Origin of the sequence: Aliiroseovarius sp. S2029 (assembly GCF_023195575.1) — a bacterium.
GTDB classification, from domain to species: Bacteria; Pseudomonadota; Alphaproteobacteria; order Rhodobacterales; family Rhodobacteraceae; genus Aliiroseovarius; species Aliiroseovarius zhejiangensis.
Map to the genome: position 1 here is coordinate 340,419 of NZ_JALPQE010000003.1, position 55,596 is coordinate 396,014.

60 protein-coding genes (2 of these 60 running past the window's edge) are annotated in these 55,596 nt (G+C 60.4%); 30 read left to right on the forward strand and 30 right to left on the reverse strand.

The genetic code is table 11. From position 1 onward, the window contains the following. On the reverse strand, positions 1-382 hold the 5' portion of the coding sequence (locus MUY21_RS08495; protein WP_248409892.1) for an alpha/beta hydrolase. Its footprint begins 272 nt before the window's first position; only the first 382 of its 654 coding nucleotides appear in the window; the start codon lies at positions 380-382; the stop codon falls past the left edge of the window. A 187-nt stretch (positions 383-569) separates the two neighbouring features. On the opposite strand from MUY21_RS08495, the gene MUY21_RS08500 reads away from it, so the two are divergent. From MUY21_RS08500 to MUY21_RS08545, 10 genes are all read left to right on the forward strand, one after another. After that, positions 570-1,031, forward strand: coding sequence for an Rrf2 family transcriptional regulator (locus MUY21_RS08500; RefSeq protein WP_248409893.1), 462 nt, complete (start codon positions 570-572; stop codon positions 1,029-1,031). Positions 1,032-1,100: 69 nt separating this feature from the next. Then, positions 1,101-2,144: a cysteine desulfurase family protein gene (locus MUY21_RS08505; protein WP_248409895.1), complete on the forward strand. Its 1,044-nt coding sequence runs from the start codon at positions 1,101-1,103 to the stop codon at positions 2,142-2,144. A 28-nt stretch (positions 2,145-2,172) separates the two neighbouring features. Then, positions 2,173-3,696, forward strand: a complete 1,524-nt coding sequence (gene sufB / locus MUY21_RS08510) for a Fe-S cluster assembly protein SufB (RefSeq protein ID WP_248409896.1) — start codon at positions 2,173-2,175, stop codon at positions 3,694-3,696. 30 nt (positions 3,697-3,726) lie between these two features. Further along, positions 3,727-3,939 (forward strand): hypothetical protein, encoded by a 213-nt coding sequence (locus MUY21_RS08515; protein ID WP_248409897.1) that lies wholly within the window; start codon positions 3,727-3,729, stop codon positions 3,937-3,939. A gap of 26 nt (positions 3,940-3,965) precedes the next feature. Next, entirely contained in the window at positions 3,966-4,277 is a 312-nt protein-coding gene (locus MUY21_RS08520) for a heavy metal-binding domain-containing protein (protein ID WP_248409898.1), read from the forward strand. A 12-nt stretch (positions 4,278-4,289) separates the two neighbouring features. Continuing rightward, positions 4,290-5,054, forward strand: coding sequence for a Fe-S cluster assembly ATPase SufC (sufC, locus tag MUY21_RS08525; protein ID WP_248409899.1), 765 nt, complete (start codon positions 4,290-4,292; stop codon positions 5,052-5,054). Next, positions 5,051-6,340, forward strand: coding sequence for a Fe-S cluster assembly protein SufD (gene sufD / locus MUY21_RS08530; RefSeq protein WP_248409900.1), 1,290 nt, complete (start codon positions 5,051-5,053; stop codon positions 6,338-6,340). The genes sufC and sufD overlap by 4 nt, the downstream gene beginning before the upstream one ends. 15 nt (positions 6,341-6,355) lie before the next feature. Then, positions 6,356-6,844, forward strand: a complete 489-nt coding sequence (locus MUY21_RS08535) for a YIP1 family protein (protein WP_248409901.1) — start codon at positions 6,356-6,358, stop codon at positions 6,842-6,844. A gap of 3 nt (positions 6,845-6,847) precedes the next feature. Further along, positions 6,848-7,447: a YIP1 family protein gene (locus MUY21_RS08540; RefSeq protein WP_248409903.1), complete on the forward strand. Its 600-nt coding sequence runs from the start codon at positions 6,848-6,850 to the stop codon at positions 7,445-7,447. 14 nt (positions 7,448-7,461) lie between these two features. Continuing rightward, complete coding sequence (locus tag MUY21_RS08545; protein WP_248409904.1) at positions 7,462-8,682, forward strand: cysteine desulfurase; 1,221 nt, start codon at positions 7,462-7,464, stop codon at positions 8,680-8,682. Positions 8,683-8,698: 16 nt separating this feature from the next. On the opposite strand, the gene MUY21_RS08550 is transcribed toward MUY21_RS08545, so the two are convergent. The 9 genes from MUY21_RS08550 to guaA all read right to left on the reverse strand — a co-directional run bounded on the left by MUY21_RS08550 (position 8,699) and on the right by guaA (position 17,326). Next, positions 8,699-9,316, reverse strand: a complete 618-nt coding sequence (locus MUY21_RS08550) for a TetR/AcrR family transcriptional regulator (protein WP_248409906.1) — start codon at positions 9,314-9,316, stop codon at positions 8,699-8,701. Then, complete coding sequence (gene ppk2, locus MUY21_RS08555; RefSeq protein WP_248409907.1) at positions 9,309-10,178, reverse strand: polyphosphate kinase 2; 870 nt, start codon at positions 10,176-10,178, stop codon at positions 9,309-9,311. The genes MUY21_RS08550 and ppk2 overlap by 8 nt, the downstream gene beginning before the upstream one ends. A gap of 74 nt (positions 10,179-10,252) precedes the next feature. Further along, positions 10,253-11,191, reverse strand: a complete 939-nt coding sequence (metA, locus tag MUY21_RS08560; RefSeq protein ID WP_248409909.1) for a homoserine O-succinyltransferase — start codon at positions 11,189-11,191, stop codon at positions 10,253-10,255. Positions 11,192-11,238: 47 nt separating this feature from the next. Then, the gene (locus tag MUY21_RS08565) at positions 11,239-12,099 is read right to left on the reverse strand and encodes an ATPase (RefSeq protein WP_248409910.1); all 861 of its coding nucleotides are present in this window, start codon (positions 12,097-12,099) and stop codon (positions 11,239-11,241) included. 160 nt (positions 12,100-12,259) lie between these two features. Then, on the reverse strand, positions 12,260-13,318 hold the full coding sequence (locus MUY21_RS08570; protein WP_248409911.1) for a hypothetical protein: 1,059 nt from the start codon (positions 13,316-13,318) through the stop codon (positions 12,260-12,262). A gap of 178 nt (positions 13,319-13,496) precedes the next feature. Next, positions 13,497-14,387 (reverse strand): DMT family transporter, encoded by an 891-nt coding sequence (locus MUY21_RS08575; protein ID WP_248409912.1) that lies wholly within the window; start codon positions 14,385-14,387, stop codon positions 13,497-13,499. Then, the gene (locus MUY21_RS08580; RefSeq protein WP_248409913.1) at positions 14,384-14,668 is read right to left on the reverse strand and encodes a putative quinol monooxygenase; all 285 of its coding nucleotides are present in this window, start codon (positions 14,666-14,668) and stop codon (positions 14,384-14,386) included. The genes MUY21_RS08575 and MUY21_RS08580 overlap by 4 nt, the downstream gene beginning before the upstream one ends. Before the next feature lie 44 nt (positions 14,669-14,712). Continuing rightward, complete coding sequence (locus MUY21_RS08585; protein WP_248409914.1) at positions 14,713-15,636, reverse strand: FkbM family methyltransferase; 924 nt, start codon at positions 15,634-15,636, stop codon at positions 14,713-14,715. A 130-nt stretch (positions 15,637-15,766) separates the two neighbouring features. Next, positions 15,767-17,326: a glutamine-hydrolyzing GMP synthase gene (guaA, locus tag MUY21_RS08590; protein ID WP_248409915.1), complete on the reverse strand. Its 1,560-nt coding sequence runs from the start codon at positions 17,324-17,326 to the stop codon at positions 15,767-15,769. A 186-nt stretch (positions 17,327-17,512) separates the two neighbouring features. Here guaA and MUY21_RS08595 point away from each other — a divergent pair, with 186 nt between their 5' ends. Continuing rightward, a complete protein-coding gene (locus MUY21_RS08595) occupies positions 17,513-19,057 on the forward strand; it encodes a trimethylamine methyltransferase family protein (RefSeq protein ID WP_248409917.1) in 1,545 nt (514 codons plus the stop codon). Between the two features lie 91 nt (positions 19,058-19,148). On the opposite strand, the gene MUY21_RS08600 is transcribed toward MUY21_RS08595, so the two are convergent. Continuing rightward, positions 19,149-19,445 carry a DUF6477 family protein gene (locus tag MUY21_RS08600; RefSeq protein WP_248409918.1) on the reverse strand — a complete coding sequence of 99 codons (297 nt, stop codon included), beginning with the start codon at positions 19,443-19,445 and terminating at the stop codon, positions 19,149-19,151. A gap of 246 nt (positions 19,446-19,691) precedes the next feature. Between MUY21_RS08600 and MUY21_RS08605 the strand changes: the two genes are divergently transcribed. After that, entirely contained in the window at positions 19,692-20,783 is a 1,092-nt protein-coding gene (locus MUY21_RS08605; RefSeq protein ID WP_248409919.1) for a DUF6456 domain-containing protein, read from the forward strand. Here the strand turns inward: MUY21_RS08605 and MUY21_RS08610 are convergent. After that, positions 20,777-21,136 carry a hypothetical protein gene (locus MUY21_RS08610; protein WP_248409920.1) on the reverse strand — a complete coding sequence of 120 codons (360 nt, stop codon included), beginning with the start codon at positions 21,134-21,136 and terminating at the stop codon, positions 20,777-20,779. The two genes, MUY21_RS08605 and MUY21_RS08610, sit on opposite strands and share 7 nt — an antisense overlap. Positions 21,137-21,389: 253 nt before the next feature. On the opposite strand from MUY21_RS08610, the gene MUY21_RS08615 reads away from it, so the two are divergent. The 7 genes from MUY21_RS08615 (at position 21,390) to phoB (ending at position 28,809) form a co-directional block, all read left to right on the forward strand. Continuing rightward, positions 21,390-22,430, forward strand: a complete 1,041-nt coding sequence (locus tag MUY21_RS08615) for an ATP-binding protein (protein ID WP_348984586.1) — start codon at positions 21,390-21,392, stop codon at positions 22,428-22,430. Between the two features lie 144 nt (positions 22,431-22,574). Continuing rightward, complete coding sequence (locus tag MUY21_RS08620; protein WP_248409921.1) at positions 22,575-23,627, forward strand: substrate-binding domain-containing protein; 1,053 nt, start codon at positions 22,575-22,577, stop codon at positions 23,625-23,627. 84 nt (positions 23,628-23,711) lie between these two features. Beyond that, a complete protein-coding gene (pstC, locus tag MUY21_RS08625; RefSeq protein ID WP_248409922.1) occupies positions 23,712-25,178 on the forward strand; it encodes a phosphate ABC transporter permease subunit PstC in 1,467 nt (488 codons plus the stop codon). After that, the gene (pstA, locus tag MUY21_RS08630; protein WP_248409924.1) at positions 25,175-26,530 is read left to right on the forward strand and encodes a phosphate ABC transporter permease PstA; all 1,356 of its coding nucleotides are present in this window, start codon (positions 25,175-25,177) and stop codon (positions 26,528-26,530) included. Before pstC ends, pstA begins: the two co-directional genes overlap by 4 nt. 43 nt (positions 26,531-26,573) lie before the next feature. Further along, entirely contained in the window at positions 26,574-27,371 is a 798-nt protein-coding gene (gene pstB, locus MUY21_RS08635; protein WP_248409926.1) for a phosphate ABC transporter ATP-binding protein PstB, read from the forward strand. Positions 27,372-27,391: 20 nt separating this feature from the next. Next, positions 27,392-28,123, forward strand: a complete 732-nt coding sequence (gene phoU / locus MUY21_RS08640) for a phosphate signaling complex protein PhoU (protein ID WP_248409927.1) — start codon at positions 27,392-27,394, stop codon at positions 28,121-28,123. Beyond that, positions 28,120-28,809 (forward strand): phosphate regulon transcriptional regulator PhoB, encoded by a 690-nt coding sequence (phoB, locus tag MUY21_RS08645; protein ID WP_248409928.1) that lies wholly within the window; start codon positions 28,120-28,122, stop codon positions 28,807-28,809. The genes phoU and phoB overlap by 4 nt, the downstream gene beginning before the upstream one ends. Before the next feature lie 18 nt (positions 28,810-28,827). Here phoB and MUY21_RS08650 read toward each other — a convergent pair whose 3' ends face one another. Beyond that, a complete protein-coding gene (locus MUY21_RS08650; protein WP_248409929.1) occupies positions 28,828-29,202 on the reverse strand; it encodes a potassium channel family protein in 375 nt (124 codons plus the stop codon). Between the two features lie 326 nt (positions 29,203-29,528). Here MUY21_RS08650 and aroQ point away from each other — a divergent pair, with 326 nt between their 5' ends. Further along, complete coding sequence (gene aroQ / locus MUY21_RS08655) at positions 29,529-29,972, forward strand: type II 3-dehydroquinate dehydratase (protein WP_248409931.1); 444 nt, start codon at positions 29,529-29,531, stop codon at positions 29,970-29,972. A gap of 5 nt (positions 29,973-29,977) precedes the next feature. Next, positions 29,978-30,733 carry a LuxR family transcriptional regulator gene (locus MUY21_RS08660; protein ID WP_248409933.1) on the forward strand — a complete coding sequence of 252 codons (756 nt, stop codon included), beginning with the start codon at positions 29,978-29,980 and terminating at the stop codon, positions 30,731-30,733. A 456-nt stretch (positions 30,734-31,189) separates the two neighbouring features. On the opposite strand, the gene tsf is transcribed toward MUY21_RS08660, so the two are convergent. Together tsf and rpsB are read right to left on the reverse strand one after the other, a co-directional pair. Further along, complete coding sequence (gene tsf, locus MUY21_RS08665; RefSeq protein WP_248409934.1) at positions 31,190-32,065, reverse strand: translation elongation factor Ts; 876 nt, start codon at positions 32,063-32,065, stop codon at positions 31,190-31,192. A 121-nt stretch (positions 32,066-32,186) separates the two neighbouring features. Further along, positions 32,187-32,969, reverse strand: a complete 783-nt coding sequence (gene rpsB / locus MUY21_RS08670) for a 30S ribosomal protein S2 (RefSeq protein WP_248409936.1) — start codon at positions 32,967-32,969, stop codon at positions 32,187-32,189. Between the two features lie 303 nt (positions 32,970-33,272). Between rpsB and MUY21_RS08675 the strand changes: the two genes are divergently transcribed. Then, positions 33,273-34,169, forward strand: a complete 897-nt coding sequence (locus tag MUY21_RS08675) for a PfkB family carbohydrate kinase (RefSeq protein WP_248409938.1) — start codon at positions 33,273-33,275, stop codon at positions 34,167-34,169. Then, positions 34,166-35,074 (forward strand): pseudouridine-5'-phosphate glycosidase, encoded by a 909-nt coding sequence (locus MUY21_RS08680; protein WP_248409939.1) that lies wholly within the window; start codon positions 34,166-34,168, stop codon positions 35,072-35,074. The genes MUY21_RS08675 and MUY21_RS08680 overlap by 4 nt, the downstream gene beginning before the upstream one ends. 31 nt (positions 35,075-35,105) lie before the next feature. Here MUY21_RS08680 and ctrA read toward each other — a convergent pair whose 3' ends face one another. Further along, positions 35,106-35,819, reverse strand: a complete 714-nt coding sequence (ctrA, locus tag MUY21_RS08685) for a response regulator transcription factor CtrA (protein ID WP_191285893.1) — start codon at positions 35,817-35,819, stop codon at positions 35,106-35,108. 99 nt (positions 35,820-35,918) lie between these two features. Then, the gene (locus tag MUY21_RS08690) at positions 35,919-36,197 is read right to left on the reverse strand and encodes a DUF1153 domain-containing protein (RefSeq protein ID WP_191285892.1); all 279 of its coding nucleotides are present in this window, start codon (positions 36,195-36,197) and stop codon (positions 35,919-35,921) included. Positions 36,198-36,322: 125 nt separating this feature from the next. Here MUY21_RS08690 and mnmA point away from each other — a divergent pair, with 125 nt between their 5' ends. Both mnmA and MUY21_RS08700 read left to right on the forward strand, forming a co-directional pair. Further along, the gene (mnmA, locus tag MUY21_RS08695) at positions 36,323-37,477 is read left to right on the forward strand and encodes a tRNA 2-thiouridine(34) synthase MnmA (protein WP_248409940.1); all 1,155 of its coding nucleotides are present in this window, start codon (positions 36,323-36,325) and stop codon (positions 37,475-37,477) included. Positions 37,478-37,571: 94 nt separating this feature from the next. After that, positions 37,572-38,060, forward strand: a complete 489-nt coding sequence (locus MUY21_RS08700) for a DUF2059 domain-containing protein (RefSeq protein ID WP_248409941.1) — start codon at positions 37,572-37,574, stop codon at positions 38,058-38,060. Between the two features lie 29 nt (positions 38,061-38,089). Here MUY21_RS08700 and lpxB read toward each other — a convergent pair whose 3' ends face one another. From lpxB to pyrH, 13 genes are all read right to left on the reverse strand, one after another. Beyond that, complete coding sequence (gene lpxB, locus MUY21_RS08705; protein ID WP_248409942.1) at positions 38,090-39,265, reverse strand: lipid-A-disaccharide synthase; 1,176 nt, start codon at positions 39,263-39,265, stop codon at positions 38,090-38,092. Beyond that, a complete protein-coding gene (gene lpxI, locus MUY21_RS08710; RefSeq protein ID WP_248409943.1) occupies positions 39,262-40,077 on the reverse strand; it encodes a UDP-2,3-diacylglucosamine diphosphatase LpxI in 816 nt (271 codons plus the stop codon). The genes lpxB and lpxI overlap by 4 nt, the downstream gene beginning before the upstream one ends. 9 nt (positions 40,078-40,086) lie before the next feature. Next, a complete protein-coding gene (gene lpxA / locus MUY21_RS08715; protein ID WP_191285888.1) occupies positions 40,087-40,896 on the reverse strand; it encodes an acyl-ACP--UDP-N-acetylglucosamine O-acyltransferase in 810 nt (269 codons plus the stop codon). Positions 40,897-40,899: 3 nt separating this feature from the next. Continuing rightward, positions 40,900-41,367 (reverse strand): 3-hydroxyacyl-ACP dehydratase FabZ, encoded by a 468-nt coding sequence (gene fabZ / locus MUY21_RS08720; RefSeq protein WP_191285887.1) that lies wholly within the window; start codon positions 41,365-41,367, stop codon positions 40,900-40,902. A gap of 80 nt (positions 41,368-41,447) precedes the next feature. Then, on the reverse strand, positions 41,448-42,158 hold the full coding sequence (locus MUY21_RS08725; RefSeq protein WP_248409944.1) for an OmpH family outer membrane protein: 711 nt from the start codon (positions 42,156-42,158) through the stop codon (positions 41,448-41,450). Between the two features lie 13 nt (positions 42,159-42,171). Continuing rightward, positions 42,172-44,526 (reverse strand): outer membrane protein assembly factor BamA, encoded by a 2,355-nt coding sequence (bamA, locus tag MUY21_RS08730; protein WP_248409945.1) that lies wholly within the window; start codon positions 44,524-44,526, stop codon positions 42,172-42,174. Positions 44,527-44,791: 265 nt separating this feature from the next. Next, on the reverse strand, positions 44,792-44,920 hold the full coding sequence (locus MUY21_RS16085; RefSeq protein WP_282568990.1) for a hypothetical protein: 129 nt from the start codon (positions 44,918-44,920) through the stop codon (positions 44,792-44,794). A 117-nt stretch (positions 44,921-45,037) separates the two neighbouring features. After that, entirely contained in the window at positions 45,038-46,378 is a 1,341-nt protein-coding gene (rseP, locus tag MUY21_RS08735; protein WP_248409946.1) for an RIP metalloprotease RseP, read from the reverse strand. A 34-nt stretch (positions 46,379-46,412) separates the two neighbouring features. Further along, entirely contained in the window at positions 46,413-47,603 is a 1,191-nt protein-coding gene (gene dxr / locus MUY21_RS08740) for a 1-deoxy-D-xylulose-5-phosphate reductoisomerase (protein ID WP_248409947.1), read from the reverse strand. 13 nt (positions 47,604-47,616) lie between these two features. After that, a complete protein-coding gene (locus MUY21_RS08745; RefSeq protein ID WP_248409948.1) occupies positions 47,617-48,435 on the reverse strand; it encodes a phosphatidate cytidylyltransferase in 819 nt (272 codons plus the stop codon). 135 nt (positions 48,436-48,570) lie between these two features. Then, positions 48,571-49,320, reverse strand: a complete 750-nt coding sequence (locus MUY21_RS08750; protein ID WP_191285945.1) for an isoprenyl transferase — start codon at positions 49,318-49,320, stop codon at positions 48,571-48,573. Positions 49,321-49,366: 46 nt separating this feature from the next. Further along, complete coding sequence (gene frr / locus MUY21_RS08755; RefSeq protein WP_248409949.1) at positions 49,367-49,933, reverse strand: ribosome recycling factor; 567 nt, start codon at positions 49,931-49,933, stop codon at positions 49,367-49,369. A gap of 182 nt (positions 49,934-50,115) precedes the next feature. Then, the gene (gene pyrH / locus MUY21_RS08760; RefSeq protein ID WP_248410049.1) at positions 50,116-50,805 is read right to left on the reverse strand and encodes a UMP kinase; all 690 of its coding nucleotides are present in this window, start codon (positions 50,803-50,805) and stop codon (positions 50,116-50,118) included. Between the two features lie 201 nt (positions 50,806-51,006). On the opposite strand from pyrH, the gene miaA reads away from it, so the two are divergent. From miaA to MUY21_RS08785, 5 genes are all read left to right on the forward strand, one after another. Beyond that, on the forward strand, positions 51,007-51,936 hold the full coding sequence (gene miaA, locus MUY21_RS08765) for a tRNA (adenosine(37)-N6)-dimethylallyltransferase MiaA (RefSeq protein WP_248409950.1): 930 nt from the start codon (positions 51,007-51,009) through the stop codon (positions 51,934-51,936). Between the two features lie 203 nt (positions 51,937-52,139). Continuing rightward, complete coding sequence (locus tag MUY21_RS08770; RefSeq protein WP_248409951.1) at positions 52,140-52,946, forward strand: AraC family transcriptional regulator; 807 nt, start codon at positions 52,140-52,142, stop codon at positions 52,944-52,946. A gap of 88 nt (positions 52,947-53,034) precedes the next feature. Next, entirely contained in the window at positions 53,035-54,681 is a 1,647-nt protein-coding gene (locus tag MUY21_RS08775) for a hypothetical protein (protein WP_248409952.1), read from the forward strand. Between the two features lie 112 nt (positions 54,682-54,793). Continuing rightward, positions 54,794-55,339 carry a VOC family protein gene (locus tag MUY21_RS08780; RefSeq protein ID WP_248409953.1) on the forward strand — a complete coding sequence of 182 codons (546 nt, stop codon included), beginning with the start codon at positions 54,794-54,796 and terminating at the stop codon, positions 55,337-55,339. Positions 55,340-55,408: 69 nt separating this feature from the next. Continuing rightward, on the forward strand, positions 55,409-55,596 hold the 5' portion of the coding sequence (locus MUY21_RS08785) for an antibiotic biosynthesis monooxygenase (protein WP_248409954.1). 160 nt of this gene lie beyond the right edge of the window; the window shows 188 of its 348 coding nt (coding positions 1-188); it begins with the start codon at positions 55,409-55,411; its stop codon lies off the right edge, out of view.

Here is a 55,596-nt window from a genome sequence, read left to right on the forward strand (position 1 = left end):
CGAAACCGGTGATTTCGGGCCGACGCATCAAAAGCTGCATGCCGATCCATGCCCCGAATGAGAAACCCGCGACCCAGCAATGCTTGGCGTTCTGGTTCATGGATTGCAGGTAATCCAGCGCCGAGGCCGCGTCGGACAATTCGCCCACGCCCTGATCATATTCCCCCTGGCTGCGCCCCACGCCACGGAAATTGAACCGCAGCACGTTGAACCCCATGTTGTGGAACGCATAATGCAGGTTATAGACCACCTTGTTGTTCATCGTGCCGCCGAATTGCGGGTGTGGATGAAGAATGATGGCGATGGGGGCGTCTTTTTCTTTCTGTGCGTGATAGCGGCCTTCAAGACGGCCTTCGGGGCCGGGAAAAATCACTTCGGGCATTCGGTCGTGGCCTCTTCTTTTCGTCGGTTCCTGCGTCGTGCTGCCACTGCCAGCTTTCTTGACGCATACGGACCCGCACCATAATACAGGGGTGGCGATTTGGCGGGTGCTGGACCTGCCTTTACCAGTCCTAAGTGACCTAGTGGCGATAGTCCAAAAGGTCAATGTTTTTGCGGGAGGTTACGCGATGAAGCTGTCAACCAAGGGGCGCTATGCTATGGTCGCGCTGGCCGATCTGGCGTTGCAAGATGACGACAGCCTGTTGTCGCTGACCGATCTGGCCAAGCGGCAGGATATTTCCCTTCCCTATCTGGAACAGCTTTTCGTCAAGCTGCGCCGTGCCGGTCTGGTCGACAGCGTGCGCGGGCCGGGCGGGGGTTATAAACTGGCACGGGCTGCGTCCGATATTCGCGTGTCGGAGGTTCTGGAAGCGGTCGATGAAACCGTATCGGCCATGCACAAGGGGGCAGGGGCGTCGGGGGCCAGTTCAGGCTCGAAGGCGCAATCCATGACCAACCGCTTGTGGGAAGGGTTGTCGGCGCATGTTTATGTGTTCCTGCACCAGACGCGACTGTCGGACGTGGTGAAGAACGAGCTGACACCGTGCCCTGCTGTGCCGACATTGTTTGCGGTTGTGGATGAGGAATAAGCCGCTGCGCGGCGATTCAAGGCCTTCGGCGAGGATATTTACAACAAGAAAATGCGAGGGAGTGCGCCGGTGAGCCGCGTGTATCTGGACTGGAACGCCACGACGCCACTGCGACCTGAGGCCAAGGCAGCGATGGTCGCGGCGATGGATGTGGTGGGCAACCCATCCTCGGTTCACGCCGAGGGACGGGCGGCGAAAGGTCTGATTGAACGGGCGCGCAAGGACCTGGCGGCGGCCTTGGGGGCCGAAGGGGCGGACATCATCTTCACCTCTTCCGCGACCGAGGCGGCGGCGTTGGCGCTGCAGGGTCACGGCATTGCCTGCGCTGGGATCGAACATGATGCGGTGCGCAGTTGGTGTGATGAAAGCCTGTCGTCAGATATGGATGGCATCGTGTCCGTTCCCGATCCGGCCCGCAGCGCGTTGCAGGTCGCGAATTCGGAAACCGGGGTGATCCAGACCTTGCCAGAGGGGCTTTTCCTGACCGACGCGACACAGGCTTTTGGGAAGATCCCCTTTGCGTTCAACTGGTGTGGGGCGCAGATGGCGATCGTCTCGGCGCACAAGCTCGGGGGGCCAAAGGGTGTCGGCGCTTTGGTGGTCAAACGCGGCACCGATATCGAAGCGCGGATCAAGGGCGGCGGGCAGGAAATGGGCCGCCGGTCGGGCACCGAGAATGTGATCGGCATCGCCGGGTTTGCCGCCGCAGCCAAAGCGGCGCAATACGATCTGGAGGCGGGCACCTGGACCGCCATTGAAAAACTTAGAAAGATTCTAGAAAACACCATTGCGGAATCAGCAAAAGAGACTATTTTTGTCGGGAAAGACGCGAACAGGCTTCCCAACACCTCGTGCTTCATCACTCCGGGCTGGAAGGGCGAGACACAGGTGATGGTGATGGACCTGGCCGGTATTGCGGTTTCCGCAGGGTCGGCTTGTTCATCGGGGAAGGTAAAATCCAGCGCCGCCCTGGTGGCAATGGGCTTTGACCGGGATCATGCGGGATGCGCGTTGCGTGTCTCGCTTGGCCCCATGACGAGTGAGGATGAGGTGCGCGCCTTTGCCGAGGCGTGGATCAGAGAATACAGGAAATTTCGGGCGCGGGGTCGATGACCCCCGTTCCCCCGAATGAAAGGACGACATGGCCGGTGCAGATGAACTGAACGTCAAGGAAGGCGTGGAAGAAGAAACCGTCGAGGCGGTAAAATCGCTGGCCGGCCAATACAAGTATGGCTGGGAAACAGATATCGAGATGGAGTACGCGCCCAAGGGCCTGAACCCCGATATCGTGCGGCTGATTTCCGAGAAGAACGAAGAACCCGAATGGATGACCGAATGGCGTCTGGCGGCCTTCGCACGTTGGGAAAAGATGGTGGAGCCGGATTGGGCGATGCTGAACTATCCCGAAATCGACTTTCAGGATCAGTATTACTATGCCCGGCCCAAGTCGATGGAGGTGAAGCCGAAGTCTTTGGACGAGGTTGATCCCAAGCTGCTGGCGACATACGAAAAATTGGGTATTCCGCTGAAGGAACAGATGATCCTGGCCGGGGTCGAAGGGGCCGAAGACGTGCCCGCCGAAGGCCGCAAGGTCGCGGTGGATGCGGTGTTTGACAGCGTGTCCGTGGGCACCACGTTTCAGGCAGAACTGAAGAGGGCCGGTGTCATCTTTTGTTCCATTTCTGAAGCAATCAAGGAACACCCCGAACTGGTGAAGAAATACCTCGGTTCTGTCGTGCCGGTCAGCGACAACTATTATGCGACGCTGAACTCGGCCGTGTTCTCGGACGGGTCGTTCGTCTATATCCCGCCCAACACCCGCTGCCCGATGGAGCTGTCCACCTATTTCCGCATCAACGCGGAAAATACCGGCCAATTTGAACGCACGCTGATCATCGCCGACAAAGGGTCTTACGTCAGCTATCTGGAAGGCTGCACAGCCCCCCAGCGCGACACCGCGCAGCTGCACGCCGCCGTGGTCGAGATCATCATCGAAGAAGACGCCGAGGTGAAATACTCGACCGTTCAGAACTGGTTTCCCGGCGATGAAGAGGGCAAGGGCGGCATCTATAACTTCGTGACCAAGCGCGCCGATTGCCGGGGCGACCGGTCGAAAGTGATGTGGACGCAGGTGGAAACCGGCTCTGCCGTGACGTGGAAATACCCGTCCTGCCTGCTCCGTGGCAACGAAAGCCAGGGCGAGTTCTATTCCATCGCCATCACCAACAACCACCAGCAGGCCGATACCGGCACCAAGATGGTGCATCTTGGGCGCGATACCAAATCGCGCATCGTGTCCAAGGGCATTTCGGCAGGCGTGGCGCAGAACACTTATCGGGGCCTTGTGTCGATGCACCCGAAGGCCAAGAACTCGCGCAACTACACACAGTGCGACAGCCTTTTGATCGGCGATAAATGCGGTGCGCACACCGTGCCGTATATCGAAGTGAAGAACAATTCCTCGCGCGTGGAACATGAGGCGACGACCTCGAAGGTGGATGACGAGCAAATGTTCTATTGCCGCCAGCGGGGCATGGACGAAGAAGAGGCCGTTGCCCTGATCGTCAATGGCTTCGCCAAGGAAGTGCTGCAAGCGCTGCCGATGGAATTTGCCATGGAAGCTCAACAGCTTGTGGCGATTTCGCTGGAAGGGTCTGTGGGCTGATCAGCGCCCCGAGTGAGCCGAGGATTGATCATGGAACAAAACAACAAGGGTCAGGCATTCTGGGCCAGCGTTGAATCCGCGTTGCCCTACGTGTTGCCGGCCATCGGCGGCGGGGCGGCCGTGATTTACATCAACACCCACAAGATGGACCAATTGAATCCGATGATCTGGATTCCGGTCGGGATCTTTCTGGGATGGGCTACGTCGCGCGGTGTGATGAAGCTGTTGGATCTGTGGCGCTGAGACCTGCGCAGTTAAGGAGCGGAGAAATGATCATCACCACAACCCCATCCGTCGAGGGCCATCCCATCGTCACCTATCACGGTATCGTCACCGGTGAAGCCATTCTGGGCGCTAACATTTTTCGCGATATCTTTGCACAGGTGCGCGACATCGTGGGCGGTCGCTCGGGCGCATATGAAGAAGAACTGGGCCGGGCGCGGCGTACCGCGCTGGCCGAGATGGAAGAACATGCGGCGTCCTTGGGCGCCAACGCGGTCGTGGGCGTGGACCTCGACTATGAAGTGATCAACAACATGCTGATGGTGTCGGCCTCGGGCACGGCTGTCACTGTTTCGTAAGGACGATAGAAAATGCTGAAAATCAACAACTTGCACGTCAAACTTGAAGAAGAAGATAAGCGCATCCTGAAAGGCGTTGATCTTGAGGTGCCCGCCGGGTCGGTGCATGCGATCATGGGGCCGAACGGGTCGGGCAAATCGACCTTGTCCTATGTCCTGTCGGGCCGTGACGGCTATGAAGTGACCGAGGGCAGCGCCACGCTAGAAGGCGAAGACCTGCTGGAGATGGAGCCGGAAGAACGCGCCGCCGCAGGCCTGTTCCTGGCCTTCCAATACCCGGTCGAAATTCCCGGCGTTGGCAACATGACATTCCTGCGCACCGCCGTGAATGCCCAACGTAAGGCGCGCGGGCAGGACGAGATGTCAGCCGCCGATTTCCTGAAATTCATCCGCGCCAAGGCGAAAGAGCTGAATATCGACGCCGAAATGCTGAAACGCCCGGTCAATGTGGGCTTTTCGGGTGGCGAGAAGAAGCGCAACGAGATCCTGCAGATGGCGATGCTGGAACCGAAGATGTGCATCCTGGATGAAACCGATTCAGGTTTGGACGTGGACGCGATGAAACTGGTGTCGGACGGGGTGAACGCCCTGCGCGATCAGGGCCGCGCGTTCCTGGTCATCACCCACTATCAGCGTCTGCTTGATCACATCAAACCGGACGTGGTGCACATCATGGCCGATGGCCGCATCGTCAAATCGGGTGGTCCCGAACTGGCGCTTGAGGTTGAAACCAACGGCTACGCCGACATCCTGGCCGAAATGGAGGTCGAGGCATGAACACCGCCACCAAGCAAGCCCCCGCGGTGATCAGCGCCGAGGCGCGCCCCGTTTCGGGCGCCTGGGCACAGGATGCCCGCGCCGACGCTGCCCGGCGCCTTGCCGAGATGGGGCTGCCGACGCGCCGTGACGAATACTGGAAATGGACCCGGCCCGACAGCCTGATTGCCGCCGTGCCCGACGCTGCTGCGGTTTTCGATTACGAAGGCGAACCGCCGGTCTTTCACCAGATCGACCGGCTGAAAATCGTCTTCGTTGACGGCGTGTTCGACGCCACCGCCTCGGATGATCTGTCCGGCGAAGGGATCGAGATTGAGCGTCTGGCGGATGCCGCAGCCGCCGATATCCATTGGGCCAAGGAGCTCTATGGTGTGCTGGAAGCGCGGGGGCAAAACCCTGTCGCGCGCCCGTTGGCCGCATACAACACAGCCATGGCCACCGATGGTGTGGTGATCCGTGTCACCGGCGAGGTCAGCCGCCCTGTCAGCCTGTTCTATCGCCACGAGGACGCCACCTCGGACGCTGTTCTGCACCACGTGATCCGGTTGGAAGAGGGGGCGAAACTGACGCTTCTGGAAAACGGCGCGGCGGCTGCCCGGTTCTCGAACGTGTGCGAGGTCGACGTGGCGGATGGGGCCGAGTTTCACCACGTGCGCGCGCAGGGGCGCGACCATGAACGGCAGGCGATAACCCATATGTTCGCCCGTCTGGGCGCTGACTCGGTATTCAAGAGCTTCACCATGACGGTGAATGGCCGCCTGACCCGCAACGAATGCGTGATAGAATTTCTGGGCGACGACGCCACTGCGCATGTGGCGGGTGCCGCCTTGGGCGACGGGGCTGATGGTGACTTTCACCACGATGATACCGTGTTCGTCACCCATGACGCGGTGGCGTGTGAAAGCCGCCAGGTGTTCAAGAAAGTGCTGAAAAACGGCGCAGAAGGCGTGTTTCAGGGCAAGATCCTTGTCAAACCAGATGCGCAAAAGACCGACGGTTATCAAAAATCGCAGTCGCTTTTGCTGGACGAAGACGCCAGTTTTCAGGCCAAACCCGAGCTTGAGATCTATGCCGATGACGTGATCTGTTCGCACGGATCAACGTCAGGCGCGATTGATGAAGAGGCCTTGTTCTACCTGCGCTCGCGCGGTGTGCCGGCCCATATCGCGACCGATCTTCTGGTGTTGGCTTTCCTGGCCGACGCGATCGACGAGATCGAGGACGACACCATCGCCGCCGAGATCAACGACCGGCTGGATGCGTGGCTTGCCCGCCATCGCGGCTGATCAGGGCGTGATGCGATGTCCGTGATTGATGATGTGATCCGCAGCTACCGCGCCCCGCGCGCGGTGTTTCGGCGCAGGCTTGATCGGGGCACGCGCGAAGACAAGGCGCTGGCCGTCCTGATGGGGGGGTGCCTTCTGGTTTTTGCCGCCCAATTGCCCCGTCTGGCCCGTGTCGCGCATGAAACGGGCGAAGACCTGAACATGCTGATGGGGGGCACCATGCTGGCGTGGATCTTCATCATGCCGCTGGCTTTCTATGTGATCGGCACGCTCAGCCACATGCTGATGCGGCTTGCAGGCGGCAAGGGCACGGCGTTCGGCGCGCGGTTTGCCCTGTTCTGGGCGCTTCTCTGTGCCTCGCCGCTGTGGCTTCTTTGGGGTCTTGTGGCCGGGTTCATTGGCGAGGGCGTGCAAATGAGCCTGACCGGCGCGCTTGCCCTGTTGGCATTCCTTCTGTTCTGGTCCATCAACCTTCGGGAAGCGGAACGCGGGGTGGAAGGATGAACCATGCGGCTTGAACCTGGGTATCTGTTTGGTATGGCGCTGCAAACAGTGCCGGAACCACGCAAGGTCGCGCGCGATCTGTTCGACCTGAACCTTCCGCGCGAGACATTGTGGACCGCGCTGGCGCTGGTGGTGGTGGTGAATGCCGCCCTGGGTGTGCTGGCGGGAATGATGTTTCCGCTTGATGCCGCACAGGTGGGGTCCGTCCTGTCCAGCCCGGTTCTGCTGGGGGTGATCGAGGCGGCGTTCATGTTCGGGCTGGCCTGGGGCATATATGTGATCGGGCGGATGTTCGGCGGGCAGGGCGGCCTGTCGGACGCCATCATCACTGTCGTCTGGATGGAATTCATCTTTCTGATGGTGCAGGCCCTGACCTTGCTTCTGACCCTGTTCGCACCGGGCCTGGCCGCGATCACCATGATCGCCTCGATCTTCCTGTTTTTCTGGGTGCTGAGCCATTTCACCACCGAAAGCCATGGCTTTGCATCCACAGGGCTGGTCTTTGCGTCGATCCTGGGCTTCATGATCCTGACGGTCTTTGCCCTGTCTTTCCTTCTGGTCCTTCTGGGTGTCGAACCGGCGCCGATGACCCTTCCCAACTGATCGGAGCCCGCGTCATGTTCGATATCAACACAGTCCGGGCCGACTTTCCCATCCTGTCGCGGCAGGTGAATGGCCAGCCTCTGACCTATCTGGACAATGGCGCTTCGGCGCAGAAGCCGCAGGTGGTGATTGACGCCGTGACACGCGCCTATGCCGAGGAATACTCCAATGTTCACCGAGGGTTGCATTACCTGTCAAACCTGGCGACCGAGAAATACGAGGCCGTTCGGGGCATTGTCGCGCGCTTTTTGAACGCCGGTTCGGAAGCCGAGATCATTTTCAACTCCGGCACCACCGAAGGCATCAACCTTGTCTCATATGGCTGGGCCGCGCCGCGGATGCAGGCGGGGGACGAGATCATCCTGTCCACGCTGGAGCATCACGCCAATATCGTGCCCTGGCATTTCCTGCGCGAACGTCAAGGCGTGGTGCTGAAATGGGTCGACCCGGAACCGGATGGGTCACTGGATCCGCAAAAGGTGCTGGACGCAATCACCGACCGCACCCGTTTGATTGCCGTCACCCAGTGTTCGAACGTGTTCGGCACCGTGGTGGATGTGAAAACCATCTGCACTGAGGCACGCGCCAGGAATGTGCCGGTGTTGGTGGATGGCTCGCAGGGGGCCGTGCATATGCCGGTCAACGTGCAGGATATCGGCTGTGATTTCTATGCGATCACCGGGCACAAGCTCTATGGTCCCTCCGGGTCGGGGGCGATCTATATCCGAGCCGATCGACAGGCCGAGATGCGGCCCTTCTTCGGCGGCGGTGACATGATCAACGAGGTGACGAAGGACAATGTCACCTATGCCGCGCCGCCCTTGAAATTCGAGGCCGGCACCCCGGGCATCGTACAGACCATCGGTATGGGCGTGGCGTTGGAATATCTGATGGATCTGGGCATGGACAACGTTGCCGCCCACGAGGCCGCGCTGGCCTCCTATGCGTCCGAACGGCTGGACGGGCTGAATTGGGTGAACGTGCAAGGCACCGCACCCGGCAAGGCGGCGATCTTCTCTTTGACGATGGAAGGCGCGGCGCATGCGCATGACATCTCGACCATTCTTGACAAGAAGGGCATTGCGATCCGGGCGGGCCATCATTGTGCCAAACCGTTGATGGAGCATCTGGGCGTGTCGGCAACGGCGCGGGCGTCGTTCGGGCTTTACAACACGAAAGACGAGGTGGATCGCCTGATTGACGGGTTGGAGCTGTGTCACCGCTTGCTGGTCTGACCGGCAGCGCAGTGCATCAATCGTCCGGCCGGATCAGCCCCAAACCGCGAAGATAGATCCCGATCCCGCTTTCCAGAAGCTCTTCGGGCGGGAAGGGGCTTTTCTGCCCCGGACTGCCACGCCCGAACAGTTCAACCACGCCGTGGCTCATCGCCCAGATATGGGCGCTGACCATCCGTGCGGGGGGGCGCTTGTTTTCGGGGATGTTCTCGGCCAGACGCTCGGCGGCCTTTTCCAGAACCCCCATTGCTCGCCCAGCCACGCGGGCCAGTTCGGCGGAATGGTTGGTGGAGATCCCGCTTTCAAACATCGAGATATAGTGGCCGGGATATTTGCGAGCAAAGGCGAGGTAGGCCCGGCCCGTGGCCTCGAAACTGGCCAGGGCGGATGGCTGACCCTTGTCATAGGCATAGACCATCAAATCAGCAAAAATTTCATACCCCTGACGTGCGGCCTCGGCGATCAGGTCTTCGCGCCCGGCAAAGTGGCGATAGACGGCGGCAGGGGTGACGCCTGCCTGCTTGGCAGCTTCGGACAGGGTGAAGCCGGTCGGGCCCTTCGCCTCGATCAGTTCAAGGGCTGCATCGACCAGCGCCTGCCTGAGATTTCCGTGGTGATAACCGCGTTTAGCCATCCCAAACCTCTGGCCCACCGCTGATCCTGCTGTCTGGCGCATGCGCGACGTTTTTGTCTTTACCTGCGTATTCAATGTTTTGCAGCACGGAACGAATGGCGGCAAGACGCGCACGTTTCTTGTCGTCTGACCGCACAATGGTCCAGGGCGCGCGCGGGCGATGGCTGCGATCAAAGGTTTCCTTGATTGCGTCGGTATAGGCGTCCCACCGGTTCAGACCTTCGACATCAATCCAGCTGAGTTTCCACTGTTTCAGCGGGTTCTTTTCGCGCGCAAGGAAGCGCCGCAATTGCTCAGCCCGTCCAACATTCAGCCACAGCTTCACGAAATGGATGCCTTCATCGACCAGCATGTCCTCGAAGTCGGGAAGCTGGCGGAAGAAGGCTTCGCGCTCGGCCACGGTGCAGAAGTCGAACACCTTCTCAACCACCGCGCGGTTGTACCAGGATCGGTCGAACAATGTGATCTCACCTTCGGTCGGCAAGTGTTTGACATAACGTTGAAAATACCACTCACCTGCCTCACGGTCGGACGGTTTTGACAAGGCCACGACCCGCGCCACACGCGGGTTCAGGTTTCCACGAAATCGCTTGATGGTGCCGCCTTTGCCCGCCGCATCGCGCCCTTCGAAGATCACCACGACGCGCTTGCCCGTGGCTTTCACATCGGCCTGCAGTTTGACCAGTTCAAGCTGAAGCGCCTCGATCTCGGCCTGATAGATTTTCTTGTCCATCCGGTTGTCATAGGGATAGGTGTCCGACAGGATGTCTTTCTTGTGACCCTCTGCAATCGCTCTTTTAACCGCATCCGGTGCAGTCTCATGAAAAAATTTCGAGATGGCACCATCGAACGGCAAAGACATACGCAAACTCCTGATTTCACGCCATTATGGGGCGAAGGCCGCGGGTTGGCAATCGCCAGGCGACCCCGGCCAGGTCAGTTGCGGCGGTCTTGTCTGGTTTCCCCGATCTGGTCGATGTCGAACGGCGTGGTCAGATACATCTCGCTGATCCAGTTGGCGTAAAGCAGATGCGCATGGCTGCGCCACCGGTTTTCGGGCCGTTTCGTCGGATCATTGCCGGGATAGTAATTGATCGGCACATTGATCGGTGCGCCCTTGGCGATGTCACGGTCATATTCACCCTTCAGCGTGCCCGTGTCATATTCGAAATGATTGAAGATATAGAGCGCGCGATGCGCCGTATCTTCGACCAGGCACGGCCCGACCTCGTCCGATCCCAACAGGGTTCTCAGCCCGTCAGCGGCGTCAATTTCGGCCTGCCGCATCTCGGTCCAGCGGCTGACGGGCACCACGCAAGTGTCTGAAAACCCGCGCAGATAAGGCGAAGCGGGATCAAGGTTCTTTTGCGGGAAGCACCCGAAGGCCTTGGCCTCCAGTATATGTTTCTTGACCTTGTGGAAGTGATAGATCATCGCCATCCCCCCCCAGCAAACGCCGAAGGTGGAATGCACGTTCGTCTGTGTCCAGTCGAAGATCTGGCTGATTTCATCCCAATAGGTGACGTCTTCGAAGGGCAGATGCTCGATCGGCGCGCCGGTGATGATCAACCCGTCGAATTTCTGATCGCGCACGTCCTCCCACGGCTGATAGAACGCACCGATATGCGCCTGACTGGTGGTTTTCGACGTATGCTCGGACGGGCGCAAAAGGGTCAGCTCGATCTGCAACGGATGTGCACCGATCAGCCGGGAAAACTGGGTCTCGGTCTCGATCTTCTTGGGCATCAGGTTCAACAGCGCAATCCGCATCGGGCGGATGTCCTGCTTGTCGGCCTGATCTTCGGACATGACCATCACGCCCTCGTCCTTCAGCACATTTGCTGCGGGCAGGGATGAGGGGATCTTGATCGGCATGTCAGATGTCCTTGGTCAACAACAGAAGGTGGTAAGATAGGTGTGGATCAGGCGGCGTCAATCGCCGTGGCGATCATCGCCGTGAAATCCTGCGGCGTCTGGATCGCGGACACCTCGTGGGCGCAGAGCGACACGCCATAGCGCGCCATGTGTTCATATAGCGGCTGACGATGGGCAAGCGCCTGCGCATAGGTCCAGCGAATGAAGGCGTCGGGTTCAACTTCGTCGGCTTTCAAGCTGTTTTTCAACAGATAATCCTCCCACACCCGGGCCAGGAACTCAGGTTGATAGGCCATGGGTTTGGGGTCGCGGTCGAAGCGGTCAATCAGGCGTTGGGTATGCGCCTCGTCCCCCCTGAGCCAGACCAGTAGGCAATGCTGACTTAGCTCAGCGATCAGGGGGTCGTTTTCGCACAGGGCCGGATCGATCCATTCGCAGATCGACCCGCCGGTGTCGCAGATGAAATGCGGATAGCCATAGATTTTTTCGGCCCGTTCGATGAAATGGCCGGTGTCCATCAAGGCGGCGGTTTCGGCTGTGCGAAACTGTGACTGGCGGCGGCGATATTCCTCGATCGGCAGCCCGCCCTTGCCGGGGGCACCGGGTTTGCCCAGATAGGTGGCCATCGGGGTCAGGTGGTCGAACCGGATCTTGGGCGCGATGCGGATCGAATCCGACAAAAGCAGGTCGCGCAGAAAGGGCACCTGCATCGCCTGGGTTTTCAGATTGTCGGTGATGTATTCGTCCATGTACCGGGTGCCGATCCGGTAGTCGATCGAGTAGTGGAACCAATCGCCCTGTTTGCGCAGCATCGTCGACAGAAAGGTCTTGCCCAAGCCGGACATGCCAAAAAACAACACCCGCTTGTGCGGGGCATCCAGCCAGTCCTGCGCGTTTTGATACAGCATCGTTCACCCGGTCATTTTGGTCCTTGGTAAGGGGCCAGGACGGGCGGGTCAATTGGTTCGCATCATCCTGGGAAGGCAGGTGAAAAGAAAACTCGGCGTGAAACGAAAAACGCCCCGCGCATCAGGCACAGGGCGTTTACAAAGGTCTGCTGAGTGTAGCTCAGAAACGCAGGCCCATTTTTACGCCGACAGCCACGGCGCTGCCACCGTCATAGACCACGGGCAGGCCACCCGATGTCACCGTTTTGGTGTCGAACTTGGTGTATTGTACACCCGCCGCAATGTCGTAATTGCCCTGGGTGTATTTGGCACCAAGTGCGATCGAGCGTGATGCGCCTGCCGGTGCCAGGAAGGTGGTGCCGGTGTCCGACCCGCCTTCATACCCCAGCGACAGCGACACCGACCAATTTTCGTTCAGACGGCGCCCGATGCCGAGCTCATAAGATGTAATGTCCTCGACAAAGTTCACCCAGTTGGCGTCCCCGAAGGCCGGGCCGGTCGTATCCAGCGAGATTCCATCCCATTTTGCGTGACGGATCGAACCGAACAGCAATGTGTTTTCAGCAATACCGGTCTGGAAATCCAGATTGATGGCTTCCGGCATCTCAACGGAACCGGTCACGGCATCCACTCCGAACGGCGTGGCGCGTACGCCGGTCAACGCATGATCGACCGCGGTGAAATAGGTCAGGGCCACACGCAGCGCGATCTCGGGCTTTTCATAAGCCACGCCGACAAGACCACCCCATTCGGTGCCGCTTTCCGCGCTCAATGCCCCAAGGCTCGAAATGATCTCACCCGAGACTTTCTGGGCGCGCACACCGCCGTGGACCGAGAACCCATTGCCCATTTCATAGCGCAAAATACCGGTCAGAGCCGAGCTTTTGACCTCGGCCATACCCGGGGCTAGAGGGGGGTCGATATAGGAGATGCTGGCGCCATAGGGCTGGTCCCAGATCAGTGCAAGGCTCAGGTTGTCGCTCAACTGGGTCTTGTATCCCAATGAAAACATCGAGAAATCGACGGCCGACTGGCTGATCGGAAAGACACCGGCAGCGGTTCCTTCGATGGTCGGGCTGACATTGGCGTATGAGAAGGACAGGTAGTTGCCTTCCTCAAACAGGATCGAAATGTCCTGGTCAGACCGATCAATCCCCGCCTGTGCGGTGGTCGCTGCCGCGGTGAAAAGCGCAGCGGTTGTGAGTGTTAGTTTGTTCATCATTCCTCCCGTGAACCACAAACTGTCCGATAAGTGGGTTACATAATCCAAAGCTATTTGTCGCAGTTGATCTTGGTCAATCGTTACCTTGGGTAAGATCGTTCGGCGGAGTTTATAAGCCGTAAAAAGATGTGGAAAGGACACGGTTCTTTGCCCCGGCACGGTCGGCAGGGTGCGATCACAGGTTGTGCAGACCGGTTTTGCGCCGCAAGGGCGATGCTTCGGCCCGAAGGTTGACCAGGTTGGCCAGGACAATCAGCCCACCACCTGCGATCAGCGCCCAACCCACCGGTTCGTCGTAAAACAGCGCACCGATCAGGGCGATCAGCGGCAGACGGGTAAAGTCGATGGGGATCACCACTGACGCGGGCGCCAGGGACAGAGCCGTGGTCAGACAGGCATGGGCCAACAGCCCCGCGCAGCCGATCAGCACCAGCCAGGGTGCGGTGCTTCGGTCGGGCAGGGAGATGTCCATATCATGGCCCGCCGTCACCAGCCCGAACACAAGCTGGGTCGCGGTCAGCCAGAACAGGATGCCCAGTGTGGTCTCGGAGCGGGTCAGGCGACGGGTGAACATCGCGGTAAAGGCGAAACAGACCGCCGACAGTGCCGCCGCGCCAAGCCCCACCGACAACCCACCACCCGACCCGGGTTGCGCGATGATCAGGATCCCGACAAAGCCCACCGCCGCGCTGAATGCGCGGGGCCGCGTCAGCCGCTCACCCAGCACCAGCGGAGACAGCGCCGCCACCCAGAGCGGCGAGGTGAACTCCAGCGCAAAGACCTGTGCCAGGGGAATGGCGGTCAATGCGAAAAACCACAGGTTCTGCCCGGCAAAATGGGCGAGGTTGCGCACCAGATGCAGTGGCGTGTTGCGGGCGGAGACCTCGGCCCATCGCCCGCCGACGGTCAGGATGGTCAGGACAATGACAAACCCGACGCAGGAGCGATAGAGCATCAGTTCGAACGTATCCAACTGATGACTGACCGCGCGCCCGGCAATGGCCATCGCGGTGAAAGAGGCGATCGCCCCTGTCATCCATAGCGCGGCGCGCAGGGTCGGCGTCACGCAGTGACCTCGCTGACCGTGTAGCGGCGTGGAAGACCCGCCGTGACGTCAGCCCACGGGCTTTTCGTGCTGCGATCCTGATGCGCTTCGAAAGCGGCGCGCGTTGCGAAACGCTCCGACACCTGAAAACGACCCGGATGTGTCAGATCTTCGGTGACGTCAAAGCGCAGGCACCCGGGTTCAGCCCGCGTCAGAGCGATATGGTCGGCTAGCGCAGCCCGGACCGCAGGCAGCCGGGCGGCGGGAACATCCATATATCCTGTCAGGCTGATCCTGGACATGGGGGCAGGGTATCAAACGATCACGGTTTTGAAAGCGGAAAGGGTCAGGCCGCTGCCGCCATCCTGCGCCGCACGAAGATCACGTTGGCATAGGGGGTGTTGCGGTCGAAAGGCTGCCTGTTGCCTCGGTCATCCAGCGCATGCACCTCATAATCGGCGCAAAGCCCGGCAAGCACCTGAAACAGCATGTCGCGTGTCGTATCGCCCGCGTCGATCCTGTATTCCATCAGGATCGGCGCGGTGTTTGTTTTCAGGAAACCTTGCCCACCGCGCAGGACATCCAGCTCTGCCCCCTCCACGTCAATCTTGATCAGCCTGATCCGGTCCGCAATTCGTGACCGGTTGACATAGTCGTCCAGCGTCAGGGCGGGCACCCATTCAAACGCCGTGTCGCCCGCCGTTGCCGCCCACTCCGCATGCAAGGAGTTTGCACCCCGGTTCCCGTCCCGCAGATGCAGCTTCACAAACCCGTCCGCCCCCGTATCCGCGCAAAGTGCGACCACATCCACGCGGGCTTTCACATCATTCAGGGCGATGTTCCTGAGCAGCAGGGCCGCATTGTCTTTCGACGCCTCGACCGCCGCAAGTTCGCAGCCAAGCTCGCGACAGATCGGTATGCTGGCCGTCCCGATATTGGCGCCGATGTCCAGGATCACATCGCCACGGGCCAGACCAAGCTGCCGCGCCACGGCGTGGACGGTCATTTCAAACGGTTCGTTGCGAATATAGGTCTGAAACCCGATGTGATCGTTCACATCAACCAGCAGTCGGGTGCCGTTCCAATGGACGGTCATTAACTTGGGGTGGCACCGGAAGGGCCTGATTTTCCTGATGTAATTCGGATCGAAAAAGCGCGACATGCGCTGGACAGCCGGGCGATGTTGAAATTTGCGCAGCAGGGCCAGCACCGGCCGGACCCGCATATGCGCCGTAAGGCCTGTGATCATCCGCACGAGGATTGCCTTCATATTCTGCGCTTCCACACTGATTGAACCTGAGCGGATCATATTCCGTCAAAGCAGCATTGCGCAATGTAATATACAACTTAAAGGTGAGGGCGGATCAGGCGGTGCAGAAACTCTGCAACACCCGAAAGGCTCACTCCCACTCGATCGTGCCGGGGGGTTTCGAGGTCACGTCATAGGTCACACGGTTGATGCCTTTGACCTCGTTGATGATACGCGTGGCGGTTTCGCCCAGAAACTCATGGCTGAACGGATAATAATCCGCCGTCATCCCATCCACGGACGTCACGGCGCGCAGCGCGCAGGCGTAGTCATAGGTGCGCCCATCGCCCATCACGCCCACGGTGCGGACGGGCAGGATCGCCACGAAGGCCTGCCAGATTTCGTCATACAGGCCATGTTTGCGGATCTGGTCGATATAGACCGCATCGGCTTCGCGCAGGATGTCCAGTTTTTCGCGGGTGATCTCTCCGGGGCAGCGGATGGCCAGGCCGGGGCCGGGGAAGGGGTGGCGACCGATGAAATGGGCAGGCAGACCCAGTTCGCGGCCCAACTCGCGCACCTCGTCCTTGAACAACTCACGCAGAGGTTCGACCAGCTTCAGGCCCATCTTTTCCGGCAGCCCACCCACATTATGATGCGACTTGATCGTGACCGAAGGCCCGCCCGAGAAGCTGACGCTTTCGATCACGTCCGGGTACAGGGTGCCCTGCGCCAGAAACTCGGCCCCTTCGATCTTGTCCGCGTGTTTCTGGAACACGTCGATGAACAGACGCCCGATGATCTTGCGCTTGGTTTCCGGATCGGACTGCCCGTCAAGCTCGCCCAAGAACAATTCCTGCTCGTCCGCGTGTATCAGTTGCATGTTGTAGTGGTCGCGGAACATGGTGACGACTTCTTCGGCCTCGCCCTTGCGCAGCAGGCCGTGGTCCACGAACACACAGGTCAGCTGATCGCCGATGGCTTCGTGGATCAGCACCGCGGCAACCGAACTGTCGACACCGCCGGACAGACCGCAGATGACCTTCTTGTCGCCCACCTGTTCGCGGATCTGGCGGATCGCCTCCTCGCGATAGGCGCCCATGGTCCAGTCGCCCTTGAACCCGGCCAGACGCACGAAGTTTTCATACAGCTTCGCGCCCTTGGGCGTGTGGTGGACCTCTGGGTGAAACTGCACCGCATAGAAGTGTCGCGACACATCAGCGGTGATCGCGAACGGGGCGCCGGGCGATGTGCCGTAAACCTGAAACCCCGGTGCGATTTCTGCAACATGGTCGCCGTGGCTCATCCAGACCTGTTCGACCCCGTGTTCAAACCAACCGTCCAGCAGATCCAGCTTGGCTTCCGGGGTGACATAGGCGCGGCCGAACTCGGCAGTGCCATGACCGCTGACCACCTTGCCGCCCAGTTGCGTCATCATCGTCTGCTGCCCATAGCAGATGCCCAGAATCGGCACGCCGAAATCGAAGATCTCTTGCGGGGCGCGGGGGCTGCCCTCGCGGGTCACACTGTCAGGGCCACCGGACAGGATGATGGCTTTCGGGGCCATCTCGCGCACGAAGTCCATCGTGACGTTCTGAAAAGGGTGAATTTCGCAATAAACGTTCAATTCGCGCAAACGACGCGCGATAAGCTGCGTCACCTGGCTGCCGAAGTCGATGATAAGAAGGCGGTCGTGGCTCTGATCTGTCATGCAAACCGATTAGGGCAGGGGCGGGGCGGGCGCAAGTCCCGCCGTGCCCAGGCAGGCGGCTCGACGGACATTTTTTCGACCTTTTCCCGCTGGATGTCGCTTTTGCCCCGCGAAGGACGCTTGCGAGCGGATTTGACCGGACCCGCAGGATATTCACAAAGCAACAGGACAGTTTGGAGGACATCCATGACCGAGGCACCCACCCGTCGTCGTGGTCGCGGAGGCGGCGGCGCAGCCCGTCGCGCGGAACGCACCGCCGTACGCATCGAATGCGCCAAGACGATTGCGCGCAACATCCCGAACCTCGAAATCCTCAATGACGAGGCGTTGGAGATCATTGAATACAATGCCGAAACGGTGCTGGAAGAAGTTGGTGTCAACTTCGTCGAAAACCCGGCCGCCCTTGAGCGTTGGAAAGACGCCGGGGCCGATGTCAGCGGTGAACGGGTGCGCATCCCGCGTGGATTGGCGCGCGAACTGTGCAAGACGGCGCCCAGCAGTTTTACACAGCACGCCCGCAACCCCGAACGGAATGTCGAGATCGGGGGCAAGAGCCTTGTTCTGGCCCCGGTCTATGGCCCGCCTTTCGTGCGCGATATGGCCGGTGGACGGCGCTATGCCACGATGGAGGATTTCCGCAAGTTCGTGAAACTGGCCTATATGTCGAAATGGCTGCACCATTCCGGCGGTACGGTCTGCGAACCCACCGATGTGCCGGTGAACAAGCGTCACCTGGACATGCTGCTGGCCCACATGACGCTGTCGGACAAGCCTTACATGGGGTCCGTCACGGCGCCCGAACGTGCGCAGGACAGCATCGAGATGTCCGAAATCCTGTTCGGTAAGGACTTCGTGCAGCAAAACACCGTGATGACATCGCTGATCAACATCAACTCACCCATGCAATATGACGACGTGATGATGGGCGCGATGGAGGTGTTTGCGGCCAACAATCAGGCCTCGATCATCTCGCCTTTCATCGTGGGTGGGGCCATGGCACCGGTATCTGTGGCCGGCACGCTGACGCAGGTTCTGGCCGAGGTGCTGGCAGGTGTCGCCTATAGCCAGCTGGTGCGCAAAGGCGCGCCGGTGGTGGCGGGCGCGTTCGTGTCGTCGATCGACATGAACTCGGGCGCGCCGACCTTCGGCACCCCAGAGGCCGCGCATATCACCTACGGCGCCGGTCAGCTGTTCCGTCGCCTGGGGCTGCCCTACCGGTCGGCGGGATCGTTCAACGGATCGAAACTGCCGGATGCACAAGCCGCTTATGAGACAGCAAACAGCCTGAACATGGGTCTGTTGTCGGGTGTGAACTTCATGTTGCACGCCGCAGGCTGGCTGGAAGGCGGTCTGGTTGCGAGTTTCGAGAAATTCGTCATGGATGCCGACCAATTGGGCACGTTGCACCATCTGGCCAAGGGCATATCCGTGGACGAAAACGCACAGGCGATGGACGCCATCCGCGAGGTCGGGCCGGGCGGGCATTATCTGGGTTGCGCGCACACGCAGGCGAACTTCAAAACCGCGTTCTGGCGGTCCGAGCTTCTGGACTACAAACCGTTCGAGACCTGGGAAGAAGAAGGCGCGCGCGACACCGAATCCCTGGCCGCGGCGCGGGTCGAGAAATTGCTGACCGACTATCAACAACCCGGAATGGATCCGGGCATTGCCGAAGGTCTGCGCGATTATGTCGAGGCCAAGAAAGCCTCGATGCCGGATGCCTTCGGCTGAGGTGGAATCGTTCGCGATCCGTTCTTATCGGTTAATGACCTGCTAAGGGGGCTTAACAGCCCCCTTAACCTATCGTGATCAGAGATGCGCCTTATCGCACCTCACGCGGTCCCTGAGGCAGCAAGCGCAGTTCAGACATCAGGGCAATCAGCACCTCGACATGATGGGCGATGGAATAGGATGCATCCCCCGATTTGCGGGTGTCTTCCAACCGAGCTTCTTCCTGCAACAGCTCGTCAATCGCGGTCGCAGGGCTGGAGGTCGCGGCTGTTTTCATGAGTTTTTTCAAGTCTCTGTCCCGGTTGTAGTCAACCAGACCGAACCGCGCGGCGCGCACAAGCAAACGCGGACGACGAAGGGCTTTGATGCAGGTGAAGGGGTCGGTCATGGGGGTATCCTTTCAATGATTCCCCCTGATCGTTGCACAACCTAAGCGGGTGTTGCGCCAAGCCACCGCCGACCGTGCGCGGCCTTTAACAATTCTTACCGCTTCGGCAACAATCCTTATCGCAGGCCGATTAGGTTAACGAACCGCTAACCAATCGAATGATAGGTCTAACCGGCTAAAATTCAACCTGCGGTTGCGCGGTGAATGATCGCGAAGCGCACGGAACGCCAATTGGAAGGGGCTTGAATGCAAAACGCGACGCCATCTGGGATCGAACACTACTCTGTACTGCGCTGGTTGCCGGACGAGGTTCACCTGTATCTGAAACACACGGAAAAGGGCACGTCAATTCGCTCTCTCGCGCGGGATATGGGGGTTCATGCGTCGACCGTGATGCGCCAGGTGCGCAAGACCGAAGCGCGCCGCGATGATCCTCTTGTCGATGCGCTTCTGACCCGTCTTGGGGCAGGGGTGCGGGATGGTCAGGCCGATCTGGACCCTGCCGATCACCGGCAGGATGACACGATGGAAGACCCGGTATCGCCGCATATGATGCGTCTGCTCAGGGCGATGATGAAGGATCGGGCGGTGATGGTGGTCAGCCAGGGGGTGGACACAGCCGTTGTGCTGGCCGCCCGGGACGATGGCGATCCCGCAACTCTGGCGAAGGGACCGACCGAGGTCGTCGAGGTCATGGCCCTGCGCGGTTGGATCGAAGGCATCACGCAGGGTCGGATCTGTCGCTATCACATGACCGCAGAAGGTCGTGTCGCCTTGAACCGCATGCTGGCGCAGGCGGAAAGCCGCGCCACCGGGTTTGCCGAGGCTCAGACCCCCTTCATGGGTCTGCCGGGGGATGGCACGCGGGGCAAGGCCGCCCGGAGCACTCAACGGACCCGGCGTCCGATCGGGGCGGACAGCCCGGTGCGTGTCCTGGGGCGCGCGAAAGGTGCGAAGAAGCCTTATCTTTCGCCCGATCTGGTGCGCGCCGCCGAACGGTTGCACCGCGACTTCGCGCTGGGTCAATGCGCGGTCTCGGGGTTGAACAGTTGGGATCGGGTGCAGGCTGCCGGGCAAGGGCAGGCGGTGCGGGCGGGCCACCCCTCGGACCGCAAGCTTGATGCCCGGCGACGGTTCAGCGACGCGATCACCGCGCTTGGCCCGGAGCTTGGGCAGATTGCCATGGCGGTCTGTTGCCATGAACGGGGGATGGAGCGGATCGAGGCTGATATGGCAATGCCGGCCCGGTCAGGAAAATACCTGCTGCGCGTCGCGCTCAGCTATCTTGCGCGCCATTATGATCAGGTGGCGGGCGATGATCATGACCTGATTTACTGACCCGACACCGGCTGTGCGCTGCTCATGAAACTGATCAGCGCCTCCGGCGTCACAATCCGGCAATCAAGTCTCGGATAGAGTTGCTTCAGTTCGCGCCGGATCACCGCAGGGTTGGGCAGCGTATCGGCCCGCACCAGATATATGCCCTGAAACCCGATGGCGTTCAGGTGCTGCCCGATTTCGATGCAATCTGTCTGCGCACAGAACAGGGACGACGTCACAAGGTCAATGCGGGTCTGATCAAACGCGTCGCGCGACATCCGATAGAATGCTTCGCAGGACATGGGGGTGACGCGGCAGACCTGATTCAGCCGGTCGTCTGCGACGGGATCGTCGCCTAGTGCCAGGAGCATTGGTTTATCACTGCGTCGTTCAGTCATTACACGATACCAGGTTGAAATCTCTCACAGTTCTGAACACCATTCCCCGGCGCCGCGGCGCCGTGGCTGCAGGCCTTCACATCACCAATTCGATTTACACATATAAGGCGATCCGGGGGTTTGCAATTCCCGCCTTGTGATGGGCGCCGCATTTTTTTGGGGTTTGACCTGCCGCCGATATCCCGCCATCCCTAAGACTGACGCAACATGTCGGAAAGGGATCTGTGTGCCTACGTCAAGCGAAGTCCTGCATGCCTTGCCCTTGCCCGCGCTGGTGGTGGGGGGTGATCGGCGCATCGCGGACCAGAACGGGGCCGCGAGTGACCTGTTTCGGGGGGATCTGACCGGGCGCCATCTGGCGACGGCCATCCGCCAGCCTGCCTTGCTTGATGCTGTTGAGGCTGTGATCGAAGGCACCACATCCACCACGGCCCGCTATCTTGTGACAACGCATGGCCGGGAACAGATCTTTGATGTCCATATGGCGGCGCTTGAGTCCGATCACTCCGTTCTCATGGCCTTTGTGGACACCGCGCCACAGGAAGAGGCGGGGCAGATGCGCTCGGATTTCGTGGCAAATGTCAGCCACGAGCTGCGCACCCCGCTGACCGCGCTGACCGGCTTCATTGAAACCCTGCGCGGCCCGGCCCGTGACGATGCCGCCGCGCGTGCTCGGTTTCTGGACATCATGGCAGAAGAAGCAGGGCGCATGAACCGGTTGGTCACGGATCTTCTGTCGTTGAGCCGGGTCGAGGACATGGCCCGGATGCGTCCCACCGATCTGGTCGATCTGGATCAGGTGATCGCGATGGTCGCAACGACGCTTGGCCCGGCGACCGCGGATCGGCAGGTCGAACTGGTGATCCAACCGTGCGACGAGCAGCCCGCCCTTGTGACAGGGGATCGCGATCAACTGACGCAGGTCGTGACCAACCTGACCGAAAACGCGATCAAATATGGGCGCGAGGGCGGGAATGTGCGGATCACCACCCGCGCGCTGGAACAGGTGCCCGCCTTCAAGGGGCCGGGTGTCGAGGTTTCGGTCGAAGATGATGGCGATGGAATCGACCCCAAGCATCTTGGGCGGCTGACCGAACGCTTTTATCGTGTCGACACCCATCGCTCACGCGAAATGGGTGGCACCGGTCTGGGCCTTGCCATCGTCAAGCATATCGTGAACCGCCATCGCGGTCGGCTCAGGATCGATAGCGCCATGGGGCAGGGCAGCACGTTCACGGTCACTCTGCCTGCGGCCGCGGCGGGTTGAGTTTACGATCCGCATGAAATCCGGCAATCCCCGGCGGTTTGTCACATTACTTTTACAGATTCGTCACAAAAGCTTTGATCAGGACCCATAGGACAGTGGCATGTCGTCCGAGTGGGCGATGACACAGACAGACAGGAGTTCATCATGTCCTTTGCCAAACTGACCGCCTCCACCCTGGCGATTGCCGCCGCCTCTGCAACCGCAGCCTTTGCCCGTGATCAGGTACAGGTGGCCGGGTCGTCGACGGTGCTTCCCTATGCGTCGATCGTGGCCGAAGCGTTCGGGGAAAACTTCGACTTCCCGACACCGGTGGTCGAATCGGGTGGCTCGTCCGCCGGGTTGAAGCGGTTTTGCGAAGGGGTGGGGGAAAACACCATCGACATCGCGAACGCCTCGCGCAAGATCAAATCGTCCGAAGTTGAGGCCTGCGCTGCCGCTGGCGTGACCGAAATTGTCGAGGTGCGCATCGGTTATGACGGCATCGTGTTTGCCAGCCAGATCGACGGCCCGGATTTCAGCGCTTTTGAACCCATCGACATCTTCAATGCGCTGGGTGCTAAGGTGGTGGTCGACGGTACGCTGGTCGACAATCCTTACAATCAGTGGGCCGAATTCAACGCAGCCTTGCCCGCCGCCGACATCGCCGCCTTCATCCCCGGCACCAAGCACGGCACCCGCGAAGTGTTCGAAGACAAGGTGCTGCTGGCCGGCTGCGAAGCCGCTGGCGCCTTTGACCTCTATCTTGAAGCCGCCGAAGGCGATGACGAGAAAGCCAAGAAGAAAGCCGCCGAGAAAGCCTGTATCGCGGTTCGCACCGATGGAAAATCGGTCGATATCGACGGGGATTATACCGAAACGCTGGCCTCGATCTCGTCGAACAAGGACGGCATCGGCATCTTCGGCCTGGCATTCTATGAAAACAACACCGACACGCTGAAAGTGGCCACCATGTCGGGGGTTCTGCCGTCGACCGAAAGCATCGCAAGCGGTGCATACCCGGTGTCGCGTCCGCTCTATTTCTACATCAAGAAAGCCCATATCGGCGTGATCCCCGGCCTGAAAGAGTTCGCCGAGTTCTTCGTCGCGGACGAGATCGCCGGCCCGGATGGTCCGTTGTCCGAATACGGTCTGGTAGCCGATCCCGAATTGGCAGCAACACAGGCCGCCGTGGCTGCCGAAGACGTGCTGACCAACTAAAAAACAGCGGTGCGGGGCAGGGGTCCCGCACCGCTTCACCCCGCAGATCCAGCAACGGAACTGCACAGATGACGAAGAGTTCCCATGTCCGCATTCTGGCTTCTCGTGATCATTCTGGCGCTGGCGGTGCTTGGCTTTGTTCTGGGCCGTGCCCGGGCCCTGGCGTCGGTGGGGGGGGATCGGCGCAAACTGCATTCGCTGCCCAGCTTTTATGGATACAACGTAGCGATGCTGGCGCTGGTGCCGGCACTTCTTGTGCTGTGTCTCTGGGTGATCCTTCAACCCATCGTGATCCACGCCAGCGTGGCCGGGGCAATCCCCGAAACCCACTATGAAAGCTCGGGCCAGTTGAACCTTGTGATGAGCGATGTGGCCCGTGTCGCCGAAGGCCTGGACGAAATGGTGCGCCAGAATGTGATGACCCGCGAAGGCATTGCCGCACTTGATGCCGACAGCACCGATCTGCGCGCGCAACTGGCACAGGTGGGCGTCGCGCTGGGGGGCGAGGTCAGCCCCACCATCCTGAGCGCCGCGCAGGCTTTGCGCGCGCGAAGCGAAACAGGCACCCTGGCCTTGACCGTGGTTGTCTTGATCATCGCGGCAGGCGGCTTTCTGTTCGCGCTGCGCAGCAGCACCGGCGATTTTCATGCCCGCAACAGAGTCGAGACCGGCGTGAAGCTGTTGCTGATCGGGGCGGCGTCGCTGGCCATCCTGACCACGATCGGCATCGTCCTGTCGCTGGTGTTCAACACGATCAGCTTCTTCGGCATGTTCCCGATGACCGATTTCCTGTTCGGCACGGTCTGGAGCCCTGAAGGGCGCGGCGGGTCCGAGCATCTGGGCATCCTGCCGCTTTTGTGGGGCACACTTTACATATCGCTGGTCGCACTGCTGGTCGCGGTGCCCATCGGGTTGTTCGCGGCCATCTATTTGGCCGAATACGCAGGCAAAACCACCCGCGCCGTTGCCAAACCCTTGCTGGAGGTGCTGGCCGGCATTCCCACCATCGTCTATGGCCTGTTCGCCCTGACCGTGGTCGGGCCGATGCTGGTGGGCGTCTTTGGTGCCGATGGGCTGGGCTGGATGCAGGGCGCACGGTCGGTGATGACGGCGGGGCTGGTCATGGGCATCATGCTGATCCCCTTTGTCAGCTCGTTGTCGGATGACATCATCAACGCGGTGCCGCAGACGATGCGGGATGGATCCTACGGGCTGGGCGCCACGCAATCGGAAACGGTGCGTCAGGTGGTGTTGCCAGCAGCCCTTCCGGGCATCGTAGGCGCAGTGCTTCTGGCCGCCAGCCGCGCCATCGGCGAAACGATGATCGTGGTGATGGGGGCAGGGGCCGCGGCCCGGCTGGATCTGAACCCGTTTGAAGCCATGACCACCGTCACCGCCAAAATTGTCAGCCAGTTGACCGGCGACAGCGATTTCGCCTCGCCAGAAGCACTTGTCGCCTTCGCGCTTGGCATGACGCTGTTCATCCTGACGCTCGGCCTGAACATCCTGGCACTGATGATCGTGCGCAAATACCGGGAGCAATACGAATGACCGACGCGAACCTCGCCGATGGGAATACGCCGCGCGCGACATCCTCGATCCTGACGGTCGATGACCGCACCCGAAAGCGCAACGCCGCCGAGGCCCGGTTCCGCGCCTATGGCATTGCCGCCATTGCGGTGGGTCTGGTGTTCCTTGTGGTGTTGGTCTCGTCGATCATCTTCAAGGGCGCGGGCGCGTTTCAGCAAAGCTTCATCACCCTGAACGTTGAACTTCAGGAAGCAAAACTGGACAAGTCCGGCACCCGTGACATCGAGGCCATCAAGAAGGTGACGACCTTCGGTTACAACCCGCTGATTGATGACGCCTTGGCCCGCGCCATCGCAGATGCGGGTGCAGAAAACCCGTTCACCAAGGGCAAAGACCTGCGCAAGATGATCAGCTCGGGCGCGGCGGCGGTCATTCGTGACCATGTCATCGCGCACCCTGAGCAGATCGGGGAAACGGTGGAGTTCAAGCTGCTCGCTTCGTCGCGTGTCGACGGCTATCTGAAAGGCCGCGTGACCCGTGACAGCCTTGCGCGGGACAAGAACCTGACGCCCGCACATCTTGATCTTGTCGACGCGCTGCAAACGGCCGGGCTGGTGACAAAATCCTTCAATCTGGATTTCATCACCGGGGCGGATGCCTCGGAAAGCCGCCCGGAACAAGCCGGAATCGGTGTCTCTATGCTTGGTAGTTTCTATATGATGTTGGTGGTGCTGGCCTGTGCGCTGCCCATCGGTGTGGCTGCCTCGATCTATCTGGAAGAATTTGCCCCACAGAACAGGTTCACCGACCTGATCGAGGTCAATATCGCAAACCTTGCCGCCGTGCCGTCCATCGTGTTCGGCATCCTTGGCCTTGCCGTGTTCATCCAGTTCGCACATCTGCCACAATCCGCCCCGCTGGTGGGTGGGCTGGTCCTGACCCTGATGACCTTGCCAACGATCATCATTTCGACACGCGCATCGCTGAAATCCGTGCCGCCCTCGATCCGCGAGGCCGCCCTTGGGATAGGGGCCTCGAATATGCAGACGGTGTTTCACCATGTCCTGCCGCTGGCCATGCCCGGCATCCTGACCGGCACCATCATCGGTCTGGCACAGGCGCTTGGCGAAACCGCGCCCCTGCTTCTGATCGGGATGGTGGGCTATATCGCGTCGAACTATCCCGATGGTGTGATCGACGGGTTCATGGCCCCGAACTCGGCCATGCCCGCACAGATCTATGAATGGGCCAAACGCGCCGATCCGGCCTTTTACGAACGCGCCTGGGGCGGCATCATCATCCTGCTTCTCTTCCTGATGAGCATGAATATCATCGCAATCCTCCTGCGCCGCCGGTTCGAGCGCCGCTGGTAAGCGGCACGACGCCCGCCGCAACGAAAGATGAAAGACCGACCACATGAACGACATGACAAAGACCGAAGGCACCGCGACGATGCAGGACATCAAGATCACCGCGAAGAACGTGCAGGTCCACTATGGCGACACCCACGCCATCAAGGACGTGTCGGTCGACATTCAGGACAACACCGTGACCGCCTTTATCGGTCCATCGGGCTGCGGCAAATCCACCTTCCTGCGCTGTCTGAACCGGATGAATGACACGATCGACATCTGCCGGGTTGAAGGCGATATCCGGCTGGATGGCGAAGACATCTATGACAAACGTGTCGACCCCGTGCAGTTGCGCGCCAAGGTCGGCATGGTGTTTCAGAAACCCAACCCGTTCCCCAAATCGATCTATGACAATATTGCCTACGGCCCGCGCATTCACGGCCTGGCCCGCAACAAGGCCGATCTGGACGAGATCGTCGAGAAATCCCTGCGTCGCGGCGCCATTTGGGACGAGGTAAAAGACCGTCTGCACGCGCCCGGCACCGGGCTGTCCGGCGGCCAGCAACAGCGCCTGTGCATCGCCCGCGCGATTGCCACCAAACCCGAGGTTCTTTTGATGGATGAACCCTGCTCGGCGCTGGATCCCATTGCGACCGCGCAGGTCGAAGAACTGATCGACGAGCTGCGCCAGAACTTTTCCGTGGTGATCGTGACCCACTCAATGCAACAAGCCGCGCGGGTCAGTCAGAAAACCGCGTTCTTCCATCTGGGCCACCTTGTGGAATACGGAGAGACGGATCGGATATTCACCAACCCGACCGACCCGCGCACTGAAAGCTACATCACCGGCCGGATTGGCTGACCACGGGGCAGGAGACCAACATGACCGACCAACATATCGCATCCGCCTTTGACCGCGACCTTGAGGACATTCAGGCCCATCTTATGAAAATGGGCGGCATGGTCGAGGACGCCATCCGCCAGGGCGCCAGATCACTGAAAAACCGGGACGAGGAACTGGCCGCCAAAGTGCGCCAGAACGACAAGAAGATCGACGCGTTGGATTTGCAGATCCAGGAGGATTGCGCCCGCGTCCTGGCCCTGCGTCAACCGATTGCCTCGGACCTGCGCACGGTTCTGACGGTGATGAAGGTCGCTGCCAATCTGGAACGGATCGGGGATTACGCCAAGAACATGGCCAAACGCACCACGGTTCTGGTGCATATGCAGCCCATCGACGGCGCCTCGGGCGCGATCAAACGGATGGCGGGCGAGGCACAGCAGATGCTGACTGATGCGCTGGACGCCTATATCCGTCGCGATGCCGATCTGGCCCAGGATGTGCGCGAACGTGACCTTGAGATCGACCAGATGTACAACGCTTTGTTCCGTGAGTTTCTGACCTTCATGATGGAAGATCCGCGCAACATTTCATCCTGTATGCACCTGCATTTCATCGCCAAGAATATCGAACGGATGGGTGATCACGTCACCTCGATCGCGGATCAGGTGATCTATCTGGTAAAAGGCGAAATGCCGGACGAGGCACGCCCGAAAGGCAACGCGCCCAACTACGAGATCCCGGCCACCACCAACAGCGGAGCCAAGGCATGAGCGCCAACACGCCCTGTGTGCTGCTGGTGGAAGACGAACCGGCCCAGCGGGAAATCCTGCGCTACAACCTTTCTGCCGAAGGTTATGATGTCACCCTTGCCGAAAACGGCGATGATGCGTTGATCCTGATCGAAGAGGTCACGCCCGATCTGGTTTTGCTGGACTGGATGCTGCCCGGCGTGTCGGGCATCGAGATTTGCCGCCGCCTGAAAACCCGCAAGGACACCCGGATGATCCCGGTGATCATGCTGTCAGCCCGTTCAGAAGAAGTCGACCGCGTGCGCGGGCTGGAAACCGGCGCGGATGATTACGTGGTCAAGCCGTTCTCGGTCAGTGAGTTGATGGCGCGGATCCGCACCCAGTTGCGCCGCACCCGGCCTGCCGCCGTCGGGCAACGGCTGGAGTATCAGGACATCGTGCTGGACGGCGAAAGCCACCGCGTGACGCGCGCGGATCGCGAGGTGAAACTCGGCCCGACCGAGTTTCGCCTGCTGTCCACCCTGATGGAAAAACCCGGCCGGGTGTGGAGCCGCGAACAACTGCTGGACCGGGTCTGGGGGCGCGATGTCTATGTCGACACGCGCACGGTCGATGTGCATGTTGGTCGCCTGCGCAAGGCTCTGTGCCGGGATGGCGGCGCCGATCCGCTACGCACCGTGCGCGGGACCGGTTACGCTCTGGGGTAGGGGGCGACAACCCCGCCCTTAATCCTTCCTGGTCGCAAGTGATCCATGCGGGTCGCTTCCTTCTGTGTCGACGTCAGGGCTTTGCAATAGCGCGCGAGCTAGAAACGTAAACAGCGACACGAAAATTCCGACACCCACCAGAATATAGAACACCGTGAAGATCTTGCCCGCATTGGTCTGGGGTGAAAGATCGCCAAAGCCGACGGTCGACATGGTGGTGACACTGAAATACAGCGCATCAATCCAGGTCCAGCCTTCAACCCGGTTGTAAAAGATCGTGCCGGACACAAGCATGAGCAGGGCCAGGGCCAGACAGGCCCGAAATTCCTGATCGTTCCAGGACCGCAGCACGGCTTTTGCAAATCGCATCAATGCCAGAGCAAAACTCAACACGGCGTCACTCCCTCGCACTATGTGTTTTCACCTGTTCGACTGAAAACGACCGCGCACAGATCCACAAGGGATAAGACAGATCAAATTGGTTTACCCAAAGGATTGCGCAGACCGCTAACAAGTGGCGTACAGATCACCCGTCAACACACTGATTTCCAATAAGTGTCGCACGTCAGGGCGGCGTGCAGCAACGCGCGTTCACATCTCGCATAATCGGTATTATGTGTTATTTGCCCCAATTTTCGAGAACCCGTCGCCAATAACTGTTCACGCTCGACTTTTCTTGTGTTTCCGGCAAATAATGCGCCGAGAAGAAGGAATTTTCTATGACGTCCCTGCTAATCCTGAACGGCCCCAACCTGAACCTGTTGGGGAAACGTCAGCCCGAGGTCTATGGGCACACCAGCTTGGCGGATATCGAGGATCTGTGCCGTAGGCATGCCAAAACCTGCGATGTCAGCTGTGACGTCTTTCAAAGCAATCACGAAGGTGCGCTGATTGATCGGATCCATGCAGCCCGCGATGCGTATGACGGGATCATTCTGAACGCAGGCGCCTATACGCACACTTCCGTCGCGATCATGGATGCCGTGGCCTCGGTCGATGTCCCAACCGTCGAAGTGCACTTGTCGAACATCCACGCCCGCGAGGCGTTTCGCCATCAAAGTTATCTGGCCCGTGTTGCCATCGGTCAGATTTGCGGCTTCGGCGCTCAGGGCTATCTTCTGGCGATCGACGCGCTTGTTGCGCATCTTGAGCGCAAGGATTGATCTGGATGGATCGTCTGCTCGATTACGTGTCCAGAGTGTGTGATAGCACCTCCATCGCGGAACTGTGGGACATCCATTGCGCCGCGATGAAAGAGATTGGCTTTGACCGCCTGGTTTATGGCTGCACGCATTTCACCACGCCAACCTCGTTGGGCCCGCGTGAAGATGCATTGATCCTGTCGTCGCATCCGCCCGAATATGTCAAGCTGCTGTATTCCGAAGACGAGTTGTACCGCCATTCACCGATGATCGAATGGGCCTCGAACAACAGCGGCGCATGCAGTTGGTCCTGGGTCCACCAGAACGCCCACAGGCTGTCGGAAAAAGGCTTGAAAGTGCGCGAAATCAATCGCCAGATGAATGTCACTGCCGGCTATACCATTTCGTTCCCGGTGTCGGCGAAACAGGCGCGCGCGGTGATGGCGTTGACCGCCCAAGCCGGGCTGAGTCAGGACGAGGTCGATCAGATCTGGGTCAATGACGGCGAACGGATCGAGATGATGAACCATGTGGCACATCTGAAGATCATGTCCCTGCCCCATGAAACCGCCCGCGCCAGATTGTCGAGCCGCCAACGCGAGGTGCTGGAATGGGTCGGCACGGGCAAGACCAACCAGGATATCGCGACCATCATGGGCGTGTCGCCCGCCACGGTCGAAAAACATCTGCGAATCGCCCGCGAGAAACTGGGCGTCAACACCACGGCGCAGGCGATTCTAAAAATCGCTTATTTGAACCAGATTCGTTCGCCTCACAGTTGAGCAATTCTAGGTGTGCGAACCTATCAGCAATAAAATTGCGAGATTGTCGACTGCTTGCGAACAAAAGATCACAAGATATTGACCTGACGGTAGGGAAACCCTGACTTCCCTTCGGCGGATTTTTGCGGCATGATGTAACTGTTCCGTGAGTGGTGGCTTTGAAGCCGTTGGAACTTGAAGGGGTGGACGTACTGCGATTTCAGACAACGTCTCATTCTTCCGGGAAACCGGGAGCTGGTGCTGATGGAATATTCATACCAAAGGCACCAGCAACCTAATCACCGGAACTCCTAGAAAGAAAAGCACTTGTCCCGTGCGGTTCTTTGCGGCGTCAACCTTCCCGTTGGCGCCGCATCTCGTTTTCACCTGCCCTGCCGCGGCACGCTCCTCAATCAAATCGATTCACAAAAAAAGGACCGGTTTCCCGGCCCTTTCTTGATTTCGTTTGTGACCAGATCAGCCTTGAACGGCGGCGGCCACTTCAGCGGCGAAATCGGCTTCTTCTTTCTCGATCCCCTCGCCCACTTCCATACGAACGTAACCGACAATCTCGGCGCCGGCCTCTTTGGCAGCGGCTTCGACGGTCAGGTCGGGGTTGATCACGAAATCTTGACCCAGAAGGGTGACTTCGGCCAGGAATTTCTTCATCCGACCCTTGATCATGTTCTCGATGATGTTTTCGGGCTTGCCGCTTTCGCGGGCTTGCTCGGTCAGGATGGCGCGCTCTTTTTCGACGACCGCTGCATCCAGCTCGGCTTCGTTCAACGCCTGCGGGTTGGCGGCGGCGATGTGCATCGCGACCTGACGCCCAAACTCTTCCGAGCCACCGTTCATTGCAACCAGAACACCGATCTTGCCCATGCCGTCGGCAGCCGCATTGTGGACATAGGTCACAACGCTGTCACCTTCGACCGACGCCATGCGGCGCAGCGACATATTCTCGCCGATGGTGGCGATCTTGTTGGTGATCGTGTCAGCAACAGACTTGCCATCCAGATCGGCGGCGTTCAACGCGTCCAGATCGTCGGCGTTCAGCGCAGCGTTTGCGATGGCAGACACCATTTGCTGAAACTCGGCGTTTTTCGCGACAAAGTCGGTTTCCGAGTTCACTTCGACAGCCACGCCCTTGCCACCGGACACGGCGACAGCGACCAGCCCTTCAGCGGCGGTGCGACCGGCCTTCTTGGCGGCTTTGGCCAGACCTTTGGTGCGCAGCCAGTCAACGGCAGCGTCCATGTCGCCATCGTTTTCGACCAGTGCCTTCTTCGCGTCCATCATGCCGACGCCGGTGGATTCGCGCAGTTCTTTGACGAGTGCAGCAGTGATTGCCATATCTCAGCTCCTTGGTGTGTCGGGGCGGGGCGCGCGCAGAACATAACGGTCGCCACCTTGCCCGGATCAATTCTGTGACAAGACGCGGGGCAGATCACCCTGCCCCGCTCGTGCACGGCGCTTATTCGGCCGTGGCAGCTTCCTGGGCGGGCTCGGCAACAGCTTCTTCTGCCGGCGCCTCTTCCATCGCGCCGATGTCGACGCCGGCGGCGCCAAGCTGGGCCGACATGCCGTCAAGGGCCGCGCGCGACGCCAGATCGCAGTAAAGCGCGATAGCGCGGGCTGCGTCGTCATTGCCCGGAATGATGTAATCCACGCCTTCCGGCGGGCAGTTGGTGTCGACCACGGCCACAACCGGGATGCCCAGCTTGTTGGCTTCGGCGATGGCCAGGGCTTCTTTTTTCACGTCGATGACGAACAGAAGGTCCGGCACGCCGCCCATTTCGCGAATGCCGCCCAGCGACGCTTGCAGTTTTGCCTGCTCGCGCTCCATGCCCAGACGCTCTTTCTTGGTCAGGCCTTCGGCACCATTCGCCAGCTTCTCGTCAAAGTCCTTCAGGCGGTTAATCGACTGCGACACGGTCTGCCAGTTGGTCAGCGTGCCACCCAGCCAGCGGTGGTTCATGTAGTACTGGGCCGACTTCTCGGCAGCTTCGGCAATTGCGCCAGCGGCCTGGCGTTTGGTGCCGACGAACAGAACGCGGCCACCCTTGGCGACAGTCTCGCGCACGGCATTCAGCGCGGCGTCCAGCATCGGCAGGGTTTGCGTCAGGTCGAAAATGTGGATCCCGTTGCGTTCACCATAGATGAACGGCGCCATACGGGGGTTCCAGCGTTGGGTCTGGTGACCAAAGTGAACGCCAGCTTCCAAAAGCTGACGCAGCGAAAAATCAGGCAGCGCCATGTTCTTTTCCTTTCCGGTTTCTACCTTGACGGGGCCATACGAGCGGTTCATGTCCTTGCAATCAAACCGTTTTCACGGATCTGATCGTGGGTCATTCCCCGGCTCAACCGGCGGACGTCCGAGGATGTCTCCCTCATCAGCCCAACCCCGCCTGTGGATTGATGGGGGGGTATAGACCCCCGCTTGCCCCCTGACAAGCCCAAAACGCAAGGGATTTGCCATATTCCGTTGGTTTGAACCGCGCGACAAGTGGGCGACAGATCGGCTCTTGTGTCGCGGCGTGTTCCTCGGCAAAGAGGAAGAATGACGATGACGCATGACATTCTTTGTATCGGGTCCGTGTTGTGGGACGTGATCGGGCGCACGCAACATGCGATGCGGATCGGGTCGGATGAACCGGGCCGGATCACACGCTTGCCGGGGGGCGTCGCGATGAACATCGCGATGACGGCACAGCGGTTTGACCTGCGCCCCGCCCTTCTGACCGCCATCGGGCGCGATGCCGAGGGCGAAGAGCTTCTGGCCGAATGCGGTGCGCGCGGGATGGTGACACGCTTTGTTCACCGCCCTTCAGGCCTGCCCACGGATGTCTATATGGCGATCGAAGGCCCGCAGGGCCTGGTCGCAGCGATCGCGGATGCCCATTCGCTTGAGGCAGCCGGTGACGCGATCCTCACTCCGCTGGAGGACGGCACGCTCGGGTCGTCCAAGGCGCCATATACCGGGGTGATTGCGTTGGATGGAAACCTGACGCTGGCGTTGCTGACTGACATTGCCCGGCGACCCAGCTTTGCCGCTGCCGATCTGCGCGTGGCGCCCGCCAGCCCCGGCAAGGCGCGACGCCTGGCCCCGTTGATGGCCCATCCGGGCGCCACGCTTTATGTCAACCGGGAAGAGGCCGGATACCTGGCCAATCAGTCTTTCGACAACGCGCTTGAAGCGGCCGAAGGGCTGCTGGCAGCAGGGGCCAACCGTGTGCTTGTTACCGATGGCGGCAGCTTTGCCGCCGATGGAAGCAAGTCGCGCGGGGTGATCCAAACCCCCTGCCCTGCGGTGCGTGTGCGCCGGATCACCGGGGCGGGCGACACATTCATGGCCGCACATATTGCGGCTGAAATCGCGGGCAAGGCGCCAGCCGATGCGCTGACCCATGCGCAAGAGACCGCGGCCCACTATGTTTCGGGAGAAGACGACACATGACCCTACCCCTTCATTTCTCGGACGAGGTCGCCAATGCCCGTGCCCACGGCCAGCCCATCGTTGCGCTGGAAAGCACGATCATCACACATGGCATGCCGTGGCCTCAGAATGTCGACACGGCCCGCGAAGTTGAAATGCTGATCCGTGACAACGGCGCGATTCCGGCAACCATCGCGGTGCTTGATGGCAGGTTGCATATCGGCCTGTCCGATGCCGAGCTTGAGACTCTGGGTCAGGCGCAGGACGTCGCCAAACTTTCACGCGCCGACCTGGCCGCTTGCATTGCCACCGGCGGCACCGGGGCGACGACGGTGGCGGCCACGATGATCGCGGCCCACCTGGCCGGGATCGAGGTCTTTGCCACCGGCGGTATCGGCGGGGTCCATCGCGGCGCGGAAGACAGTTTCGACATCTCTGCCGATTTGCAGGAACTGGCAAAGACCCCGGTGACCGTTGTGGCGGCCGGTGCCAAGGCCATTCTGGACATTCCCAAGACACTCGAAGTGCTCGAAACGCTGGGTGTGCCGGTGATCGCCTTTGGTCAGGCAGAGTTCCCGGCGTTCTGGTCACGCTCGTCCGGCTTGCCCGCGCCCTTGTCGATGGAGGATCCGGCCCAGATCGCGCAGGCCATGAAAACACGTACGGCGATGGGCCTGGCCGGAGGGCATCTGGTGGCAAACCCGATCCCGGCCGCAGATGAAATCCCCACCGAGGTGATCACCCCGGTGATCGAGGACGCCCTTGCCGCCGCCCGGGACAAGGGTATCGCGGCCAAGTCGGTGACACCCTTTCTGCTGGACCGCATCTTTCACGCGACCGAGGGCGCGTCGCTTGTCGCAAATGTCGCGCTGGTCAAGAACAATGCGCGCCTTGCCGCGCGCATCGCTCGGGCCTTGGTCAGCTAGAACAGCTTTTCGACCGCGGCAGCGTGGCGGTTCAGGCCCCCATCGCGATCTTGGCATCCAGTTCGGCCGGCTCGGGGTCGCGCAAGACATAACCACGCCCCCAGACGGTTTCGATATGGCTGTCGCCGCCGGTCGCCGTGGCGAGCTTCTTGCGCAGCTTGCAAATGAACACGTCGATGATTTTCAGCTCCGGTTCGTCCATGCCGCCATAAAGGTGATTCAGAAACATTTCTTTCGTCAGGGTTGTGCCCTTGCGCAGGGAAAGCAGCTCCAGCATCTGGTATTCCTTGCCGGTCAGGTGCACCGTGCGCCCGTCCACATCGACGGTCTTGGCATCCAGATTCACGGCGATCTGCCCGGTCTTGATCACCGATTGCGAATGTCCTTTCGACCGGCGGATGATCGCGTGAATACGGGCAATCAGCTCTTCGCGGTGAAACGGCTTCGTCATGTAGTCGTCAGCACCGAACCCGAATCCCTTGATCTTGTTTTCGGTGTCATCGGCACCAGAGAGGATCAGGATCGGCGTTTCCACCCGTGACATGCGCAGCTGGCGCAGAACCTCATGCCCGTTCATGTCGGGCAGGTTCAGGTCCAGGAGGATCAGGTCGTAGTCATAGAGTTTGGCCAGATCGACCCCTTCTTCGCCCAGATCAGTTGCATAGACATTCAGATTGGCATGGGTCAGCATCAATTCGATGCTGCGCGATGTTGTCGGGTCGTCTTCCACCAAAAGGATACGCATGTTTCGGGTTCTCCGCTTAAAAGTCCTGGTATTCGTACTCAGCATCTCGTGAAATGGTTAACCACACGTTACCCATGCAGAACTTTTAGCGAAAACAATCTAGGGTTGTCTATACCTTTGTAGCGATGTCGCCTTCAGCGCGGCTTCGCCGTGGGTGGACACGGCCCTGACCCATTCGTCCAGTTCTTCGGGCGACAAGGCATAGAGCTCCTGCGCATCTTTTTCCGAGATCAGTCCCGACAGCACGCCGCGCACCACCGCAGCCTTGCGGCTGGCCACCCAACGGCGGGTGGTCCTGGGGGGCAAATCAGCGCGCGTCATGATCGACCCGTCCGGCAGGGTCACAGCCCGTGGCCCTTCAACTTTTTTCAGATACATATCCAGCCCTCACGTCTTGGTCTGGCACGATTTTCGGCGCTTAGGCTTAAAGAGAGGTGAAGCTGCCCCTTGTTGTTCATTCGAATTTTCATATATTCCGACCTTCTTCTGGAAAGGATCTGGTCATGTCCACGACCGTGAAAATGCAAGACGCCCCGGTGTTGAACTCGCTCGGCTTCGCCAAACCACCGGCCGAAACCCGTGTCGTCGTGGCGATGTCAGGCGGTGTGGACAGCTCGGTCGTAGCCGCGATGCTGGCCGAAGAAGGTTATGACGTGATCGGCGTCACATTGCAGCTTTATGACCACGGCGCAGCCCTGGCCAAGAAGGGCGCCTGTTGCGCCGGCATCGACATTCACGACGCCCGCCATGTAGCTGAAAGTATGGGATTTCCGCATTATGTGCTGGATTATGAAAACATCTTTCAGGACGCCGTAATCGAGGAATTTGCCGACAGCTATCTTGGGGGCGCCACCCCCGTGCCCTGCATCCGCTGCAACGAACGGGTGAAGTTCAAGGACTTGCTGGAAACCGCGCGCGATCTGGGGGCCGATTGCATGGCCACCGGGCATTACATCCAACGCGCCATTGGACCTGCCGGGCCTGAATTGCACCGGGCCGCCGACCCTGCGCGCGATCAGAGCTATTTCCTGTTTTCGACCACACCAGAGCAGTTGGAATACCTGCGTTTCCCATTGGGCCATCTAAAAACCAAGGATGAAACCCGTGCGCTGGCGCGCAAATACGGGCTTGAGGTCGCTGACAAACCCGACAGTCAGGACATCTGCTTCGTGCCGGACGGCAACTATGCGGGCGTGATCGAGAAACTGCGCCCCGGTGCGGCGGAACCGGGCAAGATCGTCCATGCCGACGGGCGCGTGCTGGGCCAGCACGAGGGCGTCATTCACTACACGATCGGGCAACGGCGCGGCCTTGGGATTGGCGGCCTGTCCGAGCCGCTTTACGTGGTGAAGCTGGACGTGGATGCAAAGCAGGTCGTCGTCGGCCCGAAGGAAATGCTGGCCACCCGCACCGTGCCTGTGCGCGAGATCAACTGGCTGGGGGACGAGCCGTTCACCGCCCGCAAGGAATGGCATATGGGCGTCAAGATCCGCTCAACCCGCCCCCCGCGCGAGGCGATCATCCGTCCGATCTCGGACACCGAAGCCGAGGTTGAACTGTTGACCCCGGAAGAAGGTGTCAGCCCCGGGCAGGCCTGCGTCTTCTATGCCCCCGAGGGGCCGCGCGTCTTCGGAGGCGGCTGGATCTGGCGTGGCTAAGTGCCGATTTGGTGCGATGACTTGACCAAAGCCATTGTGTCCCGTGCCGCGCGTTGGGAAGATCGTGGCACATACAGACCGAAAGGATCATTCTATGCGCCATCTCCTCTCTGCCATCGCCGTATCGGCGGCCCTTGTCTCGCCTGTTCAGGCTGAAGAAACCTATGAGCAACGGTTGGCGTTGGCCACGGGCTATATTGACGCCACGCTGGAAGACATCGACATGGCGGCGATGATCAAGACCATGTGGCAGCCGATTGTCAATGACATCAAGAGCAAGGGCATCCCCTTGAACGACGACCAGATTGCGCGCATCAACCAGTTGTATCAGGACGAGATGACCGGCCCGATGTACGAGATCATGCGCGATCAGGCAGCGGTCATGGCCGAACTGTTCACCTTTGACGAGATCAAGGCGATCCGCGATTTCTATGCCACCGATCTGGGGCGTTCGGCGATGAGCAAACTGCCGCAGGTGACAGAGCGCCAGACCCCGATTGTGTTGAAGCTGATGCAAGAGAAGATGCCCGAAATCATCCCGAAGGTTCAGACGATCCTGAGCGAAGGGGCCACGGCGCAGTAAGTACGCATGTCTGTGGCAGGGTGCGTCCGTTAGGTCGTGCGCGCCCGCGCCACCGCGTTCAGAACCGAGCGCGCCGCCCGAAGCCCCGGTGCCTCGCCCCCCCGGCCCAGACGATCCATGGTCAGGGCCATCGCCTCTTTCTGGGCGGTGGGGTCAGCCAGCTTGGCCAAAAGAGCGGGCGCGATCCGGTCGGGCGTGCACTCTGCACCCAGAAACTCGGGCACGGTCCGTGTATCAGAGACAAGATTGACCAGCGTCACCGTGTCCACCCGCAGCAATCGCCCGATCAGAACCCGGCTCAGCCAGTTCATGTCATAGGCGATCACCATCGGGGTCGCGGCGGCTGCCAGCTCCAGCGAAACCGTGCCTGATGCGGCCAGCGCCACATCCGCCGCCCGGAAGGCCGCGCGTTTCTGCTCGGGCTGATCGGCTGGAATCAGGATCGGCTTAACTGGCCAGTTGGCCGTCAGATCGCGCACCAGAGCCTCAACACCCTGCGCCACGGGCAACGCGACCGACATCTCGGGATGCGCGCGCGCCACACGCCCCAAAGCCTCGCCAAAGCGGTCGGCCAGCCGTGTCACCTCGCCTTTGCGCGATCCGGGCAGCGCCAATACCAGCGGCCCGGTGCCGATCTGGTGATGATCGCGGAACGCCTGCGCTTCGGCCTTGGTCGCGATGGGATCGGCCACAACCGGATGGCCCACGAAATCGCAGCTCATCCCGGCGGCTTCCATATAGGGTGGCTCGAACGGCAACAGCGCCAGCACATGGTCGATCCATTGCGCCATCTTCTCGGCCCGCTTGGGACGCCACGCCCAGACCGAAGGTGCCACGTAATGCACCGTGGGTATGTCACGCCCGAAGGTCAGCCCCTCAACCTCGTCCTCTTTGACGATCCGCGCCACGCGCAGGCAGAAATCAGGGCTGTCGATGGTGATCAGCACATCCGGATTTGCCTCTATCACCGCTTGAGCTGTTTCGCGAATGCGGCGTTTCAAGTGGAAATATTTCGGCGCGACCTCGGCAATGCCCATGATCGACAGTTCCGACATGGGAAATTGCGACCGCAGACCCTGCGCCTGCATTTCTGTGCCACCGATGCCCAGAAACTCGACCTGATCGACCAGTGTTTTCAGGCCCGCCATCAAGGCCGCGCCCAGCCGGTCGCCGGATGGTTCGCCCGCGATCATGAACACTTTCACGGCGCATCCCCCCGCACGTCCAGAAACAGATCAAGCTCATGCACAAGCCGTTCGACTTCGTCCTGATCCATCACGATCACACCGCCTGCGGGAATGACGATGCCCCCCAGCCCCGCCTTGGCCACGGCCTTGACGGTGGCCGGGCCGATGGTGGGAATGTCCATGCGCCCGTCCTGTCCGGGTTTGGGGCGTTTGACAAAAACCCCGCGCGCGCCTTGTTTCAGATGTTCGGGCGTTTCACTGACAAAGCGAAGCAGCGCATCCGTGCCCTGAATGGTCTCGATCCCCAGACATTGGCCGCCCGCGACCACCGCGCCCTGTGCCAGATCTTCGCTGACCAGTGTGTCCAAAATGGACCAGCCGCGATTGGCATCATATCGGTCCTGATCGCTTGGTGTGCGTCCGATGGTGGTCGCATCTAGGCTGAGCCCCTGCGTCACATCGGTCGCGGCCACAACATCGAAGCCTTGTTCTTCGAACACTTCGGCCACCAAACGCAAAAGCGCGTCGTCGCCCTTGCCCAGCACCGCCTTGACCCGTGGAAACAGGCCCAGCGTCACGCGGTCCATCCTCAAAGGGTTCAGCTTGGGCCGGTCCACCTTTCCGGCAAAGACGACGCGCCCGACCCCTGCCCCGCGCATGGTCTTGAACAACGCGCCCAGCTTCTCATAGCTCGCCTCGACCAGATCAAAACCGTCCGGTGCATCCACCTCAACCCCCTTGATGGTCACGAACAGCGCGCCGGGATTGCTGGCGGCGATGCGGTGCGGCAGGTCTCCGGTTCCGGCGATGATGGCAAGGCGGTCGGTCATCGCGGCACGCTATTTCGGGGTCAGAAAGCCACGGTCGCTGTCGCCAGTGACAAAGGCGATCAACTCGCGGACATAATCGCTGTCGGCCCCATCAGCCAAACCCGCCGCGCGGTCGCGAAACGATCCTTCGCCGGTTCTGAGCGTCTGAAATGCCGCACGCAACGCCGCGATATCCGCCCGCGCAACGCCACGCCGCTTTAGCCCCACAAGGTTCAGCCCGTCCAGTTCGCCGCGCGGACCTTGCACCAGACCGTGCGGCACCACATCCGCCGTGACCATCGACAAGGCACCGATGATGGCGCCCCGGCCAATGCGAATCCATTGGTGCAAACCGGACAAGCCGCCGACGATCACATCATCTTCAATGACCACATGACCGGCCACGGCGACATTGTTGACCAAAATGACATTGTTGCCGATCTGCGCGTCATGTGCGACGTGACAGCCCGCCATGAACAGCCCGTCATCGCCGATCCGTGTGACATAGCCACCGCCCGCCGTGCCGGTGTTCATCGTCACATGCTCGCGAATGCGGTTGCGTTTGCCGATGATCAGGCGCGTATCCTCGCCCGAGAATTTCAGATCCTGTGGGATCTCTCCAATCACCGAGAACGGAAAGATCACGGTGTCGTCGCCCACCTCGGTATCGCCAGTGATCACCACATGGGATTTCACCTCGACCCCCGCGCCCAGTCGAACCTGTGCCCCGATCACGCAGAACGGACCGATCCGGCAATCGGGTCCGATCCTGGCTCCGTCTTCGATGATCGCGCTGGCGTGCACCAGAGCCGTCGGGTCAACGCCCCCATTGTCGGCCATCGGTCAGCCTTTCCCGCCGGTCACATCAATCATCGCCATGAACGTCGCCTCGCAGGCCAGTTCATCGCCGACCATCGCGCGTCCGTCGAATTTCCAGACCTTCGCGCCCCCGCGAAGGGTGGTCACATGCAGTTCCAGCACATCGCCCGGCACCACCTTGCGGCGGAACTTGGCGCTGTCGATGCCCATGAAATACACCACGGCCCCCGAGCCGACCAAGCCAAGCGACAAGGACACCATGACCGCAGAGGTCTGCGCCATCGCCTCGATGATCGTGACACCCGGCATGATCGGCAGACCGGGAAAATGCCCCTGAAAATGAGGCTCGTTCATCGTGACCATCTTGATGCCCTTGGCAAATTCCTTGGCGCGGATATCTTCGACCCGGTCCACCAGCAGGAACGGATAGCGGTGGGGAATGCAGTCCTGGATCAGTTGGATATCGGCGGTGCTGGGCACATCTGATGTCATGGTCACGTCCTTCACATAAGGGGCTCTTGGCGGCCCGGCTCTTTCTGACTAGCAGTCTGGTGGGGCTGAAACAATTGCAATCAGTTGTCGGTGGATGTCCCATCCGGGGTCGCATCGCCCAACGGAAACGCGGGCATTTCTGGCGCTGGCTGATCCGGGCTCGCGGCCTCTCCCGCAGGGGTTGAAGGTGCATTGTCCGGCAGATCGCTGCCATCCCCCAGCACCTGGTCGATGCGTTCCACGGCCAGTTTGGTGATGTCGATGTTGCGCGTGGTCAACAGGATGGCCCGCCGGTCCAGGATCACGACCGCCCCCAGTTCCCGCACCAATTGCCCCAGGATCGGGCCGATCCGGTCAAAAAACGCGGCCTGTTCACGCTCCAGTGTGCCGACGAATTCCTGCTCGCGCTCGGTGCCTTCCGTGCGCAAAGCCTGAACTTTTGCGTCAAATGCCTTGGCAAGTTTGCGGAAATCTTCGGGCGACATGCTGTCCCGCTTTTCGGTCAGCTCGCGTTCTTCCTTGACCAACGCCTCTTCGACCTTGCGCGTCTCATTGGCCAGCCGCACCCGTTCGGCTTCGACCGTTTCGACCACTCGGCGCCCATATTGCGTGTCAGAGAACAGACTTTGCCGGTCAATCGTAACGATCTGGGACACCACACTGCCAGCCTGCTGCTGGGCATTGCCCGGTGCGGGCAAGACGCCAATCCCGACCATCACGACCAGGGCCAACGCGCCCATACGCCCGGTGAAATGGCGCCGCAATCCGCGCTTTGCACGTTGCGGCGCCATCCAGGTCAATGGATCAGAACTGGGCCGAGATCGTAAGCTCGAAGTTGTTTTCTTCGTCATATTCTTCCTTGGCCAGCACGTGCGAGAAGTTGAACCGAAGCGGGCCAATCGGCGTGTCCCAGAAAATCGACGCCCCGATCGAAGAGCGCAGATGTGCGCTGTCATCAATCGCACCGCCCAACGTGTCGTCCAGCCCCCACAGCGAGCCTGCATCCACGAACACACCACCCGTGATGCCGTATTCTTCGGGCAGACCCAGCGGGAACTGCGCCTCAAGCCGGGCGACCGCGAACATATTGCCGCCAAGCGTGTCCAGGTTGGCTGCATCAAGATCGCGCGGGCCAATGCCGTTGGTGGCAAAACCGCGCAGCTTGGACGGGCCAAGCCGGAACCGGTCGGTCACACGGGACGACCCGCCATCAAGACCGTGCAAGATCCCGCCTTCGACCGTTGCCGTCAGCGTCACCTGATCGTTCCAGACCTTGGTCTGGGCCTGCGCAAGGGCGGTGGCACGTGCATATTGGTAATCCGCGCCAAACCCGCCGATGTCACCGTCGAACTGAAGCAGATAGCCCCGGTTCGGGTCCAACCCGGTGCGCCGAGTGTCATAGCTCCAGGTAAATCCGACGCCCGCGCCAACCTGCCGCCCGCGCGCACCTTCGTTTTTCAGGATTTGCGAACTGCCCGCATCCACATCGGTGATTTCCGCCCCATCGCCATAGACGCGCAGTCCGATCCGGGAATACTCGCTGATCGGAAAAGCGATCGACGGCCGCAGTGCCAGCGAGCGTGTGTTGTAGAAAGACGACGCAAAGGCCGTTTCCTGATAGTAAGCCTCGAATCCAAGCTCCAGATCGCGGTCCAGGAAATTCGGTTCGGCAAACTTGAACGAGAAGCTGGACGAATCTTCGCCGCTGGAATAACTGGCGCTGATGAACTGGCCACGACCAAGGAAGTTGCGTTCGCGGAAGGCAACGCTCAGGCCGAACCCGTTCTCAAGGCTATAGACACCGCCAAAGCTGAGCGATCCGGTTGGCGCCTCTTCGACGTCCACGTCGATCACCACCTGATCGGGCGCCGACCCCTCGCGCGCCTCGACATTCGAGTTCGAGAAATAGCCAAGCGCGCGCACGCGTTCGGCAGCTTCGCGGATTTCACGCGGGTTGAACGGGTCGCCTTCGACGACACGGAACTGGTTGCGCACCACCCGGTCCAGCGTGGTGGCGTTGCCTTCAATGTCGATCCGTTCGACGATGATGCGCGGCCCGCGCACCAGAACCAGGTCGATGTCCAGCGTGCGCGCGCGTTCGTTGCGGGTCACACGCGGCTCGACCCGGACAAAATCCAGCCCGTTGCGAATGGCCAGCCGCTCCATCCGCGCAATGGCGTTTTCCATCAGCGCCGGGCTATAGACCACGCCCGACCGCAGCTTGTGCACACCCTGATATTCGGCGGCGTTCACATTGTTCACCTCGGACGAGGTGGTGATCTTGCCAAAGCGGAATTGCTGGCCTTCCTGCACCGAGAAGGTGATGAAGAACGCATCCCGCTCGCGCGAAAACTCACTGGTCACGCCGGTCGTCTTGAAGTCGATGTATCCGCGCGACAGATAGAAGTCGCGCAACACCTGCTTGTCGAACTCGATCCGTTCGGGCGCATAACTGTCAGCCCGAATGAGCGCGCGCAGGATGCCGGCCTGTTTGGTTTCCAGCACACGACGCAGGCGGCTGTCGGAAAACTGGCGGTTGCCGACGAAGGACAGGCGCTCGACCTCGACATTCTTGCCTTCAACCACTTCGAACACCACGTCGACACGGTTGTTCGAGCGACGGATGATCTTCGGCGTGACCGTGGCGGCCAGACGACCCTGGGCCTGATAAAGCTCGGTGATGGTCTGAACGTCCATTTCGGCGTTTGATGGGCTGAAGACCTGCCGCGGTTGCGATTTCAGCAGCGGCGTGAACACGTCGTCCTTGACCTTGCGGTTGCCCTCGACCGAAACCACGTTGATCGTGGGATATTCGCGCACCTTGACGACCAGTGTGTTGCCGCGCGGCAGGATCTGCACGTCCTCGAACAGGCCGGAGCCGACAAGACGCTGGTAACCGTCGTTCAGCTGGGCGGCCGACACGGCCTCGCCCTGGGCGATTCCCAGATAGGACAGGATGGTGGCGGCTTCAATCCGCTGGGTGCCTTCGATCTCGATCCGCTGGAAGGCATAGGTCTGGGCAACTGCAACCTGCGGCACCGTGACCGTAAACCCCGAAAATGCCAGAAAAAATGCAACGCCGCCACTGGTCAACAGACCTTTTGCCCCGCGTCCGGTTGTTTTGAAATGGTTGCTGCTCAACCTCGTGTCAAATGCCATCGCTTATTCTTTCCCCAGACATCCCAGTGCCAATGTGGATAAGCGGTTGCGGCGGTCTTGTCAAAGCGCGAAACCAGACTTTCGAAGGGGGGCGAAGTGGTGCCAATGCGTCGGGGATCTGCCCCCATCCGGCACGGGGCAGGATTGCCCCTGTTTTCTGTCGGGCAGGCAAAGCAAAACCCGCGCGCAGACAGGCCACGGCGGGTCAGGAAAGTCACGTACCGGATCATCCATCTGGGCCGGTATGCAAACATCTGTGCAAATTTTACATAACGCTGTGAAGTGCCGCACTCAGCCCCAGGGCGGCGGCGATGGCGGCGGCAAAAAAGAAGCGGTCCCAGTTCAGGTCAACCAGAACAGCAAAGGCGTTCGATCCGTAGTTTGTCCGGCCCATGCCGATCCCTTTCTTGACGAGTCACTGTTACGATCGCGTTAAGGATAGAAAGGGATTGCGGCGTTTCGACTTCAGAAATGTGGCAAGAATGTGGCGTTCGCGGATCGCGACACCCGTCTAGGGGCAGAACAGGTCATTGGTGACGCCGAACACCATCAGCGACAACACCAGAGACAAGCCGATCGCCAGAAGAACGTTCAGCACCTTGTCAGATGGCGGTTTGCCGGTCACCGCCTCCCAGGCGTGAAAGACCAGATGGCCCCCGTCCAGAACCGGGATCGGAAACAGGTTCAGAAGCCCGATGGCGGTGGACAGCATGGCGATGAAACTGATGAAGCTCGTTGCGCCCAGCGACGCCGCCTGCCCCGAGACCTGCGCGATGCCAATCGGCCCGGACAGGTTACAGCTTGAGATCGCGCCGGTGATCATGTGCCACAGCCCCGACAGGCTGGCCCGAATGATATAGACCACCCGTTCAGCGCCGGACACGACGCTTTCCCAGACACCGGGGGTGCGCGTTGCCGGTTCGAACACCATGCCCGAGGTGATGCCGATCAACCACCGGGTTTCAAACCCGCCATCGGCGCTGGGAATATCCTGTCGGCGCGGGGTCAGCGTGACCTCCATCGGGGTGCCATCGCGCACGATCCCCAGGGTCAGGGGCGACCCGTCCCCGTTCACGACGATCTCGCGCAGGGTGTTGAAGCTCGGCACCGGGGCTCCGTCCACCGTGGCGATGAAGTCGCCTTCCTTCAGCCCGGCATCAATGGCCGCGGATTTCGGGCTGACCGATCCGACAAGCGCGGGGAACGGATGGGTTGCGACCAGGTCGATCACCCGCCCGTCACGCCGGACACGATAATCAATCATGGCGGTATCCGGCAGCTTTTCCACCAGCGTGCCGAACTCGGCCAGCGGGGGTGTTTCGATCCCGGCAATCGACAGAATCTCGTCTCCCGGTTTCAGCCCGTCTTCCATGCCCGGCACGTTCAGCGGGGTGGCCACCGACAGCGGGTCGCGCGCCACGCCCGTGGCCAGCGCCAGACCCGCAAAGATCAGAATCGACAGGATGAAGTTGAACACCGGACCCGCTGCTACCGTGGCCGCTCGCGCCCAAAGGGGCGCACCATGCATGGTATGGCGACGTTCCTCATCGCTCATCGCCGCCATCGCATCCTCATCCGCGCTGCCCGAGGCGACATTGGAATCGCCACGAAATTTCACGTAACCACCAATGGGAAAGGCCGCGATCTGCCAGCGCGTGCCGTGCCGGTCCATCTTTGACGCCAGCACCGGCCCCATCCCGATCGAGAACACATCCGCCTTGATGCCGGACCAGCGCCCGACGATGTAATGACCGTATTCATGCACCGCGACGATCACCGTCAGGGCTGCCAGGAACGCCAGGATCGTGAAGGCAAGGTTTCCGAAATCGGGAAGCAACCCGGTCAGTTCCATGGAAGGTCTCTCCTGCTCTTGTTTGGCTGGCCGCTCAGGCGGCGGTGCGCGTGTCGATGATCTGGCGGGCGGTTCTGCGTCCCATTTGGTCGGCGGCACGGACATTATCAAGGGTCATCGCGCCTTGCATCAGGGTCACATCCGCGTCAAGGCGATGCAGGACCTGTTCGACCACCCGCGCCATGTCCATGAACCCGATGGTCCCGGCGATAAACGCATCAAGGGCTTCTTCTTTCGCGGCATTGAAAATCGCGCCGCACAATCCGCCGGTCTCCATCACCTCGCGCGCAAGGCGCAGGGCGGGGTATCGGGCTTCGTCGGGGGCGCGAAATTCCAGCGTGGCGATGCGGGTAAGGTCCAGCCGCTCCACCGGCAGATCGCGCCGGTCCGGCCAATGCAACGCGTAGCCGATGGCATGGCGCATATCGGGTGCCCCCAGATGTGCCATCAGCGCCCCGTCGTTGAAACCGACCAGCGCGTGAACAAGGCTTTGCGGATGGACGACGACCTCGATCTGATCGGGATGAAAGCCAAAATATTCTTTTGTTTCTATGACTTCCAGCGCCTTGTTGAACATTGATGCGCTGTCGATCGTGATGCGCTGCCCCATGTCCCAGTTTGGATGCGCGCTGGCCTGTTCCAACGTGGCCTGCGCCAGTTTTTCCAGCGGCCAGTCGCGAAACGCCCCGCCCGAAGCGGTGATGATCACCCGTTCGACCGCGCCCATATCCTCGCCCACCAACCCCTGGAACACCGCCGAGTGTTCGCTGTCCACCGGCAGGATGCGTGCGCCATGGGCCTTGGCGGTCGACATGATCAATGGCCCCGCCGTCACCAGGCTTTCCTTGTTTGCCAGCGCCAGCGTGGCCCCGGCCTCAAGCGCGCGCAACCCGGGCACAAGCCCCGCGGCCCCGACGATCGCTGACATCACCCAATCGGCGGGACGGGTGGCGGCCTCGGCGATGGCGGTTTCTCCGGCAGCGGTTTCGATGCCGGTGCCGGACAAGGCGTCACGCAGGGCGGGCAGATTGTCTTCATGCGCGGTGATGGCGATATCGGCGTCCAGACGGATCGCATCATGCGCCAGACGCGCCACGTTATGTCCGCCGGTCAGCGCCACCACGTCATACGCGTCGGGATCGCGGGCGATCAAATCCATCGTGGATTGCCCGATCGACCCGGTTGCCCCGAGGATCGAGACCCTGCGCTGTGCTGTCGCTGTCATTTGCCCTGCCTCGCTATCCGGCCTGCACCACAAGCGATGATACCCCGATCAGAACGAGCAACACCGCCGCCGCACCAATCATCGCGTCGAACCGGTCCAGCACCCCGCCGTGACCGGGAATAAGGTTCGAACTGTCCTTCACGTTCATCTTACGCTTGATCGCGCTTTCCGCGATGTCGCCCATCTGCCCGGCAAAAGCAATCAACGGCGCAAACATGGCTTCGGTCGGCGTGAACACCCCGAACCCTGCCCCGGCCAGACCGATCAACAGCGCCCCGACCCAACCGGCCACTGTGCCGGACCATGTTTTCTTGGGGCTGATCTGCGGCCAGAATTTTGGCCCGCCCACAGTGCGCCCGACAAAGTACCCCGCAACATCGGACATAATGATGATCAGAAGGAACCAGATCAGCACCTCGCCCGGTCCCATCGCAATGAAACCCATCCCGGCCAGCATGATCACCCCACCATAGCCAAGAAACAGCAAGCGCCGGGTCTTGATCAGCACGCCCCCCACGATAAGCGGCAGGAAGAGAAGAAGAGTTTTCAAAGACAAAAGCTGCCCTTCCGGATCCGACGCGTCGAAGCCGAAACTGGCGACGAAAACGGCCATTGCCGCCAGCGCGCCCAACAGAACGAACACCCAGACGGGTGCGGGTTGCAAAAGACGCGCAAACTCGGCGATGCACAGGCCGATCACCACGGCGATCAGGGTCAGAAAGACCGGATCCCCCAGCGCGATCGCCCCGATCGCAATGGCAGCCATGGCGATCGCAGACAGGACGCGCGGTGCCAGATCAGACCATTTCGATGAGGGTTTTTCATGTGTCATGCGGGGTTTATGACATTGGTGCGGGGTGCCCTCAAGCGGTTGATCGGGTCAGACGGCTGGAACAGGCCCGCGTGGCTGAAATGCCGCGCCAACGCGATCCGCAGCGAAAACGGGCGAAAGATTAGGACGCAGCGATCATTCGGCGGCGGTTTCGACCGCGCCAAAACGCCGCTCGCGCCCGGCAAAACGATCCACCACATCGGCAAAGACCTCGGCCGAGAAGTCGGGCCAGAGCGTGTCAATGAACTCATACTCCGCATAGGCGGATTGCCACAGAAGAAAGTTCGAAATCCGCGCCTCGCCTGACGTGCGGATCACAAGATCAGGATCGGGCAAAACACAAGTATCCAAATAACTTGCAAGCGTTTGTTCATTCACGCTTTCGGGGTCCAGCTGCCCGGCCGCCACATCCAGCGCCATGCGGCGCGTGGCGCGTGCCACCTCGTCCCGGCCACCATAGTTCAGCGCGATGGTCAGGTGCACGCGGTCATTGCCCCCGGTCATCTCTTCAAGTTCGTTCATTAGGGCGATCAGCTTCTTGTCCAACCGGTCGCGATCCCCGATGAACCGCACCCGCACCCCTTCGGCCAGCAGCGCGCGCGCCTCTTTCTGGATATAGCGGCGAAACAGGCTCATCAAACCGGCAACCTCGGTCTGGGTCCGCTTCCAGTTCTCGGTCGAGAAGGCAAAGATCGTGATGTATTTCACACCCAGATCCGGGCAGGCTTCGACGATCTCGCGCACCCGCTTGGCGCCCGCATGATGGCCGAACAGCCGAGGCTTGCCGCGGCGTTGCGCCCAACGGCCATTACCATCCATGATGATGGCAACGTGATCCGGCGACTTATGCGCCTTCTCGTCCTTGTCCGCGGCTTTTCTGCCCATCGACACGCCCAATTCTGCTTGTTCGATCACTTATCGCCCGGTTGGGTCAGACCTGCATGATCTCTTCTTGTTTTACCTCAAGCGCCTTGTCGACATTACCAACAAACTTGTCTGTCAGGCCCTGTACCTCATCATGCCAGAATTTGTGATCATCTTCACTCATTCCGTCATTCTTCGCCTTTTTAAGCTGTTCCATGCCATCGCGGCGCACGTTGCGGATCGAAACACGCGCATGTTCGGCATATTGCGCGGCGACACGGGTCAGTTCGCGGCGACGCTCTTCGTTCAGTTCCGGGATCGGCAGCATGATGATTGTGCCATTCAGCTGCGGATTAATCCCCAGCCCGCTTTCCCGGATTGCTTTTTCAACCGCGTTGACCAGCCCCTTGTCCCACACGTTGATCGTGACCATGCGCGGCTCCGGCACGTTCACCGTGCCCACCTGGTTGATCGGCGTGCGCTGCCCATAGGCGTCGACCATGATCGGTTCCAGCATCGAGGCCGAGGCCCGGCCCGTCCTGAGCGACGCAAACTCCGTCCTGAGCGCGGCGATTGCCCCTTCCATCCGGCGTTCCAGATCACCCATATCCAGTTCAAATTCTTCGTTTGCCATCGTCTGGCTTCCCCTTGTCTTCGTCTCGGACGTCAAACCGAGCGTCTTTCGCCCGGTATAACGCCACCGCCCATAGGATGTATAGGTCCGGTTCGCCGGACCTTGCACGGTGTTTCAATCATTGGCGAAAAATCGCCCCGACAATCTCGCCCCCCACTGGCGCTTGCGATGCATGCAATGGGTCAGTTGCCCACGCGGGTATAGGTGCCCTTGCCGGACAGGATCCCCCGGAAGCCCCCCGGTTCATCCAGCGAAAAGACGATGATCGGCAGGTTGTTGTCACGCGCCAGCGCGATCGCCGAGGCGTCCATCACCCCCAACCGGTTCGCCAGCACATCATCATAGGACACGTTGTCATAGCGCACCGCATCGGCGTTCTTGACCGGATCCTTGTCATAGACGCCATCGACCTTCGTTCCCTTGAAGATCGCCTCGCAAGCCATTTCATTTGCACGCAAAGTTGCCGCTGTATCCGTGGTAAAATACGGGTTGCCAGTGCCGGCGGCAAAAATGCAGACCCGTCCTTTTTCAAGGTGACGCACGGCGCGGCGGCGGATGTAGGGTTCGCATACCTGATCCATCGGAATGGCCGAGATCACGCGCGTGAATACCCCCAGGCTTTCCAGTGCCGACTGCATCGCAAGGGCGTTCATCACCGTGGCCAGCATCCCCATGTAATCGGCCGTGGTCCGCTCCATCCCCTGGGCAGACCCTTGCAGCCCGCGGAAAATGTTGCCGCCACCGATCACCATGCAGATCTCGACCCCCATGTCGTGGACCGATTTGACCTCTTGCGCGATGCGTTCAACGGTGGGCGGGTTCAGGCCAAATCCCTGATCCCCCATCAGGGCCTCGCCAGAGATTTTCAACATGACACGGTTATAGGTCGGTTGCGGGGCGCCTGCGTCCGTTTCTGACGCCGCCTTGCCCGAAACCCCTGAGGCCTGATCACTCATCGGTTGCCACTTTCTGGTTGTCGTGATTGTTTTGGGCAAAATGACCGATCAAGGCGCATTATTCAATGCGCGATCCGCGTCGTTCTTTAAAAAAGCCTGCTCCAGGGCGCCATCCGGATGAAAGCCGACCGACCCATGCCTGTGCCCCATGCCCAGACCCGTATTGACATCGAACGCCTGGCCCGCGCGGTTCCACGTGACCAGCCGGTGCTGATCGCCGGGCCGACCGCATCCGGGAAATCCGCGCTGGCCATGGCGATTGCCGAGGCCTCGGGCGGGGTCATCGTGAATGCCGACGCGCTTCAGGTGTTTGACAACTGGCGGGTGTTGACGGCCCGTCCCTCGGTGCAGGATGAGGCCCGCGTGCCGCATCGGCTTTACGGCTATGTGCCGCGCAATTATCCGTTTTCGGCGGGCCATTGGCTCAGGGATCTGCGGCCGATCCTGTCCGGCCCGGACCGCCCGATCATCGTCGGCGGTACCGGCCTGAACCTGAGCGCCCTGACCGAGGGGCTTGCCGACATTCCGCTGACCCCACCCGAAATCCGTGTCGAAGGCGCGCATCGTATGGCCCAGGGCGGTTTGCCTGCGCTTCTGGCCGATCTGGATCCCGCGACACGGGAGCGGATCGACCCGCAGAACCCCGCCCGCGTCGCCCGCGCGTGGGAAGTGCAGCGCACCACCGGTCGCGGCCTGGCCAGTTGGCAGGACGACACGCCGCCGCCCCTGCTGCCGCTGGCCGAGACCTGCCCGTTTGTGATGCATGCCGATCGCGACTGGCTGCGCGATCGCATCGCGCAGCGTTTCGATGTGATGCTGGAACAGGGCGCGCTGGAGGAAGCACGCGCCAATCTCGCCACCTGGAACCCCCGCGATCCAAGCGCCAAGGCCATCGGCGCCGCCGAACTGATCGCGCATGTGAAGGGTGACCTCTCTCTGGACGAGGCACGCGTTCGCGCCATCATCGCCTCGCAGCAATATGCCAAGCGGCAACGAACGTGGTTTCGCAAACGCATGGGCAACTGGAGGGTGATTCCCCTGCCCTGACTGGAATGCGGGGGCCGGGGATGCCGATAACCGTCACCATATCCGCACCAATCCGCGGAAAACCACGCATTTGTCGCGCAAACCCTGTGGACAAGCTGTGGATAACACAGGTGCAGAAAAAACCATGCGACAGCGGCGCGTTTTTGAGATACCCATGTTACGTTGCCGATGGTTGCCTGCATTATTCGTCTGACGCTGAACTCATGACCACATCGAAATCTTTTTCGTCCCCTTTCCGTGTCTTGCCCCTTGCCCGGCTGGGCAGTGGTGGTCGTTGGCGCACCGAGGCGATGCGCTCATACGGGGCTCCGGTCCTTCTGTGGTTCACGCGCGGTCAGGGCCGCATCACGGTCAACGGTGTGACGGCGGGATATGGGCCACATAACTGCCTGTTCCTGCCCGCCGGCACGATGCACGGGTTCGAAATGTCCAATCAGGTCAACGGCACCATCGTCGTGTTCCCCCAGGGCAGCGAGGACGAACTGGCCCTGCCGGACGAGGCCGTGCACATGCGCCTGCGCGAGGCTGACAAGCAGATGGTGCTGAGCGGGCTGGTCGATGACCTGCAACGCGAAATGGAAAAAGGCCACGAAACCTCGCACCGCGCCATGATGTGCCATGCGGGGCTGTTGTCGGTCTGGCTGGAACGCCAACTGTCCGACACCCGGGTCGAACAGTCGGAAATCGGGGCGACCGGGCGGTTGGTCAATGCCTTTACCGCACTGGTTGAACAGGAGTTTCACACGGATAAGACGGTACGCGACTATGCCGCCGAACTGGGTGTGACCCCCACGCATTTGAGCCGCGTATGCAACAAGACCTGCGGGCGGCCGGCATCCGCCATCCTGCAAGACCGCATCCATTACGAAGCACGCCGCCTGCTGACCGAAACGCATATTCCGATCAAGGACATCGCGGCTTCGCTGGGCTTTGCCTCGGCAGCCTATTTCACCCGCGCCTTCCAAAAGCAAACCGGCACCACGCCGTCCGCTTTCCGCAAAGGGGGATAGGCGTGGCAAACATGCCCGCTACCTATGGGGCCTCGTGTAACACACCCTGCAAATCCCGCCCCAGAATCGTAACCAAATTGCCCCCTTCATGAACTACAGACGCGCTTCGACGATCGAATTGATCCTTCTGTCCGCCGCGGCCTATGCGGCCATTCCGGTGGCGCTGTCGGAAATGGATCCGCAGCTCGTGTCAAGCTTTCCGGTCGTGTTGATCGTGCTGAAAGTGGCCATCGCCCTGCCAGTCGCGGTCTCTGCCTGGGGGCGCAGCCGGTTCCTGGCCTCGCTGAAGGATCGCAACATCCTGTTGCTGTCCTCGATCCAGGCGTTCTTCTTCGTGCTGTCGCTTCTGCTTTTCGCCATGTCACTGGCCTCGCTGGACACACCCGTGGCCATCGTCATCACCGAAACCTGGCCAATCCCGTCTGCCATCGCGATGGGATATCTGATGCGCGATCAGCTGAGCCGGCTGGAAGGCAGCGATTACCTGTGGGGCAGCATTGCCTTTCTGGGGGTGGTGTTGGTGCTGGACCTGCCGTCCAAATTGGACGGAGTAGAAACCAGCACTTGGATCGGGGCGCTTTTGGCGCTGGCCTCGGCGGTGACGATGGGCCTGTCGGTCGCCTTCAAGGCGCGCGCGGTGAAGCTGATGCGCGAACGCCACCATATCGGTCCGGTGCTAAGCTATTTTTTACTGCAATTCTTCTTTCTGCCTGCCCTGCCGCTCTTTGCCATCTACTTTGCCGTCTTTCCGGGCGCGGAACCGGCAATTGATGTGCCGGCGGGCTCGTTGTGGGATTCGTGGCCTTGGGTGTTGGTCATCGTGGCGCTGAACTTCACATCTTCGGTGCTGTATTCCTTTGCCACATTGAAACTGAAACGGGCTTCGGACGGATTCGTCTGGTTCTTCACCCCGGCCTTTTCGCTATTGTTGTTTTCACTCTGGACCGGCGAGGCGCTGAAAGGTCACGAGCTGATCGGCCTGACCTTCATCCTCAGCTCGAACCTGCTTCTGACCATCGCCGCCGATACCACGCGTGCGTTCAAATCATTGGTGCTGACCGTGCTGGGGGCCGGGTCGTGGTGCTATTTCGTCGATCCGTTCTTTGTGCAGAACGAGTATTATTTTGATGCGCTCAGCATCCTGAGCATCTTTTTCGTGGTGATCCTGGTCGAAGGGCTGGGACAGGTGTCGCGCCAGTCGGACGAAGAACAACGCCTGCTGATCGAATTGAACCACGCATTGGCGGACAAGGACGCCCACCTGGCTGACGCTTTTGTGCATTTGTGCAAAGGGCAAAGCCCTGTCCTGTTCAAGCGGCGCTATCATCTGTTGCGACGGGCGCTAATCGCGGGTGGTCATCGCCATATCGCGCTGGATCTTGACCGGCTGGCGCATGCGCGCAATCGCACCCTGCGGCTGGGCAAGCATGTGTCGCTTGCGGCCTGCCTGGTGGCGACCGCTTCCATCGGCCTTCTGGCGCGGCCCGAAACGTGGCTGGCCGAGATGTTCATCACCGTCTATCTGCCTTCGATGGTGTTTTCCTTTTTCATTCTGATCGAAGGTCAGCTTGACCAGGAACGATCCCTGTTTCGCCACCTGACCACCCCCGGCGGCGATCATGTCATCCGTGTCCTGGCGCAGCGTTCGCCACGTGACAGCGTCATCTGGTCGCTGATCCTCAGCGCCTTTATCATCGTGACCTATGCTTATGCGCTGACGCTTGCCCCGGCATAGGCGCCTTCGTCCGTGACACCCCAGTTTACCCTCCCGCATTGGGTCGGCACGCCCTTATCGTTGCATTTGCAATGAACTCATGTTACTGAACGAGTGAAATAGGAGGATTCACATGAAGATCGAACAGATTCACCACGTCGCCTATCGCTGTAAGGATGCAAAGGAAACCGTTGAATGGTATGGGAAAATGCTGAATATGGACTTTGTTCTGGCGATTGCAGAGAACCATGTGCCATCGACCCATGAACCGGACCCGTATATGCATGTCTTTCTGGATGCCGGGAATGGCAATGTGCTCGCCTTCTTCGAGCTTCCGACCAAACCGGACATGGGCCGTGACGAAAACACGCCGATCTGGGTGCAGCATATTGCCTTCAAGGTCAAAGACCGCGCGGAACTGATTGAATTCAAAGAGCATCTTGAAAAAGAAGGGGTCGAGGTTCTGGGCGTCACCGACCATTCGATCTTCCATTCGATCTATTTCTTCGATCCCAACGGACACCGCGTTGAACTGGCCTGCCCCGACCCAGAGGAGGAAAAAATGCTGGCCCGCATGGACACCGTCAAATGGGACATGCTGAACGAATGGTCCGAGACCAAGCGCGCGCCCAAACATGCGGAATGGCTGCACAAGAAAGAACTGTCCGGCGTCGAATAAGTCTCTCGGCTGGAATATCCTGAGCCACCACTCTAGTCTGGACGCGACCAGCCTGAGAAACGCGTCCAGATGACCCAACCCCGCTTCGCCCCTTTGCCTGCTCTGCCTTATTACGCAGTGATCTTCACCAATCAACTGGCTAACCCCGCACCGGGATATGCGGCGATGGCGGACAGGATTTTCGCGCTGGCGCAGGCGCAGCCCGGATATTTAGGGGCGGAAACCACCCGCGATGCCTCCGGGCTGGGAATCACCGT

Excerpts from the sequence above, each read along its gene's own strand:
- lpxI (WP_248409943.1), bottom strand. The coding sequence starts at position 40,077 with ATGACCGACCGCCTTGCCATCATCGCCGGAACCGGAGACCTGCCGCAC.
- phoU (WP_248409927.1), top strand. The coding sequence starts at position 27,392 with ATGACCGACCAACATATCGCATCCGCCTTTGACCGCGACCTTGAGGAC.
- MUY21_RS08580 (WP_248409913.1), bottom strand. The coding sequence starts at position 14,668 with ATGTCCAGGATCAGCCTGACAGGATATATGGATGTTCCCGCCGCCCGG.
- MUY21_RS08725 (WP_248409944.1), bottom strand. The coding sequence starts at position 42,158 with ATGGCGCCGCAACGTGCAAAGCGCGGATTGCGGCGCCATTTCACCGGG.
- phoB (WP_248409928.1), top strand. The coding sequence starts at position 28,120 with ATGAGCGCCAACACGCCCTGTGTGCTGCTGGTGGAAGACGAACCGGCC.
- MUY21_RS08610 (WP_248409920.1), bottom strand. The coding sequence starts at position 21,136 with ATGCTCCTGGCACTAGGCGACGATCCCGTCGCAGACGACCGGCTGAAT.
- pstC (WP_248409922.1), top strand. The coding sequence starts at position 23,712 with ATGTCCGCATTCTGGCTTCTCGTGATCATTCTGGCGCTGGCGGTGCTT.
- sufC (WP_248409899.1), top strand. The coding sequence starts at position 4,290 with ATGCTGAAAATCAACAACTTGCACGTCAAACTTGAAGAAGAAGATAAG.
- MUY21_RS16085 (WP_282568990.1), bottom strand. The coding sequence starts at position 44,920 with ATGGGCCGGACAAACTACGGATCGAACGCCTTTGCTGTTCTGGTTGAC.
- bamA (WP_248409945.1), bottom strand. The coding sequence starts at position 44,526 with ATGGCATTTGACACGAGGTTGAGCAGCAACCATTTCAAAACAACCGGA.
- MUY21_RS08550 (WP_248409906.1), bottom strand. The coding sequence starts at position 9,316 with ATGGCTAAACGCGGTTATCACCACGGAAATCTCAGGCAGGCGCTGGTC.
- lpxA (WP_191285888.1), bottom strand. The coding sequence starts at position 40,896 with ATGGCCGACAATGGGGGCGTTGACCCGACGGCTCTGGTGCACGCCAGC.
- MUY21_RS08775 (WP_248409952.1), top strand. The coding sequence starts at position 53,035 with ATGAACTACAGACGCGCTTCGACGATCGAATTGATCCTTCTGTCCGCC.
- MUY21_RS08570 (WP_248409911.1), bottom strand. The coding sequence starts at position 13,318 with ATGAACAAACTAACACTCACAACCGCTGCGCTTTTCACCGCGGCAGCG.
- MUY21_RS08690 (WP_191285892.1), bottom strand. The coding sequence starts at position 36,197 with ATGTATCTGAAAAAAGTTGAAGGGCCACGGGCTGTGACCCTGCCGGAC.
- MUY21_RS08585 (WP_248409914.1), bottom strand. The coding sequence starts at position 15,636 with ATGAAGGCAATCCTCGTGCGGATGATCACAGGCCTTACGGCGCATATG.
- fabZ (WP_191285887.1), bottom strand. The coding sequence starts at position 41,367 with ATGACATCAGATGTGCCCAGCACCGCCGATATCCAACTGATCCAGGAC.
- MUY21_RS08680 (WP_248409939.1), top strand. The coding sequence starts at position 34,166 with ATGACCCTACCCCTTCATTTCTCGGACGAGGTCGCCAATGCCCGTGCC.
- frr (WP_248409949.1), bottom strand. The coding sequence starts at position 49,933 with ATGGCAAACGAAGAATTTGAACTGGATATGGGTGATCTGGAACGCCGG.
- MUY21_RS08780 (WP_248409953.1), top strand. The coding sequence starts at position 54,794 with ATGAAGATCGAACAGATTCACCACGTCGCCTATCGCTGTAAGGATGCA.
- tsf (WP_248409934.1), bottom strand. The coding sequence starts at position 32,065 with ATGGCAATCACTGCTGCACTCGTCAAAGAACTGCGCGAATCCACCGGC.
- MUY21_RS08700 (WP_248409941.1), top strand. The coding sequence starts at position 37,572 with ATGCGCCATCTCCTCTCTGCCATCGCCGTATCGGCGGCCCTTGTCTCG.
- pstA (WP_248409924.1), top strand. The coding sequence starts at position 25,175 with ATGACCGACGCGAACCTCGCCGATGGGAATACGCCGCGCGCGACATCC.
- MUY21_RS08595 (WP_248409917.1), top strand. The coding sequence starts at position 17,513 with ATGACCGAGGCACCCACCCGTCGTCGTGGTCGCGGAGGCGGCGGCGCA.
- metA (WP_248409909.1), bottom strand. The coding sequence starts at position 11,191 with ATGCCGATCAAGATCCCCTCATCCCTGCCCGCAGCAAATGTGCTGAAG.
- MUY21_RS08535 (WP_248409901.1), top strand. The coding sequence starts at position 6,356 with ATGTCCGTGATTGATGATGTGATCCGCAGCTACCGCGCCCCGCGCGCG.
- MUY21_RS08770 (WP_248409951.1), top strand. The coding sequence starts at position 52,140 with ATGACCACATCGAAATCTTTTTCGTCCCCTTTCCGTGTCTTGCCCCTT.
- ctrA (WP_191285893.1), bottom strand. The coding sequence starts at position 35,819 with ATGCGTATCCTTTTGGTGGAAGACGACCCGACAACATCGCGCAGCATC.
- MUY21_RS08660 (WP_248409933.1), top strand. The coding sequence starts at position 29,978 with ATGGATCGTCTGCTCGATTACGTGTCCAGAGTGTGTGATAGCACCTCC.
- sufB (WP_248409896.1), top strand. The coding sequence starts at position 2,173 with ATGGCCGGTGCAGATGAACTGAACGTCAAGGAAGGCGTGGAAGAAGAA.
- ppk2 (WP_248409907.1), bottom strand. The coding sequence starts at position 10,178 with ATGTCTTTGCCGTTCGATGGTGCCATCTCGAAATTTTTTCATGAGACT.
- aroQ (WP_248409931.1), top strand. The coding sequence starts at position 29,529 with ATGACGTCCCTGCTAATCCTGAACGGCCCCAACCTGAACCTGTTGGGG.
- MUY21_RS08565 (WP_248409910.1), bottom strand. The coding sequence starts at position 12,099 with ATGCTGTATCAAAACGCGCAGGACTGGCTGGATGCCCCGCACAAGCGG.
- MUY21_RS08745 (WP_248409948.1), bottom strand. The coding sequence starts at position 48,435 with ATGACACATGAAAAACCCTCATCGAAATGGTCTGATCTGGCACCGCGC.
- MUY21_RS08675 (WP_248409938.1), top strand. The coding sequence starts at position 33,273 with ATGACGATGACGCATGACATTCTTTGTATCGGGTCCGTGTTGTGGGAC.
- miaA (WP_248409950.1), top strand. The coding sequence starts at position 51,007 with ATGAAAGCCGACCGACCCATGCCTGTGCCCCATGCCCAGACCCGTATT.
- MUY21_RS08520 (WP_248409898.1), top strand. The coding sequence starts at position 3,966 with ATGATCATCACCACAACCCCATCCGTCGAGGGCCATCCCATCGTCACC.
- MUY21_RS08600 (WP_248409918.1), bottom strand. The coding sequence starts at position 19,445 with ATGACCGACCCCTTCACCTGCATCAAAGCCCTTCGTCGTCCGCGTTTG.
- pstB (WP_248409926.1), top strand. The coding sequence starts at position 26,574 with ATGAACGACATGACAAAGACCGAAGGCACCGCGACGATGCAGGACATC.
- mnmA (WP_248409940.1), top strand. The coding sequence starts at position 36,323 with ATGTCCACGACCGTGAAAATGCAAGACGCCCCGGTGTTGAACTCGCTC.
- sufD (WP_248409900.1), top strand. The coding sequence starts at position 5,051 with ATGAACACCGCCACCAAGCAAGCCCCCGCGGTGATCAGCGCCGAGGCG.
- MUY21_RS08500 (WP_248409893.1), top strand. The coding sequence starts at position 570 with ATGAAGCTGTCAACCAAGGGGCGCTATGCTATGGTCGCGCTGGCCGAT.
- MUY21_RS08750 (WP_191285945.1), bottom strand. The coding sequence starts at position 49,320 with ATGGGCAGAAAAGCCGCGGACAAGGACGAGAAGGCGCATAAGTCGCCG.
- rseP (WP_248409946.1), bottom strand. The coding sequence starts at position 46,378 with ATGGAACTGACCGGGTTGCTTCCCGATTTCGGAAACCTTGCCTTCACG.
- MUY21_RS08605 (WP_248409919.1), top strand. The coding sequence starts at position 19,692 with ATGCAAAACGCGACGCCATCTGGGATCGAACACTACTCTGTACTGCGC.
- dxr (WP_248409947.1), bottom strand. The coding sequence starts at position 47,603 with ATGACAGCGACAGCACAGCGCAGGGTCTCGATCCTCGGGGCAACCGGG.
- rpsB (WP_248409936.1), bottom strand. The coding sequence starts at position 32,969 with ATGGCGCTGCCTGATTTTTCGCTGCGTCAGCTTTTGGAAGCTGGCGTT.
- guaA (WP_248409915.1), bottom strand. The coding sequence starts at position 17,326 with ATGACAGATCAGAGCCACGACCGCCTTCTTATCATCGACTTCGGCAGC.
- MUY21_RS08545 (WP_248409904.1), top strand. The coding sequence starts at position 7,462 with ATGTTCGATATCAACACAGTCCGGGCCGACTTTCCCATCCTGTCGCGG.
- pyrH (WP_248410049.1), bottom strand. The coding sequence starts at position 50,805 with ATGTTGAAAATCTCTGGCGAGGCCCTGATGGGGGATCAGGGATTTGGC.
- MUY21_RS08515 (WP_248409897.1), top strand. The coding sequence starts at position 3,727 with ATGGAACAAAACAACAAGGGTCAGGCATTCTGGGCCAGCGTTGAATCC.
- MUY21_RS08620 (WP_248409921.1), top strand. The coding sequence starts at position 22,575 with ATGTCCTTTGCCAAACTGACCGCCTCCACCCTGGCGATTGCCGCCGCC.
- MUY21_RS08540 (WP_248409903.1), top strand. The coding sequence starts at position 6,848 with ATGCGGCTTGAACCTGGGTATCTGTTTGGTATGGCGCTGCAAACAGTG.